The 57,671-nt window shown below is 63.2% G+C and carries 50 protein-coding genes, 1 tRNA gene and 1 pseudogene (1 of these 52 running past the window's edge); 20 read left to right on the forward strand and 32 right to left on the reverse strand.

Features of this window, described 5'->3' with window-relative positions; translation table 11 throughout:
* Positions 1-232 precede the first annotated feature (232 nt).
* Positions 233-712 carry a VOC family protein gene (locus MESS2_RS07565; RefSeq protein ID WP_008873573.1) on the forward strand — a complete coding sequence of 160 codons (480 nt, stop codon included), beginning with the start codon at positions 233-235 and terminating at the stop codon, positions 710-712.
* Between the two features lie 69 nt (positions 713-781).
* Here MESS2_RS07565 and MESS2_RS07570 read toward each other — a convergent pair whose 3' ends face one another.
* Positions 782-1,141: a hypothetical protein gene (locus MESS2_RS07570; protein WP_008873574.1), complete on the reverse strand. Its 360-nt coding sequence runs from the start codon at positions 1,139-1,141 to the stop codon at positions 782-784.
* Positions 1,142-1,224: 83 nt separating this feature from the next.
* Entirely contained in the window at positions 1,225-2,124 is a 900-nt protein-coding gene (locus MESS2_RS07575) for a DMT family transporter (protein WP_008873575.1), read from the reverse strand.
* 772 nt (positions 2,125-2,896) lie between these two features.
* On the opposite strand from MESS2_RS07575, the gene MESS2_RS07580 reads away from it, so the two are divergent.
* Together MESS2_RS07580 and MESS2_RS07585 are read left to right on the forward strand one after the other, a co-directional pair.
* Complete coding sequence (locus MESS2_RS07580) at positions 2,897-4,369, forward strand: HsdM family class I SAM-dependent methyltransferase (RefSeq protein ID WP_244439907.1); 1,473 nt, start codon at positions 2,897-2,899, stop codon at positions 4,367-4,369.
* Positions 4,366-5,508, forward strand: coding sequence for a BsuBI/PstI family type II restriction endonuclease (locus tag MESS2_RS07585; RefSeq protein ID WP_008873578.1), 1,143 nt, complete (start codon positions 4,366-4,368; stop codon positions 5,506-5,508). The genes MESS2_RS07580 and MESS2_RS07585 overlap by 4 nt, the downstream gene beginning before the upstream one ends.
* Here MESS2_RS07585 and MESS2_RS07590 read toward each other — a convergent pair.
* The 8 genes from MESS2_RS07590 to MESS2_RS07625 form a co-directional block, all read right to left on the reverse strand.
* Entirely contained in the window at positions 5,471-6,451 is a 981-nt protein-coding gene (locus MESS2_RS07590) for an ABC transporter permease (protein ID WP_040592463.1), read from the reverse strand. The genes MESS2_RS07585 and MESS2_RS07590 overlap by 38 nt on opposite strands.
* Before the next feature lie 262 nt (positions 6,452-6,713).
* Positions 6,714-7,685, reverse strand: coding sequence for an ABC transporter permease (locus MESS2_RS07595; RefSeq protein ID WP_008873581.1), 972 nt, complete (start codon positions 7,683-7,685; stop codon positions 6,714-6,716).
* Positions 7,682-9,232, reverse strand: a complete 1,551-nt coding sequence (locus tag MESS2_RS07600; protein WP_008873582.1) for a sugar ABC transporter ATP-binding protein — start codon at positions 9,230-9,232, stop codon at positions 7,682-7,684. Before MESS2_RS07600 ends, MESS2_RS07595 begins: the two co-directional genes overlap by 4 nt.
* A gap of 163 nt (positions 9,233-9,395) precedes the next feature.
* On the reverse strand, positions 9,396-10,445 hold the full coding sequence (locus MESS2_RS07605; protein ID WP_008873583.1) for an ABC transporter substrate-binding protein: 1,050 nt from the start codon (positions 10,443-10,445) through the stop codon (positions 9,396-9,398).
* Positions 10,446-10,521: 76 nt separating this feature from the next.
* Positions 10,522-11,436: a sugar phosphate isomerase/epimerase family protein gene (locus tag MESS2_RS07610; RefSeq protein WP_008873584.1), complete on the reverse strand. Its 915-nt coding sequence runs from the start codon at positions 11,434-11,436 to the stop codon at positions 10,522-10,524.
* Positions 11,437-11,473: 37 nt separating this feature from the next.
* On the reverse strand, positions 11,474-13,015 hold the full coding sequence (locus tag MESS2_RS07615) for a mannitol dehydrogenase family protein (RefSeq protein ID WP_008873585.1): 1,542 nt from the start codon (positions 13,013-13,015) through the stop codon (positions 11,474-11,476).
* Entirely contained in the window at positions 13,012-13,794 is a 783-nt protein-coding gene (locus tag MESS2_RS07620; RefSeq protein ID WP_008873586.1) for an SDR family oxidoreductase, read from the reverse strand. The genes MESS2_RS07615 and MESS2_RS07620 overlap by 4 nt, the downstream gene beginning before the upstream one ends.
* A gap of 70 nt (positions 13,795-13,864) precedes the next feature.
* Complete coding sequence (locus MESS2_RS07625) at positions 13,865-14,767, reverse strand: MurR/RpiR family transcriptional regulator (protein WP_008873588.1); 903 nt, start codon at positions 14,765-14,767, stop codon at positions 13,865-13,867.
* A 358-nt stretch (positions 14,768-15,125) separates the two neighbouring features.
* Here MESS2_RS07625 and MESS2_RS07630 point away from each other — a divergent pair, with 358 nt between their 5' ends.
* Both MESS2_RS07630 and MESS2_RS07635 read left to right on the forward strand, forming a co-directional pair.
* A complete protein-coding gene (locus MESS2_RS07630) occupies positions 15,126-16,256 on the forward strand; it encodes a Gfo/Idh/MocA family protein (RefSeq protein WP_008873589.1) in 1,131 nt (376 codons plus the stop codon).
* A gap of 163 nt (positions 16,257-16,419) precedes the next feature.
* Positions 16,420-16,902 (forward strand): hypothetical protein, encoded by a 483-nt coding sequence (locus MESS2_RS07635; RefSeq protein ID WP_008873590.1) that lies wholly within the window; start codon positions 16,420-16,422, stop codon positions 16,900-16,902.
* A 149-nt stretch (positions 16,903-17,051) separates the two neighbouring features.
* Here MESS2_RS07635 and MESS2_RS07640 read toward each other — a convergent pair whose 3' ends face one another.
* Together MESS2_RS07640 and MESS2_RS07645 are read right to left on the reverse strand one after the other, a co-directional pair.
* Positions 17,052-18,302, reverse strand: a complete 1,251-nt coding sequence (locus MESS2_RS07640) for an MgtC/SapB family protein (RefSeq protein WP_008873592.1) — start codon at positions 18,300-18,302, stop codon at positions 17,052-17,054.
* 12 nt (positions 18,303-18,314) lie between these two features.
* Positions 18,315-18,719 carry a thioredoxin family protein gene (locus MESS2_RS07645; protein ID WP_008873593.1) on the reverse strand — a complete coding sequence of 135 codons (405 nt, stop codon included), beginning with the start codon at positions 18,717-18,719 and terminating at the stop codon, positions 18,315-18,317.
* A 147-nt stretch (positions 18,720-18,866) separates the two neighbouring features.
* On the opposite strand from MESS2_RS07645, the pseudogene MESS2_RS33930 reads away from it, so the two are divergent.
* Positions 18,867-18,941, forward strand: a pseudogene (locus MESS2_RS33930) (multicopper oxidase domain-containing protein); the annotation flags it as partial.
* Between the two features lie 92 nt (positions 18,942-19,033).
* Here the strand turns inward: MESS2_RS33930 and MESS2_RS30175 are convergent.
* Complete coding sequence (locus tag MESS2_RS30175; protein WP_008873595.1) at positions 19,034-20,941, reverse strand: acyltransferase family protein; 1,908 nt, start codon at positions 20,939-20,941, stop codon at positions 19,034-19,036.
* Positions 20,942-21,321: 380 nt separating this feature from the next.
* Here MESS2_RS30175 and MESS2_RS07655 point away from each other — a divergent pair, with 380 nt between their 5' ends.
* Positions 21,322-21,720, forward strand: a complete 399-nt coding sequence (locus MESS2_RS07655) for a hypothetical protein (protein ID WP_008873596.1) — start codon at positions 21,322-21,324, stop codon at positions 21,718-21,720.
* A gap of 2 nt (positions 21,721-21,722) precedes the next feature.
* Here MESS2_RS07655 and MESS2_RS07660 read toward each other — a convergent pair whose 3' ends face one another.
* From MESS2_RS07660 to MESS2_RS07670, 3 genes are all read right to left on the reverse strand, one after another.
* On the reverse strand, positions 21,723-22,013 hold the full coding sequence (locus tag MESS2_RS07660; protein ID WP_008873597.1) for a hypothetical protein: 291 nt from the start codon (positions 22,011-22,013) through the stop codon (positions 21,723-21,725).
* A 256-nt stretch (positions 22,014-22,269) separates the two neighbouring features.
* Positions 22,270-22,542, reverse strand: coding sequence for a hypothetical protein (locus MESS2_RS07665; protein ID WP_008873598.1), 273 nt, complete (start codon positions 22,540-22,542; stop codon positions 22,270-22,272).
* Between the two features lie 220 nt (positions 22,543-22,762).
* Positions 22,763-22,838: transfer RNA gene (locus MESS2_RS07670), tRNA-Ala, on the reverse strand.
* Positions 22,839-22,999: 161 nt separating this feature from the next.
* Here MESS2_RS07670 and MESS2_RS07675 point away from each other — a divergent pair.
* Positions 23,000-23,290: a YggT family protein gene (locus MESS2_RS07675; protein ID WP_008873599.1), complete on the forward strand. Its 291-nt coding sequence runs from the start codon at positions 23,000-23,002 to the stop codon at positions 23,288-23,290.
* Between the two features lie 8 nt (positions 23,291-23,298).
* Complete coding sequence (locus tag MESS2_RS07680) at positions 23,299-23,613, forward strand: DUF167 family protein (RefSeq protein WP_008873600.1); 315 nt, start codon at positions 23,299-23,301, stop codon at positions 23,611-23,613.
* 150 nt (positions 23,614-23,763) lie between these two features.
* Here MESS2_RS07680 and MESS2_RS07685 read toward each other — a convergent pair whose 3' ends face one another.
* From MESS2_RS07685 to MESS2_RS07710, 6 genes are all read right to left on the reverse strand, one after another.
* Complete coding sequence (locus MESS2_RS07685) at positions 23,764-25,818, reverse strand: M3 family metallopeptidase (protein WP_008873601.1); 2,055 nt, start codon at positions 25,816-25,818, stop codon at positions 23,764-23,766.
* Positions 25,819-25,903: 85 nt separating this feature from the next.
* On the reverse strand, positions 25,904-26,320 hold the full coding sequence (locus tag MESS2_RS07690) for a hypothetical protein (RefSeq protein ID WP_008873602.1): 417 nt from the start codon (positions 26,318-26,320) through the stop codon (positions 25,904-25,906).
* A 9-nt stretch (positions 26,321-26,329) separates the two neighbouring features.
* On the reverse strand, positions 26,330-26,974 hold the full coding sequence (locus MESS2_RS07695) for a carbonic anhydrase (RefSeq protein ID WP_008873603.1): 645 nt from the start codon (positions 26,972-26,974) through the stop codon (positions 26,330-26,332).
* Between the two features lie 259 nt (positions 26,975-27,233).
* Positions 27,234-28,049, reverse strand: a complete 816-nt coding sequence (locus tag MESS2_RS07700; RefSeq protein ID WP_008873604.1) for a DUF429 domain-containing protein — start codon at positions 28,047-28,049, stop codon at positions 27,234-27,236.
* The gene (gene pdxY, locus MESS2_RS07705) at positions 28,046-28,930 is read right to left on the reverse strand and encodes a pyridoxal kinase PdxY (RefSeq protein WP_008873605.1); all 885 of its coding nucleotides are present in this window, start codon (positions 28,928-28,930) and stop codon (positions 28,046-28,048) included. The genes MESS2_RS07700 and pdxY overlap by 4 nt, the downstream gene beginning before the upstream one ends.
* Before the next feature lie 7 nt (positions 28,931-28,937).
* Complete coding sequence (locus MESS2_RS07710) at positions 28,938-29,186, reverse strand: hypothetical protein (protein WP_008873606.1); 249 nt, start codon at positions 29,184-29,186, stop codon at positions 28,938-28,940.
* Positions 29,187-29,349: 163 nt separating this feature from the next.
* Between MESS2_RS07710 and MESS2_RS07715 the strand changes: the two genes are divergently transcribed.
* The 6 genes from MESS2_RS07715 (at position 29,350) to ppa (ending at position 34,043) form a co-directional block, all read left to right on the forward strand.
* Positions 29,350-29,994 (forward strand): LemA family protein, encoded by a 645-nt coding sequence (locus MESS2_RS07715; RefSeq protein WP_008873607.1) that lies wholly within the window; start codon positions 29,350-29,352, stop codon positions 29,992-29,994.
* A 188-nt stretch (positions 29,995-30,182) separates the two neighbouring features.
* Positions 30,183-31,022, forward strand: a complete 840-nt coding sequence (locus MESS2_RS07720) for a TPM domain-containing protein (protein ID WP_051069060.1) — start codon at positions 30,183-30,185, stop codon at positions 31,020-31,022.
* A gap of 4 nt (positions 31,023-31,026) precedes the next feature.
* Positions 31,027-31,902, forward strand: coding sequence for a TPM domain-containing protein (locus MESS2_RS07725; RefSeq protein ID WP_008873609.1), 876 nt, complete (start codon positions 31,027-31,029; stop codon positions 31,900-31,902).
* An 8-nt stretch (positions 31,903-31,910) separates the two neighbouring features.
* Positions 31,911-32,549 carry a TPM domain-containing protein gene (locus MESS2_RS07730; RefSeq protein WP_008873610.1) on the forward strand — a complete coding sequence of 213 codons (639 nt, stop codon included), beginning with the start codon at positions 31,911-31,913 and terminating at the stop codon, positions 32,547-32,549.
* Positions 32,550-32,891: 342 nt separating this feature from the next.
* Positions 32,892-33,398 carry a GNAT family N-acetyltransferase gene (locus MESS2_RS07735; protein ID WP_008873611.1) on the forward strand — a complete coding sequence of 169 codons (507 nt, stop codon included), beginning with the start codon at positions 32,892-32,894 and terminating at the stop codon, positions 33,396-33,398.
* A 111-nt stretch (positions 33,399-33,509) separates the two neighbouring features.
* Positions 33,510-34,043: an inorganic diphosphatase gene (ppa, locus tag MESS2_RS07740; protein ID WP_008873612.1), complete on the forward strand. Its 534-nt coding sequence runs from the start codon at positions 33,510-33,512 to the stop codon at positions 34,041-34,043.
* A gap of 514 nt (positions 34,044-34,557) precedes the next feature.
* On the opposite strand, the gene MESS2_RS07745 is transcribed toward ppa, so the two are convergent.
* Positions 34,558-35,148: a hypothetical protein gene (locus tag MESS2_RS07745; RefSeq protein WP_008873613.1), complete on the reverse strand. Its 591-nt coding sequence runs from the start codon at positions 35,146-35,148 to the stop codon at positions 34,558-34,560.
* Between the two features lie 113 nt (positions 35,149-35,261).
* A complete protein-coding gene (locus MESS2_RS07750; RefSeq protein ID WP_008873614.1) occupies positions 35,262-35,867 on the reverse strand; it encodes a TetR/AcrR family transcriptional regulator in 606 nt (201 codons plus the stop codon).
* Positions 35,868-35,947: 80 nt separating this feature from the next.
* On the opposite strand from MESS2_RS07750, the gene MESS2_RS07755 reads away from it, so the two are divergent.
* Together MESS2_RS07755 and MESS2_RS07760 are read left to right on the forward strand one after the other, a co-directional pair.
* Complete coding sequence (locus tag MESS2_RS07755; RefSeq protein WP_008873615.1) at positions 35,948-37,231, forward strand: MFS transporter; 1,284 nt, start codon at positions 35,948-35,950, stop codon at positions 37,229-37,231.
* Between the two features lie 362 nt (positions 37,232-37,593).
* Positions 37,594-39,162: an alkaline phosphatase D family protein gene (locus MESS2_RS07760; protein ID WP_008873616.1), complete on the forward strand. Its 1,569-nt coding sequence runs from the start codon at positions 37,594-37,596 to the stop codon at positions 39,160-39,162.
* Positions 39,163-39,410: 248 nt separating this feature from the next.
* On the opposite strand, the gene MESS2_RS07765 is transcribed toward MESS2_RS07760, so the two are convergent.
* A complete protein-coding gene (locus MESS2_RS07765; protein ID WP_008873617.1) occupies positions 39,411-39,692 on the reverse strand; it encodes a hypothetical protein in 282 nt (93 codons plus the stop codon).
* 201 nt (positions 39,693-39,893) lie between these two features.
* Here MESS2_RS07765 and typA point away from each other — a divergent pair, with 201 nt between their 5' ends.
* Positions 39,894-41,723 carry a translational GTPase TypA gene (gene typA / locus MESS2_RS07770; protein ID WP_008873619.1) on the forward strand — a complete coding sequence of 610 codons (1,830 nt, stop codon included), beginning with the start codon at positions 39,894-39,896 and terminating at the stop codon, positions 41,721-41,723.
* Between the two features lie 56 nt (positions 41,724-41,779).
* Here the strand turns inward: typA and MESS2_RS07775 are convergent, their stop codons facing one another.
* The 3 genes from MESS2_RS07775 to MESS2_RS07785 form a co-directional block, all read right to left on the reverse strand.
* Positions 41,780-42,406 carry a DUF1062 domain-containing protein gene (locus MESS2_RS07775; protein WP_008873620.1) on the reverse strand — a complete coding sequence of 209 codons (627 nt, stop codon included), beginning with the start codon at positions 42,404-42,406 and terminating at the stop codon, positions 41,780-41,782.
* Positions 42,407-42,722: 316 nt separating this feature from the next.
* On the reverse strand, positions 42,723-43,046 hold the full coding sequence (locus MESS2_RS07780; RefSeq protein ID WP_008873623.1) for a YciI family protein: 324 nt from the start codon (positions 43,044-43,046) through the stop codon (positions 42,723-42,725).
* 137 nt (positions 43,047-43,183) lie between these two features.
* Positions 43,184-43,747, reverse strand: coding sequence for a peroxidase-related enzyme (locus MESS2_RS07785; RefSeq protein ID WP_008873624.1), 564 nt, complete (start codon positions 43,745-43,747; stop codon positions 43,184-43,186).
* Positions 43,748-43,884: 137 nt separating this feature from the next.
* Between MESS2_RS07785 and MESS2_RS07790 the strand changes: the two genes are divergently transcribed.
* Positions 43,885-48,699 carry an NAD-glutamate dehydrogenase gene (locus MESS2_RS07790; RefSeq protein ID WP_008873625.1) on the forward strand — a complete coding sequence of 1,605 codons (4,815 nt, stop codon included), beginning with the start codon at positions 43,885-43,887 and terminating at the stop codon, positions 48,697-48,699.
* A 174-nt stretch (positions 48,700-48,873) separates the two neighbouring features.
* Here MESS2_RS07790 and MESS2_RS07795 read toward each other — a convergent pair whose 3' ends face one another.
* Entirely contained in the window at positions 48,874-51,018 is a 2,145-nt protein-coding gene (locus MESS2_RS07795; protein ID WP_040592495.1) for a TonB-dependent siderophore receptor, read from the reverse strand.
* 344 nt (positions 51,019-51,362) lie between these two features.
* Between MESS2_RS07795 and MESS2_RS07800 the strand changes: the two genes are divergently transcribed.
* Positions 51,363-52,727, forward strand: a complete 1,365-nt coding sequence (locus tag MESS2_RS07800; RefSeq protein WP_008873627.1) for an MFS transporter — start codon at positions 51,363-51,365, stop codon at positions 52,725-52,727.
* Positions 52,728-52,879: 152 nt separating this feature from the next.
* Here the strand turns inward: MESS2_RS07800 and purH are convergent, their stop codons facing one another.
* The 3 genes from purH to MESS2_RS07815 all read right to left on the reverse strand — a co-directional run.
* Positions 52,880-54,496 (reverse strand): bifunctional phosphoribosylaminoimidazolecarboxamide formyltransferase/IMP cyclohydrolase, encoded by a 1,617-nt coding sequence (gene purH / locus MESS2_RS07805; protein ID WP_040592500.1) that lies wholly within the window; start codon positions 54,494-54,496, stop codon positions 52,880-52,882.
* A 106-nt stretch (positions 54,497-54,602) separates the two neighbouring features.
* The gene (locus MESS2_RS07810) at positions 54,603-56,327 is read right to left on the reverse strand and encodes a heparinase II/III family protein (protein ID WP_008873629.1); all 1,725 of its coding nucleotides are present in this window, start codon (positions 56,325-56,327) and stop codon (positions 54,603-54,605) included.
* 147 nt (positions 56,328-56,474) lie between these two features.
* Positions 56,475-57,671, reverse strand: the 3' portion of a protein-coding gene (locus tag MESS2_RS07815; RefSeq protein WP_008873630.1) for an RsmB/NOP family class I SAM-dependent RNA methyltransferase. 192 nt of this gene lie beyond the right edge of the window; the window shows 1,197 of its 1,389 coding nt (coding positions 193-1,389); its start codon lies off the right edge, out of view; it ends in the stop codon at positions 56,475-56,477.

Genomic DNA, 57,671 nt, shown 5'->3' on the forward strand with positions numbered 1-57,671 from the left:
AGACTTCCGTTGGCGCTGACCTCGGAAAATTGCCTGCCTTTTCGGCGCCAAAGAGGAAGTAAGGCGCGCGGCAGCGTTCCCTCCCCTTGTGGGGAGGGTTAGGGTGGGGGTCCTCTTCGCAAGAATCAATATGTGAATCCCCGCGACCAGGGTGGAGAAAAGCAGTCGGCGACCTATTTCGGAAAAGGGCACGCGAGACGAAAATCTGGCTTTCAACGGAAAGGACCATGCAATGCCAATTCCGAAGAATACGATTTGCCTCTGGTACGACAAGGATGCGGAGGCCGCGGCCCGCTTCTATGCCGAGACCTTTCCCGACAGCGCGGTGAGTGCCATCCATCGTGCCCCCAGCGACTATCCGTCGGGCAAGAAGGGCGACGTGTTGACGGTCGAGTTCACCGTTGCCGGCGTTCCCTGTCTCGGCCTCAACGGCGGTCCGGCGTTCAAGCAGAGCGAGGCCTTCTCGTTCCAGATCGCCACCGACGATCAAGAGGAAACCGACCGCTACTGGAATGCCATCGTCGACAATGGCGGCCAGGAGAGCGCCTGCGGCTGGTGCAAGGACAAATGGGACCTGTCCTGGCAAATCACGCCGCGCACGCTGACCGAGGCGATGGCGGCCGGCGGCGACGAAGCCAAGCGCGCCTTCGATGCGATGATGGAGATGAAGAAGATCGACGTCGCCGCGATCGACGCGGCACGGCGCGGCTGACGCGCCATGTCCGCTTAGCGCCGGAAGCCGGCTTTCCCCTCGTCGGCGAAGGAAGGCGGGTCGTGGTGCCTAGGGATATTTCGTCTGATTTGCACGGGCGTCCTGGGGATCGCCCTCCAACTCCTTTGGCAGTGGCAGGCCTGAGCACTGCAAGTGCATCTCGCGGGCGAACAGCTTTCGCTGCTTCTGCTCATGCTCCTTGATGGCTGCCACCAGCCCTAACGAGTACGGGCCAAGCAAGACGCCGAAGCCCCACCCCGGGTGCTCTTTTTCGCGTGCGTCGTAGTCCGAAGCCGCCATGCGGGCTTGCTGGCATTCCGGCGACAGCCATTTCGGGTCTTGCTGCGAAAGCGACGCTTCGTAGACGACCGGAGAGGTCACGCATCCAGCCAATGTCGCGGCCAAGGCGACGACTACCGCAATTCTCATCCCGAACCCCCAAAGTATTGTGGAGAGTTATACAAAAATCTTCTTTCCACAAGCTCCGGGCCAATTCCTCGCCGTCAGGATTTCTACGCCACGCGTGGTTGAGCCGGCCTGGGTTTGACCACGGTGGCGAGCACGATACCGGCGACGATGAAGGCCGCCCCGACCAGATCGTAGTCGTGCAAGCCCTCTCCGAGCAGCAGATAGGCGAGTATGGCGACGAACACCGTCTGCAGATAGAGCAGCATGCTCGCCCGGCTCGCGCCAAGCGTTTCCACGCTTTTGTTGTAGAGATAGTACATCAAGGCGCCGCCGGGGCCGGCCAGATAGGCGAGCGCGAGCACGCTGTCGACGTCCATGGTGGAGCGTTCGTCGTTGAACAATTCCCATAGATGGAACGGCAGGGCGACCAGCGCGCCGGCGCCGAGCAGCAGCACGACCATCGGCAGGAGTTCGATGCCGAATTTGGCGCGGCGCAACAGAACAGTGTACAGGCCCCAGCAGAACGCGCTGCCGACGATCCACAACTCGCCGGCGTTGAACTTGAGTTGCAGCAGCGCCGTCAGGTCCCCGCGCGCGACGATGAAAACCATCCCGGCGAGCGCAACAACCGCGCCAAGCGACTTCCACAGCCCGAGCGGCTCGCCAAGCACGAAACGGGCAAGCACCATCGTCATCACAGGCGACAGCGCCATGATGATGCCGGCCGTGGTGGCGTCGGTGTCGTTGAGGCCATGGTAGATCATGCCCTGGCACAGCGTCAGGCCGATCGCCCCCACGGCGACGACCTCCAGGGCGCGCGTCCGCAAAAGCCCGATCATCGCCTCGTGATGACGGTGCACGATCGGCAGCAGGATGGCGCAAGCCAGCGCCAGCCGCCAGAAACAGAGCCCCCAGGGCGGCATTTCAGGCGCCACCCATTTGGCCGCGATATAGACACCAGCCGAAAGCAGCCAGCACAGCACGGCGGCCGGATAGCCGGTCATGGAGGATATGGCACGACAGCTGGTTGCGCTGCTGGATGCGCTATCGGCACTGCCTGCATGTCATGCCCCCTTCGATGACGTTAGCCCGAGGGGGTAATATAGCTCGCGTCGGTGGGTCGTGCATCTCGTTTTGAAAGGGGATGAGGCCCGGTGGCCTTGTGCCCCTCGACGGGCGCGGAGATTCTTTCCCTGAGTGGAAAATGCGCCCAGACTTCGAGGGTGGTTACTTGCAAGCCGCGCACGCTGACAGAGACGCGCGCGTTCGACGCGATGATGGACACGACGAAGATCGACGTCGCGGTGATCGAGGCGGTGCGCCTAACGCGCCAGTAGTTGCCACAAGGGCGCGTTCGCTACGACTTCCACATGGAACATAACAAGAACATGTGATAGGCTATCGCGTAGACGGGTTTAGCAGGCTACGGTCGACCGGATGGGAGAAGTTTCACAGATTCGCTTGTCGGAGTTGCGTGCGACGTCGCCGTCCGTGGTGGACGGATGCACACTGAGATTCGCGCGCGGAGAACTGTCGAAAGCGCGACTTCTGGCGCGCGCCTGGTCCGAGACGATCGACGAATGCGATCGCGAGACCTATGCAGTTTCACTGACCCGCCACGCCCTGGAAGCTTTGTCCAGGTCCATCGGCGTTTCCCCAGCATTGTGCCCCTCGCTCGCCTTCGACACGGAGCAGTTGGACGAGCCCGCATCCGCGCTTGCAAACACCATCGGAGAAACTGCCGGACGGCTGCCTATTCTTGAAGCTCTCCATCTCGTGACCAGCCTTTATCCGATCCTGTTGCCAACGAAGGAGCGTGGCGAACGCGGTGCCTTCTACACGCCGCCGGCCTTGGTCAATCGCCTTCTCGATCAGGCTGAAGAAGAAGGCCTCGATTGGCGTACTGCGCGGGTTCTTGATCCCGCTGCCGGCGGTGGGACATTTCTGTTTCATGCCGCACATCGCATGATCGCCGCGCTCGGCGAGTGCGAGCCTGCTTTCGCGCTCAGCCATGTCGGCACAAGGCTTGCTGGTTTCGAGCTCGACCCTCACGCGGCCATGCTCGCCCAGGGTGCGCTGGAGATCGCTCTTGCCGAGGTTGCGACCAAGGCTGGCCGTGCTGCCCCTACCATTGTGACGGCCTGCAGTACGCTTGAAGCCGAGCCGGAGCCGGTCTTCGATCTCGTCGTCGGCAATCCGCCCTACGGGCGTGTCTCGCTGCTACCCGAACTGCGAGAGCGCTATGCGCGCAGCCTTTACGGTCACGCCAATCTCTATGGCGTTTTCACCGATGCTGCGCTGCGCTGGACAAAACGCGGCGGCCTAGTCGCCTTTCTTACGCCGACAAGCTTTCTTGGTGGCCATTACTATTCTGCGCTGCGCAGCCTTCTCGCCAGGGAGGCACCACCCGTCGCGATCGACTTCGTGCATGCGCGGCGCGGCGTTTTCGAGGATGTACTGCAGGAGACGCTGCTTGCCGTCTACAAGCGCGGCGCTCAACCGCAGCGCGCGCAGATACACTATTTGACCGTCGCGTCGGAAACCGAGGCCAAGGTTACCCGCAATGGCACGATAGGCTTGCCATCCGATCGCACCGCACCCTGGCTCGCTCCGCGCACACCCGAGCACAGCCGACTTATCGCTCGGGCCGAAACGATGATGCATCGCCTTGCCGATTGGGGCTACGAGGTCTCGACCGGCCCGCTCGTTTGGAACCGCTTCAAGGATCAATTGCGCGATCGCGCCGGCGGCGAGGGCGTTCATCCATTAATCTGGGCGGAATCTGTTACCTTTGACGGTCAATTCACTTATCGCGCTTACAAGAAGAACCACGCTCCCTATTTCAAACTGGAGGTTGGCGATGACTGGCTGCTTGTCGAGGAGCCCTGCGTTCTCGTTCAGCGCACGACTGCCAAGGAGCAGGCCCGCCGCCTGATCGCCGCTGAGCTTCCGGAAGAGTTCATCGATACATATGGCGGCGTCGTTGTCGAAAACCATCTCAACATGGTCCGCGCGATCGGCAGCACCAAAGTGCCGGCGGCAGTCCTCGCGGCTCTGTTGAACAGCCGTGTCGTCGACGATCTTTTTCGCTGTATCAGCGGCAGCGTCGCCGTCTCAGCCTTCGAGCTCGAAGCGCTCCCCTTGCCTTCGCCCGAGTGCACCAAGGCGCTGACGAAGCTTGTTACAGCGCGAGCAACACGGGAGCGGATCCAGGTGGAATGCGACCGCCTCTACGGTGAGTTTACATGACAGCGCGGCCGCCCTTTGCGACACGCGACCTCATCGCCGAACGACTGCCGCTGATTTTTCCTGAAGGCACACCGAACTGCATCTATTGCATACGGGAACTTGCTGCCAGCACCGTGTTTGCCGCAATCTATATCGGCGCGGTCGAAGGTTCAGGGCGATTTCTTGGCCCGGTCCATGTCTATCGCATGACCCGCGAGCAGGCAGCGCTGGCGGACGATGCCGATCGAGATGCCTACACCGCCGCCGTCTTGCGGAAGAACGGCATCGTTGCGGGATCACGCTGGTATGCAGACAATACGCGCGAGCCCATTCGTGACGAGACGCTGCGAGACGGCTTGGTGGCGATCGGCGCCGTCCTGCGTCGCGAGGATTTGCCGACAACTTCAAGTCAACCTCGCTATGCGCTGAAAGCGGACTTTTCCACACTGTTTGATCCGACGCTGGAAGGCGAAGCGCTGGAAGTCGCTATCGCGAACTTCCAGGAAACGCACCTCAGCAAGGGCGCGCTGGCCCGCGTGACCATCATGCGCGCTGGTGCCGCCGCCAACGCTACCGGCATTCGAGTCACCTTTCCGAATGGCGAAACGAGGCTGCTTGCGCCAGGGCCGAGTTCGATCATTGCACAAGCCGTCATTGAGGTGTTCGCCAAGCGATTCCTGGCCGCTCCCGCCATGCTATGGCTGAGCGAGAGCGGCAACAAGGTGGTCATTCGCGATGACGCCATTGCCAGTGCGATCGGTCTCAAGATCGAGGCTGACAAGAACCTGCCCGACATCATCCTCGCCGATCTCGGCCACAAGGAACCCTTGATCCTGTTCGTTGAAGTCGTGGCGACTGATGGCGCGATCACGGATCGCCGACGCGATGCCATCCATGCTGTCACGGATGCGGCTGGTTTTGACCGAAAACAGATTGCGTTCCTCACAGCCTATCAGGATCGCCAATCTGCCGGCTTCAAGAAGACTGTCGCCCAACTCGCCTGGGGGTCATTCGCCTGGTTCGTATCGGAACCCACCCAACTTCTCGTGCTTCATGATGGCACGGCCGACGAGCGCTCACTCGGAAGTTTGCCCTGGGCCTCGCTAGCTATAGCACCACCCCCTACCTCTCCTCCACAATCCGCAAATACGCCGCCGTGACAAACAGCACGATCAGGCCAAACAGTATCCGCCGCGCGCCCTCCGGCATTTGCAGGATGGTCAGCAGCGTGGTCAGCACGGTGAGGATGAGCGCGCCGATGATGGTGCCGGTGTAGCCGCCGCGCCCGCCGAAGATCGAGGTCCCGCCGATCACGGCCGCCGCCACCGAAGGCAGCACCAGCGGTTCGGCGAGCGACAGTGACGGCGCCTTGATCAGGCCGATATAGAGCAGGCCGGTGACGCCGGCGAGCACGCTGGAGATGACGTAGAGCGCGGTGATCACCTGCCAGTATTGCACGCCGGACAGGCGCGTCGCGCGCTCACTGTCGCCGACGGCGTAGAGCAGGCGGCCGAAGCCGGTGCGGCTGAGCGTGAAGACGATGAGGGCGGCCAGCGGCACGAACAGAAGCAGGGCGTTGGGGAAGCCATAGGTCACGCCGGTGCCGAGCCAGGCGAGGAAGTCGGGGATCTTGGCGCCCGAGGCGATCACCGTGCGCTGGTAGACCTGCAGGCAGCCGGTGCCGATCAGGCTGGTGCCCAGCGTCATGATCAGCGGATGGACGCGGAAGACGCCGACGCCGATGCCGTTGACCAGGCCGATCAGCACCGCCGGCATCATCGCCAGCAGGAAGGCCACCGCCGGGTCCTGGTTGACGACTTGCGTTGCCATGATGAAGGCGCTCATCGTCGCCACCGTGCCGACCGAGAGGTCGATGCCGCCGGTCAGCATGGTCATGGTCTGGCAGCCGGCGAGGATCGCCAGCGGTATGGCAAATTTGATGGTATTGGCGATCCAGCGCTCGTTGACGATGCCGGGGCGCAGGACCTGCAGGATCACCACCAGGATGACGAGCAGGATGATCAGCGGGATTAGCGGCCGGTCGGCCATGAAGCGTTTCAGGCGACGGCCGAAGGGGACGGGTTGGATCGCTGATATACTCATGGGGTGGCTCGCGATTGGGGTGGCGCGATGTTGATGTGATTGTCGGTTGGAGATGGCGCTCTACGGCGCCCCCCTCTGTCCTGCCGGACATCTCCCCCTCTAGGGGGGAGATTGGCGGCTTTGGCGCCGGCGTTCTTCCTGCAACGTTGGAAAGTGGCGAAATCGGTGGTGCCGTCCGATCTCCCCCCTAGAGGGGGAGATGTCCGGCAGGACAGAGGGGGGCGCGAAGGAACGCCGACTTCATGCCGATGCGCGCCACTCATCATTGCCGCCCCCGCATCGTAATAAACGCGCCGAACATCACCACGGCGACCATGATGGCGCCCTCGATGATGGCGGTGACGTTGGGGTCGATGGCGAGCAGCGTCAGGTCGGTGCGCACCAGCCGCAGAACGAAGACGGCGACGATGGGCCCGAGCAAGCCGCCCTTGCCGCCGCCGAGCGCCACGCCGCCCAGCACCACGGCGGCGACGCTGGCGAGCAGATAGGGGCCGGGGATGGGCGCGCCGATGCCGGTGCTCATGGTCAGCGCCAGCCCGCCGAAAGCGGCAAACAGGCCGGACAGCGCATAGGCGATGATGCGGGTGCGCGCGACCGGCACGCCGCTGCGGAACGCCGCCAATTCGCTCGAGCCGATGGCGTAGATGGAGAGGCCGAGCTTTGAGCGTCTGAGCGGGATCCAGATGATGCACAGGCAAATGATCAGCACCAGCAGCGCCTTCGGCAGCCAGGCGTCGATGGCATCGGGCAGGCCGGGTATCGGCACGGTGCCCGATATGAGGCCCTTCAGCCATTCGGCGACGGCGCCGCCGGGCGCATCGAGCACCAGCAGGGCCGCGCCCTGCAGGACGAAGAGCATGGCGAGCGTGACGACGATGTCGGGCACGCGGGTGACGATGATGAGGATGCCGTTGACGGCGCCAAGGACAAAACCCATGGCCAGCACGAAGGGAACGACGAACAGCGCGTATTCCTCCGAGGCGCCGTTCATCATCGAGGCGGCGGTGACGCTGGTCAGCGCCATCATGGCGGCGACCGACAGGTCGATGCCGCCGGCGATGACGACGACGGTCTGCGCGGCGACGGCGAAGGCGTAAGGCAGCACGGCCCGCGCGAGCGAGCCGAAATCGCCGCTGCCATAGCCGGGCTGGATCAGCTTGGTGATGATGAACAGGATCACCAGGAGGGCGAACAGGCCGGCGACCCAGCCCTGGCGGCGCAAGAGACGGCTCATGGCGCCGCCACCGGCGTGGTCGAATCCGAAATATTCGCTGTGGGGTCGGCAAGAATGCCGACATCGGCCTTGGCGCCGCGCGGCAGGCCGTAGGCGGCGCGCATCAGCGCCGGTTCGTCGGTCTCCTCGACCGGAAAGATATCGACGACGCGGCCGCCGAAGATGACGATGACGCGGTCGCAGACTCGCTGCACCTCTTCCAGCTCGGAGGTGTAGAACAGCACCGACTTGCCGTGGCCGGCGAGCTCGCGCAGCAGTTTGTAGATCTCCTGCTTGGTGCCGACATCGATGCCGCGCGTCGGGTCGAAGCACAGGATGGTGCGGGCATCGGCGGCGATCCAGCGGGCAATGGTCACCTTCTGCTGGTTGCCACCGGACAGGCGCTGCACCTCGCCTTGCGCGCGGGTGTCGATCTGCAGCCGCTCGATGGCGCTGACCACCCTGGCGCGCTCCTGGCGCATATTGATCGGCCCCCAGTTGCGCAAGGCGGCGCTGAAGGGCAGCGCGATGTTCTCGCGTACCGACCGCTGCATGGCGAGCGCCTCGGCGCGGTCGCCCGGCACATAGGCGAGACCGGCGCGGATGGCGTCGATCGGGTGAGAGAATTTCACCGGCTGGCCATCGACCTCGATGGTTCCGCCCGATGGCCGGATCGAGCCGGCAAGGGCGGAAAACAGCTCGTCCTGGCCCTGGCCTTCGAGCGCCACGACGCCGGCAACCTCGCCATCGGCGAGATCGAAGGAGACATCGTTGAGCTTGGTGCCGACGCGCAGATTGCGCACGCCAAGGCGCGGACGCCCGGTCGCGGCGTTCCGGCTGGCGCCGCGGGCGGCGACATGGGTCTTGACAATGCGGGCGCCGAGCATCAGCTCGACGATCTTTTCCTCCACACCCGGCACGATGTCGACGACGCCGACCGTCTCGCCGTCGCGCAGCACGGTGGCGCGGTCGCACAGCGCCGAGATCTCGACGAAGCGGTGGGAAATGAAAATCACCGCGCGGCCACTGTCGCCCTGGCGGCGCACGACTTCCAGCACTTTCTCGGCAAGGTTGGCGGGAAGTGCGGCGGTCATCTCGTCGAGCAGCAGCACGTCGGGCTCGACGGCCAGCGCACGCGCCAGATCGAGGACGCGCAGTACGGCCAGCGGGATGTCGCGCGCGGTGTCGCGGATGTCGAGGTCGGGAATGCCGAGCTCGCGCACCCAGGCGCGGAACGGCTCGACCGGCGTGCCGGTCAGGCGCAAATTGGAGAGCACGTCGAGATCGGGGATCAGCGACGGTTCCTGGTATACGGGCAACAGGCCGGCGCGGCGCGCGGCGGCGGGCGAGCGCACGTCGCGGGCCTCGCCGCGGATCAGGATGCGTCCGGCATCGGCGCGAATGGCGCCGGTCAGGATCTTCACCAGCGTCGACTTGCCGGCGCCATTGGCGCCCATCAGCGCGTGAACCTCGCCCGGCAGGACGGACAGCGACGCGTTGCGCAGCGCGGCAACCGCGCCGTAATTCTTGGCGACGCCGGTGGCGTCGAGGAGTGGGTTGGCGGTCAAATTTTGCGGTTCTCGTTTCAGAATCTCTTTTGCTGGCGCTCTACGGCGCCCCCCTCTGATGTCCGGCAGGACAGAGGGGGGCGCCGTAGAGCGCTAACCTATTAAATCTCTGCATAGCGAGGACGGCAAATTCGCCGACCTCGCTATGCAGTTCAAGGCAGCCTTACTCGCCCGGGCCCTTACACGCCACGATCTGCTCCTTGGTGTAGGTGGTCCAGTCCGGGATCGAGATCGAGACCGGCCATTCCGGGCTGAGCGACGGATCGGCCGCGGCCTTGAGCTTGGCCTTGCCTTCCTCGGTGGCGTTCTCCCAGAGCTGCGGCTCGACCAGCACGGTCTGCTGCGCCGGCTTCTTGCCGTCGAGGATCTGCAGCGCCAGCGTCACGCCGGCGCCACCGATCGAACCGGGGTTGGTGACCGCGGCGCCAACGAGATCCTTGACCGAGCTCAGCTGGCCGACGAAGCCGGCATTGTCGGCGCCGACGATAGGCACCAGCGGCGCCTGCGATTCGACCAGCGCATCGACGATGACGTTGTCGATGCCCGAGGTCCAGATGCCGTTGATCGGCGTTCCGGTGGCGAGGAAGGACAGCATCTGCTGCTTGGCCTGGTCTTGCTGCCAGCCGGTGAACACTTCCTGCGCGACCTTTACGTCGGGGAATTCGGCAAGCGCCTTCTTGAAGCCCTTGTCGCGGTCAGAGTCGGCGGAAGCGCCGGCGGCGCCGCGCATGTAGAACACCTCGCCCTTGCCGCCCATCTGCTGGAACAGCCATTTGGCGCCGAGATAGGCATACTGCTCCTGATTGTTGGAGATGATGTAGGCCGACGGTTCGGTGACCGCCTGGTCGACGGCAACGACGACGATGCCGGCCTTGGTGGCTTCCTCCAGGCCTGCCTTGATACCGGCCGGATCGGCCGGGTTGACGACGATGGCGTTGACCTTGGCGCTGATCAAATTGCGGATGTCCTCGAGCTGGCCGGCCGCGTCGGTGTTACGGTGGGCGATGTTCAGCTTCGTCACCTCGCCGGAAGCCAGCGCCTGCGCCTTCATCGCGCAGACCATCTCCTCGCGCCAGCCATTGCCTTGCACGGTGTTGGAGATGCCGATCGTGTATTTGCCCTCGGCAGACGAGACGCCCACCGAAGCCAGGAAGGCCGCGCCGGCAAGCAGCGGAATAGTGGGCAGCGGGACCATTGTCAGGTATTTCTTCATTTCAGACTTCCTCCACTTTGTTTTTCAGTTTCAGGCCAGATCCTGTCGACAGGATCAGGCCAAGCCTTTTGTGCCGTCATTTGACGAAGGGGCGCAGCACGTCGCGGGCGAGCAGGAAACCCCGCCTGACCTTGTCGTCGCTGCCTTCAAACCGCCGATCCTCGTGCTCGATGATGATGGGTCCGTCATAGCCGGCCCGGTAGAGGCCGGAGAAGATGACATTCCAGTCGACATCGCCGAGCCCCGGCATGCGCGGCACCTGCCAGCCTATGCCAGCCGAAAGGATTCCGCGCTGATACAATCCATCATGATCAATCATCAGGTCCTTGGCGTGGGCATGCAGCATGTAGGGGCCGAATTCCCTGATGAAGCGGGCCTGGTCGATCATCTGCCAGACCAGATGCGACGGATCGAAATTCATGCCGACATCGCCGCCCCAGGCTTCGAGAATGCGGCGCCAGACCTGCGGCGAATAGGCGATGTTGTGGCCGCCCGGCCACTCGTCATAGCTGAAGATCATCGGACAGTTCTCGAAGGCGAGCTTGACGCCATGGTCGCGCGCATGGGCAACGATCGCGGGCCAGACCTTGAGCGCTTCCTCCCAATTGACGTCGACGGGCCTGGAAGCATCGCCGCCGCAGAAGGTGTTGACGACAGGCACGCCCATATTGGCGGCCAGGACGATCACCTTCTTCAGATGGCCGATGACCGCCTCGCGATGAGTGGCATCCGGGTGCAGCGGATTGGGGTAATAGCCGAGGCCAGACACGGACAGGTTCTTCTGCGCCAGCGAGGCCACGATCTCCCTGGCCTGGGATGGCGAGGTCGAAGCCGCATCGATATGGCTGGTGCCGGCATAGCGCCGGCTGGCGCCGGAGGATTTCGGCCAGCAGGCGATTTCCAGCGCCTCGAAGCCGACCGAGCTCGACCAATCGGCGACCTCGCCGAGCGGTGTCTCCGCGAATGGTGCGGTGAGCAGTCCAAGCTTCATTTTGCCTCCCCTGGTCGTGAATTCACGACCAAACCTACTATGCCGATTGTGCCGGCCGCTTCAACCTGTGGCTGCCGCTTTGTTCCAGACTGCGCTTGACGGCGGCCATCGGGTCGTCCGAAAGCAGCCGGTCAAGCGCTGATGTAACGGCCCTGCGGAAGTCGCGGTTCGCGGCAAGGCCCGGGTCGAAAATGGTGTCGATGGCAAGGATGCCGGCCACCAGCGCTTCCGGGTCACGACCGGTTGCCTCGGCTATATCAGCGGCCTTGCCGGCATAGGGATCCGACACCGGCCAGCGCTTGCCGAACCGTGCCGAGGCCTGGATCAGATAGGCCATCCAGCCGGCGACGGGCACCGACAGCAGCGCGATGCTCTCGCCTTTCGCCAGGCGGTCGCGGATCGGGTTGAGCAGGCGCTGCACGATCTTTTGCGACCCATCGGTGGCGATCTGGTGATTGCGGTGGCGGATCGCGGTGTTGCGCAGACGCCCGAGGCACTGCTCGACATAGGCCAGCGGCGCCACGCCAGGCACCGGCATCAGGGTCGGCAGCGTCTCATCGACCAGCATGCGGCGAACGAAATCGGCAAGCAGCGGGTCGGCGATCGCATCCGATGTATGTTCGAGGCCGGCCAGCACGCCGAGCGTGGCCAGCGTGGTCTGGGCGCCGTTCAGCACCCGCATCTTGAGGTGCTCGAAGGGGGTGACGTCGCCGACGAAGCTTGCGCCGACCAGATCCCAGCGCGGCACGCGGCCGGCGAATTTCTGCTCGATCACCCATTGCCGGAACGGCTCGCCAACGACGACGGCGGCGTCGTGGTAGCCGAAACGCCGCGCCACCAGCTCGATGTCGGCCGGCGTGGTCGCCGGCGCAATGCGGTCGACCATGGCCGAGGGAAAGGCGACATTGCCGGCGATCCAGTCGGCCAGGCCGTTGTTGCGCCGGCTCGCAAGAGCCTGCACGACAGTCTCCAGGATGACGCCGTTGGTCGGGATGTTATCGCAGGAGAGCAGCGTCGCCGGACGCCCGTGCGAGGCCATGCGCAGCTCCAGCGCCCGCGCCAGTATGCCGGGCACGCTGCATGGCATCGTCGGGTTGGCGAGATCATGGACGATATCGGGATGGTCGAGATCGAGCGCGCCGCTTGACGGAATATGGCAATAGCCTTTTTCGGTCACCGTCATGGTCACCAGTTCGATTTCCGGCGAGGAGAGCACATCGAGCGCCGGTGCGGCACTGTCCTGGCTGTCGACAACCCGGGCGATGCTGCCGATGACGCGCGGCTCGACATGATTGTCTTGCCGGATCAGGCGCGTGTAGAGGCCGCCTTGGCTACCCAGGGTCTCGGCGAGGCGAGGCGGACGGATGTTGATGCCGACCACGCCCCAGGCATCCAAGCGGTGGGACAAGAGATCGTCGGTGTACTCGGCCTGGTGGCAGCGGTGGAAGGCGCCAACGCCGAGATGCGCCATGCCAGGCGCAAGTGCCGCCCGGTCGTAGGAGGGTTTCTGGATGGCGGAAGGAAGCCGGCTAAGCAGTTCCGGGCCGAGCGTTTCAAGCGGCGGGGAAGCGGCCCTCACCGGTTCGCTCCCACGACCCATTGCTCCTGGTCGATCAGCGCGCCGGTCATCGGTCCTGAAGCATCGGAAAGCAGGAAGACGGCGAGGTTCGCCACCTCGCTGGCAGCAAGCAGGCGGCCGAAGGGTTGCGATGCGTTCGCGGCGTCGAGCCAGCCGGGGCCAAGCCCAAGCGTCTGTGCCTGCATGATGCGTTCCGCCGGCGTGTCGGTCCAGCCGACATTGATGCCGTTGACGCGGATGCGGTCGAAGCGGTGCGCGTTGGCGGCGTTCCTGGTCAGCGTGGCGAGCGCGCCCTTGGTGGCGGAATAGACGGCCAATTCCGGCGAGCCGCAATGCGCATTGATCGACAGGATGTTGACGATGGCGCCGCCTTGCCCGCGCTTGATCATATCGGCGATCGCCGCCTGCATCAGGAAGAAAGGGGCGCGGGCATTGACAGCGAAAAGGGCAGCCCAATCGTCGAGATCGGCATCGAGGAAGGAAGCGCGGTCCGTCAGCCCGGCTGCGTTGACCAGCCCGTCGATGCGTCCGAAGCGGGAAACGCAGGCTTCCGCCAGCAGCGCCGGCGCAGCAAGGTCGGCAAGCTCGGCGGCGACAAAGGCGGTCGGCGTGCCGATGGCGGAAAGCTGAGCCGCGGCCTCCGCGCCGCGCTGTTCGTCGCGTCCGGTGATCAGCAAGCCGCCGGCGCCGCAACGCGCAAGCTCCTCGGCGATCGCGCGGCCGATGCCTTGCGTGGCGCCGGTGACCAGCACCACCTTGTCGTCAAGCCGAAGCTCCATTCCTCCTCCCGGAACAAAGTTTCTATTTTTCTAGATATGGAATGATAGTTCCCGTTAGTCAATCGTCCGGTCATTCTGTCCGGCGCGCGACGACCCCGTGGACCAAAGCCATGCCGACGGAGAGCGAGGCGGCCAGCGAGCGGAAGCCGGCGAAATCCTGCTCGACCACCTCCAGCCAGGTATCCGAAAGCTCGACCAGCGGAGAAAACGTGCTGTCGGTGATGGTGACGATGCGCGCCTTGCGTTCATAGGCAACGGCGACGAGATCCGGCGTGATCGAATTGTAGGGGCTGAAGGAGACAGCCAGCACCGCGTCGCGCGTCCCGATGCAGCCGACCTGGTCAAGTGCCGTGGAGCCGACATTGTCGACCAGCACATTGCGCACGCCCTGCTGCGACAGAGTGAGCGAGAGATAGGTGGTGACGGGAAAGGCGCGTTTGCTGCCAATCACATAAATGAGCTCGGCCGTCGCCAGGAGATCGACCATGCGCTCGAAACTGGCGATGTCGAAGTCCTTGTCGATGCGGCCAAGCGAGGCCTGCGAGGCGCCGACCATGCCATTGAGAAAATGCAGATTGGCGTTGGGCGCCGCGGCTTCCTGTTCCTGCCCGTCGCGCACCCGCCCTTCGGGCCAGGATCCCTTGACATGGTCCTTGAACAGACCCTGGAAATCGGAAAATCCGGCATATCCGAAGATCTGGGCGAAGCGCACCAGTGTCGAGGGCTGCACGCCGGCCTGCTCGGCGACCTGGGCGATGGTGCCCAGCGCGACATCACTCGGATGCTGCCACAGGAAGATGGCGACCTGGCGCAGGCGCTTTGGAAAATGCACCGTGCCGGACGACAGCACGGCGCGCAGTTCCTCATAGGTCTGCGGTTTGGTGTAGCCGAGCGCGGCCAGCGAGCGGCCCTGTTTTCTCGTCGCGACCTCGTCGGCGATGGATCGTCCTGATGACTTGCTGGCCCCACTCATAATTTCAGGCTAGCGCGATACGATCGTTTTACAATATGAAAATTGGAAATCGTGTTCGAAAGCGGTAGGGGTTCGGGTAGGGATTGGCGGAAGCCTCTCCAACGTCGTCATCCTAGGGCGAAGCAGGAGCGGAGCTCCGTCGCGGAGACCCTAGGATCCATGCCGCGACGGTTGTCGAGGAATGCAGCGGAAGAGAAGATTCTGCACCGTAGAATCGCTCTGATGTCACGGCATGGATCCTGGGGTCTGCGCCGCGTCGCTGCGCTCCTTGCTACGCCCCAGGATGACGAAGTGATAGGTGGAGGAGCTTGAAAATGGTCTATGCAGTCGCTGACGGCTCGATGCGCCAACGCTGGGCATGGTCGGGGGAGGCCGCAATGCCTTCATCGGCGCCATCCACCGGCTTGCGATGCGGCTCGACGACCAGATCGAGTTGGTCGCCGGCGCGCTGTCTTCCGATCCTGAAAACGCGGCCGCATCCGCCGCGGAGATCGGCATCGCCCAGGATCGAAGCTACGCCGACTATCATGCGATGGCGCGTGCCGAAGCGGAGCGGCCCGACGGCATCGAAGCCGTCGTCATCGTGACACCCAACCATCTGCACGCGCCGATCGCCACCGCTTTCCTCGAAGCCGGCATCGACGTCATCTGCGACAAGCCGCTGTCGACGACGCTCAGCGAGGCCGAAGCGCTGGTGGCGCTGGCGCGGGCGAAAAACCGCAAATTCGTCGTCACGCTCAACAACACCGGCTACGCCATGGTGCGGCAGGCACGCGAAATGGTGGCCGCCGGCGAACTCGGCCGCATCGTCTCCGTCCATGCCGCCTATATCCAGGACTGGCTGACACTGCCGATCGATGCGCAGGGCCAGAAGCAGGCGGAATGGCGCACCGACCCGGCGCGGGCCGGGCAATCGGCGGTGCTGGCCGACATCGGCGTGCACGCCTTCAACCTGGCGAGTTTTATCTCGGGCTGCGAGGCTGAAGCGGTTTCGGCCGACCTGTTCACCGCCGTGCCAGGGCGGCGGCTCGACGACAATGCGCATGTTCTGATGCGCTGGACGGGCGGCGCGCGCGGCACCATCCTGGCCAGCCAGACATCGCCCGGCCACTACAACGATCTCTCCGTGCGCATCTATGGCGACAAGGCCGGGCTCGAATGGTCTGGCGCGCGGCCGGAAGAGCTGCGCTTCTCCAGATATGGCGAGGAAACGCGCACGCTGGTGCGCGGCGGCCATGGCTCGACCGAGGCAAGCCGGCGGGTATCGCGCATGCCGGCAGCGCATCCGGAAGGCTATATCGAGGCCTTCGCCAATTTCTACCGCGATGCCGCAGATATCATCCGCGTCCATCGCTCGGGCGGCGCGGTCGATCCGGCGTTGGTCGCCCAGGTGCCCGACGTCGTCGACGGCGCACGCGGCGTGAAGTTCGTCGCGGCGGCCGTCGTTTCAAGTTCCGCCGGCGGGGCGTGGACGCCTGCCTTGTTTTAGAGTCTGGTTTTCAAATCCATCAGTTCCGCAGACACGCCAAGCAAGCAGCGGACAACGATGTCGTGAACTGACATGGGTTGACTCGATTGTCTGATTGCCTAAGTAGCGAGGAGAAAGATGGGGCGAGGCGCAAAATCCGATAGACGGTATGAGATTTTCCCGCATGCGAAAGCTCGCCCTGCTTTTTCTGTCGGCCATCACTGCCGTCTTGTCTTCCTGCGTGATCCCTGACGACACGTCGAGCGTTGCGAAGGAAGATGCTACGGCAGCGGCAGCCCGCAAAGAGATGATCGGCCTAAGCGAGGCAGACGTTCGAATGTGCGCCGGGTTTCCGACTGCCACGGCGGATGCAGATAAATCAGGCCGGATCTGGACCTATCAGCGCGTTGTTCAACGCGGCAATCTCAACATCGTGATCCCAACTTTGGCCGTGGGCGCGATCCCGGCGGTTGGAGGTTCTCTCAATGTCGCTCCTGGCGGCTATTGCAACACGCAAATTCGAATGATTGACGGCCGTGTTGCCGAGGTTGCCTACGCAGGCGACAACAACCTGCCGAACAATCGCGACGCGCTCTGTGTCAGCACGGTAGACGCCTGCGTGGCATATGCCCGCCAGCGCAGTCAAAAGGCGTCCAGGTTCAGGTGACGGGGAGCGTAGGGGATCCAGTGCAGCATCGCCAATACGGGCTGAGACAGCTTGGGCGGCCAAGGCTGGTGGAGCGCGCGCACCAATCCGCAGTTGGTCATATACAGCAGCCGATCCGCATCAAAGGGGGCTTGGTAGTTCCTGCACTGTCAGAAGTTCGGTAGCAGCATGGCGCAGTAGCCGGCGACTGCAGCGATCAGGGTCGCTACAACCAACGGCAACCAGAACCTGACCGGGCCGGCAAATATTGCCAGCGAGACGCGACCGATCGCGTTTGCCGCAAGCGCCGCGAGCACCGCCTGGCCCACGGTCTCGACAGGGACCGACTGCTTGACCAGGCGCAACGCGCTGAGCACCGAGACATCGACATCGAACGTGCCTGCAAGCGCCGAGCTCGCCAGCAGGCCGCGTCCGCCGAATTGAGCAGCCAACGCAGCGCTCGCGGTCGCCACGACCGCAAAGAGCAAAGCGAAGAGCAGCAACGGGACCAGTTCGAATGGATTGCGTGCCAGTGCGCCGCTCTTTTGATCTTCGCCGGCGCGAGCCAAAAGGAACGCTCCGCAGGCCGCGAAGACGAGCGCCGCGCCGATCGCGGGGATGCCGACCGTGACGAATACGCTTGGCTCGATGAGCAGAACCACGGCGCAAACGCGCAACACCGAAACCATCGCCGCCAGCGAAGCGGCGCCGGCAAGCGGCAGAGGATTGCTTGCCGACATGGCGTTGCGGGCAAGCGCCACGGTCACGGCGGTGGACGAGACGATTGCACCTGTGAGCGAGCTGACGAGCAGACCGCGCGTGGTTCCGAGGACACGAACGGCGACATAGCCAGCGAACGATATCGACGCCATCAGCACCGTGAGGAACCAGACCTCCCATGGATTGAAACCGCCCCACGGGTCCAGCGTCCGGTTTGGCAGCAAGGGCAAAACGATCGCGGTCATCACCGCCAGGATCAGCGCCGAACGAAGTTCGACCCAGGTCAAGCGCTTCAGAAGGCCATGCAGGATCTCGCGACTGGCAAGGACCGCCGCGAGTGCTGCCCCTCCGGCAGCCGCGGCCCGGTAATCGCCGGAGACGGAAAGGGCGCCGAGTGCGAACACGCCAAGGGCCGCTATGACTGCGGTAACGCTGAAATCCTTGTCATGGGCAGCCTCGCGCGCCTTGTACCAGGCGAAAATTGCGGCGAAGGCGATGAACCCGCCGACCAGCACGGAAACAGCGTCGAACGCACCGGCCAGCGCTGCGAGAATACCGCCGAGCAGACCGGATATGCCGAACGTTCGAATACCGGCCGTCCGGCTGTGATCGGGCGCGTCCCGTTCGCGCCAGCCGCGCTCCAATCCGACAAGCAGGCCTATTGCCAGCGCGAGCCCGAGCCGGGCGATGAGCGAATCCATGTCTGGCGGCCTTCAGGTGGCGGCCATCGGCAGATGGTTGCGAACCCACCTGACGATCTGCCCCGTTGTCATCGCGCCGGATGTGCGCGGCACCCCACGTCCGCCGCGGAAGAGGGTCGGGATGCCGCGAATGCCGGGCCTGGCTGCAACGGCCTGTTCATTATCGGAATTGAGTTTGATCATGCGAACACCCGTTTCCAGTTCGTTTGCTGCCGCTTGACAGGCCGGCACCGTCATCGTTCGGGGGTCGCACCAGCGCGCCCGGACTTCGACGGCAGGGACGCTGCTGCGCTTGATCTGATGATCGAAAATCTGGGCGTCGACGTCCGGATGGCCCGAGAACAGCTTGCTGCCGAAGTTTCCGCATTTCGCGTCCCGGCGGTGCGTGCCGGCGGCAGGCGGTTGACCCCGCCGCATTTGCCGCAAACCACCAGATTTTCCTGTGCCATGGCCATTCGCCTATTAATATCATCATTTATGTGCGTTGGAGACGGCCTTCGCCATGTCGGGTGCGTATCGCGGTTGGCGAGTGAAAGCTCCTTCTTCGATCACGAGGTTTCGATCGGCGACTGGCTGCTGCACTGCCATATCATCGAGCACCAGAAATCGGGGATGACGAGCTATGTCCGGGTGGTGTGAAGTGCGCCGAAGGTAAATCGAGGCTGGGTGACCGGCGTCGAGCCACTACATCTGCCGCAGGTTCGCCTGGGATCAGCGGCCTTTGCGGGGTATCATAGAGCGGGCGGCACATGATCGCTTGCGGAAGGCGTTCCATTGATCGAGGTCATCAGACGCTTGGCAACCAATATGGAACCGGATTTGGTAAGATGCGCATGGTCCCAGGACAGCGGCTCTTTGATCCCATCATGTTGCGCGGCTGAGATGCATAGGTCGCCGCTGCAAAGGAGATCGAGCAGAGAGTGGAACGATGTATTCTCGATGCCGTCCACTGCGTCGGCCACGCGGCGGTCTGAATCTCGAAGCCACGATAGCAGACCGGCATCGACGCGAGTGGTCATCCCCAATTGCAAGTCCTGACCCGCGCCAACCATGCGATCGGGCAGCGTCGGTCGCCATTGAGGCACCCCGCCAATGATGTAGATGGGTGCATCCGGCGAGATCCGCCGAATGGCATCTATCGTCGCCTGAAATGCGGATTTGTAGTCGAGACGGTGGGCCGCCCAGTCGGCGTGGATAAAAATCCGCTGATAGTGCCCGGTTTCAAGCGATGCCATGACGGCCTGGTTTATTGCCGCGCAGCGAGGATCACCGTTAGCGTCGAGCGGCGGACAGCGCGACGCCGTAAACTGGGCGAGGCCACCCGGCAATTTCGCGCGCAGACCTGGTGCCAGAGCCGCGGCGTGCGAGTCTCCCCAGATCAAGGACTGTCCGGCGGCACAGTCGGGTGAGAATTCCTCCGCCCCCTGATCGAGATCCAGGAAGCATGACCTCTCCCGATAGAGGCCGGATCTTTCATAGGCCTTGAAGGCCATGATCTCGCGCTGTTGATCGGATAGCCAGTAATCGAAGCCGTCCGCCCGGTCGATGGTGGTGCCGATCCCTGCAAGCAAGATCAGCGACAGCGTCGCCGGGGCGAGTAACCTTCCTTGTGGCATCAGGCGGCCTGCGCCCCCGGCGCGGAAGGGCCGTTCAACGAAACGCCAAGTCAGGGCCGCCAGAACGAATGAAAGCCCGAGCAATCCCGTAATTGCCCAGCCACTCAATTCCGCAGGAGCGAGAATCCCGGCAAAGGCGAATAGCGGCTGGTGCCACAGATAGAGACTGTAGCTGATGAGGCCGATCCCGACCGGGACAGGGTTCGATAGAAGTATGGCCGTCGGCGTCCCCTTCGTCGCGAACAGGATGATCAATACCGCCCCGCCGACCGGGAGCAACGCATAGGCGGAAGGGAACGGGGTTGCCGGATCATAGTAGAAGACGGACACGAGGATCATCACCAACCCCATCGCCGCCAATGCCGACCCGTATCGCCGTTTGGTCATCTCCGGCGCGAAGGCGCACAATGCGCCCGCCATCAATTCCCAGGCGCGCGTGGGCGCCAGATAGAAATTCGCCAAAGGGTCGTTTCTCCAGGCCCATTCGCCGAGCAGAAAACTGGCAATTCCGACCAGGGCGATCGAGACCACTGTCGCCTTCCTTCCGAACCGGAAAATCAGAAGGAGAGCGATCGGGAAGACGAGATAGAACTGTTCTTCAATGGCCAAGCTCCATGTATGGAGCAGCGGCAAGCGGCCAGCGAAGGCATCGAAATAGCCACTGTATCTCCAGAAATGGAAGTTGGAGACGAAAAGCGCCGTGGCCGAGACACTTTTGCCAAAGCTGGCAAAATCCGCCGGCTGCATAAACAGCCAGGCGAACGGAATGCAGCAAAGCACAACGAGCAGCAGTGCCGGCAAAATACGCCTGGCGCGCCTTTCGTAAAATTCGAAGAGGCTGAAACGACCGCTGGTGAGTTCCGCCGCGATGAGCGAGGTGATCAAATATCCGCTGACGACAAAAAAGACGTCGACACCGACATAGCCGCCGGAAAAATACGGCACATCAGCGTGGAACAGCAAAACGGGAATGACAGCGATGGCGCGGAGCCCGTCTATCTCACGACGGTATGCGATGCCCAAGACTATGCCCCCAACTGCCTGCATGGTTGCACGGCATTTCACAAGGCCAAGTGGGCGTTGAGGCCGCACTGCTGGCGTTGCCGGCGGCATTTTGCCGCCAAATGGTTAGGAGGAGGTGTCTGTTTAGGCGCTACACGTGGATTGTCCGCGCGACTGGCACATGGATCGACCAGGTCGGACCTAAGCGAAAACCGGCGGCAACAAATCAGCCGAGGGGACACAAGTAATCCGGCCTACTTAATGGCTCAGGCACTCGCTGCTATGCGGTAAAGCATTGCTCTTCATCCGTTCGGCCGATGCGCCTGGTCATGGCAAGTGAGATTTACAATTCGCAAGTGTTGCCGTGAGCCCGATCTTTTTGGATGAAAGACTGAAAAAAATTGTCGCATGTAGGAACATCTGTCATCACAGCAAGAATTGCTTTTCTGGCCACCCTGGCAGGCGTTCTCCTGCTGACCGTTTCGCCTGGGTGGCTTCTGCAGATGTCTGGCATCGCCATCACCCTTGGTCATGACAAACTCAATCACGCCGCTGCGTTTGCCGCACTGGTGGCCATCGGATATTTTGCCTGGCCGGGACACAGGGCAAAGCTGACTGTTCTCCTGGTTCTGACCGCCGCCGCGATCGAAGGTCTTCAGGGCTTGCAAATCATTGGGCGTAACCGGGATGCCTGGGACTGGGCCGCCGGCTGTGTCGGCATGGCGTGTGGGTTACAAATCGCGAACTGGACAAGCAATTTTGCCGGCTTCCTGAGATACGACAAGCGCACATCCCTGTAGCTTTAAGCGGTACCGTCCGTCTCACTTTCCCTATCCAGCGTCCGGACCGGCGGATGGGGATTGGTTTCCAGCCACTCGCGCAACACGATTAGAACAAGCTCCGTTCGACCGATCTTCATCTCGGTGGCGATCGAGTCGAGTGCATCCGCCGTCGCGGGCTCAAGCGAAATACCGGAGACGTTCCTGAGCACCAATGCTGCCCGGCGAAGGACAATTTGCAAATCGCCACGTGAGACCTCAGTGATGCGATCCGCAGCGCTTTCCAGTTCTTTGGCGATGGACAGGCGGGTCATGTCGATGTCCACTCAAGTTGCATGGGCGATGATGCTGTCAATCAAACGAAGATTCGACGGATTTGCTTCCTGACTCTTTCCATCTTTCGTAACGCGTAATCGGGAATTTCTGGCACAGGATGAGAATGTGCAGGCGTAACGATTTTTTCAGAGAGCGCTGAGCAGCCCGCCGTCATTCTCAAATACGGTGGCAAAAAGCAGAAGTTTCACTGAAAGTTGGCCGGCGCCAGTGGGAGGAAAGCTTGGGGTTGGCGCTTTAGTACCGGTCGTTTGCGGCCCTGACACGGGTATAACCGAACAGGCGGGGCGGATTGCGCACCAACTGCACGACCGCGGGAGGTCTTACGCGGCTCCTCTGGCCCTCTGCGAAGGCGAGGGCGAAGGATTTCAGCACGAATGAGTATGTGCGTTCTTCGTCATCCTCACTCACGCGAACGATCCATTCGCCGTCGGCCTCGAACACTTCAACACGGATTCCCCCGCCAAAGCTGGCCAGATAACCACGGACATCGCGCTGGGGATTAGGCACCGATTTTTCCTCCCGCCTGAACGAACGGGTATTATGCCTAGCCTGTCTCCTTCAATTATCTATGACATAGCTCACATTGTTTTCTCGCGGTCCAAGCTCGGTGGCCCCAGGGATCGCTGCGGTAACGGCTCGCCCTCTCAGCAGAAGTGGGGAAGAAAGTGGAATAGGCTTTGCCTACTTTGCAAAACCATTTGAAATCATGATGTTATGACAAATCCGCTGGTGGAGCTGAGGAGGATCGAACTCCTGACCTCGTCATTGCGAACGACGCGCTCTCCCAGCTGAGCTACAGCCCCGTCCAGCGGATGGCGCATTTATCGGGCGCGGCGGTTTGCTGTCAAGGCTGGGTTTTGCGCAAACGGCCTCGTTTCAGCCATCGGATTCGGCATGCGGCGGAAGCCGGCTCTTGCCGGTTTGGCGCGCAATGGCTACATGTCGGCAACAATTGGAGACCGGCATGATCGCCCTCATTCAAACCATCGTCATGGCGCTTGACCTTTATTGGTGGATCATCATCGCCTCGGCGATTTTTTCCTGGCTCTATGCCTTCAACGTCGTCAACTCGCGCAACCAGTTCGTCGGCAGCGTTGGCAACATGCTGTTCAGGCTGACCGAACCGGCGTTGCGGCCGATCCGCCGCTTCATGCCCGACCTCGGCGGTATCGACATCTCGCCGATCATCCTGCTGCTGATCATCTTCTTCATTCGGCAGTTCCTGCTCACCACCGTGGTGTCGCTGGTCGTCTGAGCTATCCGATGAGCACGCCGTTTCGCAGGCGTGACGACGGCGTCGACCTGTTCGTCCGGCTGACGCCAAAGGCAGCGATGGACAGGCTGGAAGGCATCGAGACGGCTTCAGACGGGCGAAGCCATCTCAAGGCCCGCGTCCGCGCCGTGCCGGAAAACGGCGCCGCCAATCAAGCACTGGAAAGGCTGGTCGCCAAGGCGCTGGGCGTGCCGGCCTCTGCCGTGTCGGTTGTCGCCGGCGGCACCGCTCGGCTGAAGACACTGCGTATTTCCGGCGATCCGGTGGCGCTGGCGAGAAGTATCGAGCTGCTCGGCAGCGCCTGAGACGCCTCATTCCTTGCGCACCCCTCTGTTCTGCCGAACATCTCCCCAGCGTTCCCTCCCCCTTGTGGGGAGGGTTAGGGTGGGGGTCCATCTTCGCAAGAATCCAAATACGAGGACCCTGTCCTCAAGGGAGATTGGCAGCTTCGGCGTTCAGACCAGCCCGCGCTTGACCATCATTGCTTCGGGGGACGGCATCTTGCCGCGGAAGGCCGTGTAGAGTTCCTCCGGATCCTTCGAGCCGCCAGCGGCGTAGATGTTCTTGCGCAACCGCTCGGCCAGCGCCGGGTTGAACGGATCGCCGGTTTCCTCGAAGGCGGCGAAGGCGTCGGCGTCGAGCACCTCCGACCACATGTAGGAATAGTAGCCGGCCGAATAGCCGTCACCGGAAAAGACATGGCCGAAATGCGGGGTGCGGTGGCGCATGGCGATGGTGTCGGGCATGTCGAGCTTTTCGAGCGTTTCGGCTTCGAAACGAAGTGGCTGTTCCGGGGCATCCGGCCGTGCGTGATAGGCCATGTCGACCAGCGCCGACGCGGTGAACTCGACCGTGGCGAAGCCGGCGCCGAAGGTGCGCGCCGCCAGCATCTTGTCGAGCAGCGCCTTCGGCATCGGCTTGCCGGTCTTGACATGCAGGGCGTGCTTTTCCAGCACCGCCGGCACCGTCAGCCAGTGTTCGTAGAGCTGCGAGGGCAGCTCGACGAAATCGCGGCTGACCGAGGTGCCCGAGACCGATGGCCAGGTGACATCGGTCAGCATGCCGTGCAGCGCGTGGCCGAACTCGTGAAACAAGGTCTTTGCCTCGTCGACCGACAACAGTGCGGCCTCGCCGGCCGGCGGCTTGGCGAAGTTCATGATGTTGTAGATGACGGGCTTCGAGCCATCGCCGAGCTTATAGCCGGACTTCAGCGCGCTCATCCAGGCGCCGGAGCGTTTTGAGGGCCGAGCGAAATAGTCGGCAAGGAACAGGCCGCGTTCGCTGCCGTCGGCATTTTTCACGACGAAGACGCGCGCGTCGGGATGCCATGCGGTGATGCCCTTCTTCTCCTCGAAGGTGATGCCGAACAGCCGTGTCGCCACGTCGAAGCAGGCTTCGATGATGCGGTCGAGCTGCAGATATGGCTTCAGCTCGGCTTCGTCGAAGGCGAATTTCTCGGCGCGCAATTTTTCCTGGTAGAAGCGCCAGTCCCAGGCGGCGAATTTCTCATTGCTGCCGGCCTTTGTTGCCAGACGCTGCAATTGCGTCTGGTCGGAAGCTGCCTTTTCCAAGGCCTTTTCCCAGACCGGATCGAGCAGCGCATGCACGGCCTTCGGTGTCTTGGCCATTGTGTCGTCGAGTTTCAGCGCCGCGAAAGAGGCGTAGCCGAGCAGCTTGGCCTTTTCAGCGCGCAGGCGCAGCATGTCGCGCACTACTTTGGCATTGTCGGTGGCGCCGCCGTTCTGGCCACGCATGGTGAAGGCGCGATAGGCGGTCTCGCGCAGGTCGCGGCGTTCGGAGAAGGTCGTAAAGGGCTCGTAGATCGAGCGCGAGAGCGTGACGGCATAGCGGCCCTTCTGGCCGCGCGTCTCGGCTGCCTCGGCCATCGCGCTTTTCAGGAAATCCGGCAGGCCGGCAAGGTCAGCCTCGTCGAGGAATAATGCCCAGTCGCGCTCGTCGGCCAGCACATTCTGGCCGAAAGTGGTGCCGAGCGAGGACAGCTCCTCATTGATCGCCGCCAGCCGCTTCTTGCCGTCGGCGTCGAGTTTCGCACCGGAACGGACAAAGCTCTTCCAGGTCTTTTCCAGCACCCGCAACGTCTCGGCATCGAGCTTCAGGCTTTCGCGGCGCTGGTAGAGGTCGTCGATGCGGGCGAACAGCCGTTCGTTCATCGAGATCGCCGAGAAATGCCTGGACATTTTTGGCGAAATCTCACGCTCGAGCGCCTGGATCGCCTCGTTGGTGTGGGCGCCGGCCCGGCACCAGAAGATCGACGAGACATGGTCGAGCGCCTCGCCGCCAAGCTCAAGGGCTGCCAGCGTGTTTTCCATGGTCGGCGCTTCGGCATTGCCTGCGATCGCCTCGATCTCGGCCTCGTGCGCCTGCAGCGCCGCGTCGAAGACCGGCGAAAAATCGCCGTCGCCGATGCGGGCGAAATCAGGCAGGCCGAGCGGCCCTTGCCATGCGGCCAGCGGATGGGCGGCGAGGTCGACGGCTTTCATGGACGGCATGTGCAATCTTTCGCTGATTGGCGGGGGAAGGCGGGGTCGTCACCGATGTAGGGCGCTGGCTCGTGCCACGCAACAGCGCGGGCGTTCAGTAAGCATCGCAGTTTTCCGCGATCGCCGCCTGCGAACTGGCGGTGATGCGGTTGTTGGTCACCGCGAAGGTCTCCTGCATCAGCATGTCGTTGTTGGGGAAGTCGTAGCAGGCGATCACCGTGATGACGCCGCCCTCGGTCTTTTCGATCCGATGCCGGATCGCCGCGCCGGCGACAGCGCCTTGCCAATCGTCGATCGAGGCGATGAATTCCTGCTTGTTCTGCACGACGCCGAGATCGTCGAGTTTAATGCGGACGTCGTCGGCAAGCAGGTCCGACAATTCGGTGCGATCGGCGACCAGCAGTGCGGAATACCAGCGGCTGATTATGGCGCTGTCATCGGAGCGGGCGGAGATGGCGGAAAGCAGCAGCGTTGCCAAAGCAAAAGCGACCGAACGACATCCTTGCACCATATCTGCCTCCTATGCCAACTCCGGCCGCTCGAAATCGCCGGTCTCCTTGTTCATCACCCAGAGCTCGCCGGTCGAGATGTCGAACCAGGCGCCGTGCAGCGACAGCCGGCCCTTGCCCTCGAGAATCGAGACACACGGAAAGGTGCGCAGATTGGCGATCGAATAGCGGATCGAGATGCGCTCCAGCGCGGTCTGGCGTTCCGTCGCCGTCATGAAGGTGCTGGAGGAGACGGTTTCGGCCGCCGGCGCGATCAAGCTCATCCATTTGCCGATGAAGTCGCCGGGCGAGAGCGGCGCGGAATTGGGGTCGAGCGCGGCGCGGATGCCGCCGCAGCGGCCATGGCCCATCACCACGATGTTCTTGACTTTCAGGCTCTGCACGGCGAATTCGAGCGCTGCGGATGTCGAATGGAATTCTCCATCCGGCGCATAGGGCGGCACCAGGTTGCCGACATTGCGCAGCACGAAGAGTTCGCCCGGGCCGGCGTCGAAGATCGCTTCGGGAGCCGAGCGCGAATCGCAGCAGGCGACGATCATCGTTTCAGGCGCCTGGCCTTCACGGGCAAGCGAGCGGTAGCGCCCGCTTTCGGCGGGATAGCGGCCGCTCATGAAATTGCGGTAGCCGGCGAGAAGGTGTTCGGGAAGGTGAGGCATGGGCGGCGTCTGGACCCTTTCCGGGTTGGATGCGGCACGGTCTGCCGATATTCAGGTGATGCCGGCCTGCGAAAGGCACGGCCTGACCTGAATCTCGAAAGACCTAACTCTGCGAGAAGGCTCTAACGGCAAAAGGCCGTCGCGGGCAATGCCGAATTGCGGATGGCTTAGTCGCAATCGCGATGCAACGCGCATGGCATGGCTTTGGTTGATGCATGTCGTTGTCCCAAAACCGCTGCGCACATTTGGGTGACATGCATTACGCCCAGATCGCCACTGGAATGCCGAAACGGTCGGAAAGCGGCGGGTCGGGAAACGGCCTTGCCTCGCCATTGGCGATGCGAGCGGCCATCAGCATCATCACTGCCGCGTCGAGGAAATCGTCGGCCGCCGCACCGCGTGGCGGCGCCCGATCGAGAAAATCTCTGTCATAGCCATGCCGGCAAAGCAGCGCCTTGCGCTCCGCCATGCCGGCCGGGTTGACGGCGCCCTTGATCTTCTTCGGCAAGGCCATGGCCTTGTCGCCGTTCAGGCGGCAGAAGGCGACTTCCGGGTGCGATTCGAAGATGCGGCCGCGCAATTGCGGCCGTGCGATCAGCAAGGCATCGATCTCGCGGATCTTCGCAAAGATGCCGAAGGCCTGGATCGAGACGCCGCGCGGCGGGTCGGAACTTGCCTTTGCCACCTCGCTTGCCCGGCGATGCGCGGCATACCAGGCTTCGATCGTGGTGAAGTCATCCGTTTGCGCATAGAGCGCGGCGCGCGAGGGAATGGCAAAGACGCTGGATTGCCTGTTGCCAAGCAGCGGCCGCACCAGCGCCTCCGGCCCGCGCCCGCCTTTTTGCGAGAAATCCGGCAGGCCGATCGGCATGTCGACGGCGACAGTTGCGCTAGCGGGCATGGCGTCGAGAAGTGCTGAAAAGCTTGGAAAGATGTCGACCGAAGCCGACGCGCCGGGGTTACGAGGTGTCGAACCGGGGTTACGAGGTGTCGAATCGGGATCGCGATGGACGGCGATCCAGCCGGCCTTGCAGCCGTCGACGCCGACAAGGCCGCGGCTGCCGTCCGAAGTCACGCCCTTTTGTCCCGCCCCGGATGCAGGAGGTGACGAAGCTGCACCATCGCCATCGGGTGCGACAGGCTCTGGGCATCGGTTTCGAGCTGCAACTCGTCGCCGCCGCGCTTGGCGGTGCGCGCCAGGATCTCGTAGACGGCCGCCGTGGTCGATTGCAGCGCCTTGATCGCCGGCTGGCCGGACAGGATGCGCGCCAGATAAACGGCCGCCGTCAGGTCGCCCAGCCCGTTGGGCGGCTTGTCGATGAGACGGTGCTCGGCAAGCAGCGCCTGGCGGCCGTCGAGCAGCAAATTGCCGGTGCCGCCGGCCATCATCGAGGGCGCCGAGGTGACCAGCATGGTCGACGGTCCGGCATGAAGGGCGGCCGCCATCACCGATTTCAGGTCAGGCAGAAGCGCCCCCGCCATCCATTCCAGCTCATAGCGGTTGGGGGTGGCGATGTCGGCGATCGGCATCAGCCGGTCGCGCAAGGCGATGGCCGTTGGTTCAGGCACGTAGAGCCCGCCCGAATCGCCCATCACCGGATCGCAGATATAGACGGCATCCGGCGTCTTCGCCTTGACCGCGCCGACCAGCGAGGCGACGGCGTCGGCCTGGCCGGCCTCGCCGAGGTAACCCGACAGCACCGCGCCGACCTCGCCCAGCCACGGAGCGTGTTCCAGATCGGCCAGCAATGCCTTGAACTGCTCGAGCGGCGGCACGATGCGGGTCGCCCGGCCATGGCCTGGATGCCAGGGAAGGGTGACGGTCGGCACCGCCCATACCGGAAAACCCAGCGTCTCCAGCGCAAAGACGGCGGCGCGGTTACCGACGGAGCCGCGCGCGACATGGCTGGAAATGACGATGACCGCGCGCGGCGCGTCGTGTTCTTCGGTGCTCACGGGGTTCCTAACTTTGGATGATGAAAAGCACGAGCCAGATCAACAGGCCAATAGCGATGAGGAGCCCCAGCGCCCGGCCAATGCGCGTACCCCAATATTCGATCGGGTCCGACTGGTCGGCGTCCACTGCTGCGACGTGATCGCGCGCGCTCTTCGCGGTCCGCGCAATGAACGAGGTGCCGCCCGGGTCGGTCTCGCGCGCTACGCGCTCGATAATGTGGCGCGATTCGCTGTCATTGTCCTGGCGTTCCGCCATTGCGATGTCCCGTTTTCGCGGCGACTTTAGCCTGTTCGCCCGCCCAATCACAGGGCCTTGCAGCGAATGATAAAGAACCAGTAACGCTTCCGGGCGGAGGTCATGTTCTTGCGCGCGGATTGTGGTAATGCTTCGCCTGTCAGTCTTATTGAGGGATCTTACCATGCTTGCCCAGCGTCTTTCCTCCCCTTTCATCTTCCGCAACCTGCCGGCCTTGCTGATGATGGCGATCGTGCTGCCACTGCTTGCCGGCTGCGGCTACAACACCATCCCGACGGCGGAGGAGACCGCCAAGGCCGCCTGGAGCGAGGTGCTCAACCAGTACCAGCGCCGCGCCGATCTCATCCCCAATCTGGTCGAGACCGTCAAGGGCTACGCCTCGCACGAAAAGGATACGCTCGACGCCGTGGTCGAAGCGCGCGCCAAGGCGACGCAAGTGACGGTGACGCCGGAAACGCTGAACAATCCGGAGGCCTTCAAGAAATTCCAGGACAGCCAAGCCGGCCTGACCAGCGCGCTGTCGCGGCTGCTGGCGGTGGTGGAGAACTATCCGGACCTCAAGGCCAACCAGAATTTCCTGGCCTTGCAGGCGCAGCTCGAAGGCACGGAGAACCGCATCGCGGTCGCCCGTCGCGACTATATCCAGGCGGTCAGGGACTACAATCTGACGCTGCGGACCTTCCCGTCGGTGATCTGGGCGACCTTGTGGTTCCGGGGCAACCAGCCGTTCGCGAACTTCACCATCGAGGAAGACAAGATGCAGACGCCGAAGGTCGATTTCGGCACGAACACGACTCAAGGCGGGTGAAGAACAGCTGGTGAGCGTGGTCCCTATTGGCCTTGCACTCCTTCGCGCCCCCCTCTGCCCTACCGGGCATCTCCCCCACGAGGGGGGAGATTAGCAGCTTTGGCCTCACCGCCCATCCTGCAATGTTGGAGATTGGCGAAAACAGTCGTGACAGCCGATCTCCCCACTCGTGGGGGAGATGCCAAGTGGTGGCAAAGAGGGCAGGACAGAGGGGGGCGCGACGGAACGCCTGCCTGGCCTTCCTGCTCGCCTTCCTAACCTTTCTCCTCCCTCTCGCCGCTCTCGCCGCCGAATTGCCAGCCCTCACCGGCCGGGTCGTCGACAATGCCGGCATCATCGATGCAGCGACCGAGGCGGCGCTGACCCAGAAGCTTGCCGCCTTCGAGGCGAAGGGTTCCGACCAGATCGTGGTGGCGACCATTCCGAGCCTCGATGGCGAGGAGATCGAGCCCTATGCCAACCGGCTGTTCCGCTTCTGGAAGCTCGGCCAGGCGAAGGAGAATAACGGCGTCCTGCTTCTGGTGGCGCCGAACGACCGCAAGATGCGCATCGAGGTCGGTTACGGGCTGGAAGGCACGCTGACCGATCTGCACACCAAGCTGATCATCGAGAACGACATGGTGCCGGCCTTCAAGGCTGGCGACTTCTCCGGCGGCATAGCCAAGGCCGTCGACGACATGGTGATGGTGCTGGAAGGCAATCCCGAGGAACTGGAAGCGCGCGGCGAGCGTAACCAGCAGCCGCCATTCAATACCGACGACCTGTTCTTCGCCGTGTTCATCTCGATCTGGGCGATCATCTTCTTCGGCAGCATCGCTGCTTCCATCTTGCCGCCAATCTTCGGCCAGAAGATCGGCCCCGGCCGCTATCGCTGGCTGGGCATGACCTTCGAGCCGAGCCGGCGGTCTTCCAGCGGTTCATCTGGCGGCGGCTGGTCGTCCGGCGGTGGAGGCTGGTCCTCGGGCGGTGGCGGCTTTTCCGGCGGCGGCGGTTCGTCCGGCGGCGGCGGCTCCTCGGGGAGCTGGTGAGATCATGACAGAACGCGTCCTGCCAGCCTCCGGCCGCTTCACCGCCACGATCGGCGCCGCCTTGATGGCCATGGCGGTGCTGCTGCTTGTCGGCTTCGCAGCACTTGCCGCCGAATTGCCGGCACTGACCGGCCGCGTCGTCGATGACGCAGGCATCATCGATGCCGCGACCGAGGCGGCGCTGACCCAGAAGCTTGCCGCCTTCGAGGCGAAGGGTTCCGACCAGATTGTGGTGGCGACCATTCCCAGCCTCGATGGCGAGGAAATCGAACCCTACGCCAACCGGCTGTTCCGCTTCTGGAAGCTTGGCCAGGCGAAGGAGAATAATGGCGTCCTGCTTCTGGTGGCGCCGAACGACCGCAAAATGCGCATCGAGGTCGGCTATGGGCTGGAAGGCACGCTGACCGATCTGCACACCAAGCTGATCATCGAGAACGACATGGTGCCGGCCTTCAAGGCTGGCGACTTCTCCGGCGGCATAGCCAAGGCCGTCGACGACATGGTGATGGTGCTGGAAGGCAATCCCGAGGAGCTGGAAGCGCGCGGCGAGCGCAATCCGGCCGACGACAGTTCCGTCGACCCCATCGTCACCCTGTTCATCATCCTGTGGGCGACAATGTTCCTCGGTGGCCTGATGATGGCGTTCCTGCCGCCGATCTTCGGCACCAAGCTGTCGCCGGGTGTGTATAAATGGCTGGGTATGACGTTCCGCTATGGCCAGAGGTCGGGCTACACGCGCACGGGCGGCGGCGTCTGGACAACGGGCACCGGCGGCGGCTGGTCGTCGGGAAGTTCCGGTGGTGGCTGGTCGTCGGGCGGCGGCGGGTTTTCGGGCGGCGGCGGTTCGTCCGGCGGTGGCGGTTCCTCAGGAAGCTGGTGAGACACGAGATGGCAACACGACCGATCGGCCCCGAGGACCATGACCGTATCGCCGACGCGATCCGCGCCGCCGAGACAAAGACCGACGGCGAAATCTATTGCGTGGTGGCACATGCCAGCGACGGCTATTTCTTCCCGGCCGCCTTCTTGGCGACCGTGGCCATGCTGGTCGTCAGTCTCGCTGTCGCCTACGGGCTGGAGGCCTGGTGGCTGTCGATCCGCCTGCCGCATTTCGTGCTTGCCCAGCTTCTGGCGCTGGCCAGCGTGCTCGTCTTGTTGTGGGCGCTGCCCGGCTTGCGCATCCATCTGGTGCCGCGGCGGCTGCGCTACCAGGCCGCGCATGCCAATGCTGTCAAGCAGTTCCTTGCCCGCAATGTCCACCGCACCACGGCGCGCACGGGGGTGCTGATCTTCGTGTCGATCGCGGAACGCTATGCCGAGGTGGTCGTCGACGCCGGCATCGATGCCAAAGTCGGCCAGCATGTCTGGGACGGCGTCGTGCGCGACTTGACCGCGCATGCCGGCGACGACCGCCTCGCCGATGGATTCGTCAAGGCGATAGAGTCGGTTGGCGTGGTGCTGGCCGAGCATTTTCCGGTCTCGGCCGGCGACAGCAATGAGCTAGACGACCATCTGGTCGAGATCTAAAGAGCCTGCCTGCAAACGCACTCTGCCGGACGCCTGACGCGGTTTTCTGCGCTTCCGATGCTCACGGACCCAGCGCATGACCCCGGAAACCGAAATCGGTTTCCGGAAAGGATCATGCGCAATTCGAAGTGTTAGAGCGTCCTTTGCGCGTCCATTGGACGCGCGGCGCTCTAATGTCCGCTCCGCTTCGGTTCTCGAAAACCACGCCATCCGCCTCGGCAGAGCGCGTTTTCAGACAGGCTCTTCCTTTGCCTTCAACGTCGTCATCACCTGTGCGAAAGCATGACGCCTGTCGACCGGACTCTTTGCAATCGGGCGATGCGGGTTTATGGTTAACAAATCATGAACACACTAAGCATCGACATCAGGAAAGCCGAACCGCGCGACGCAGGCGCCATCGCCGACGTGCACCAGCAGGCCTGGAACGGCGCCTATGCCGGCATCATTCCGCATCGCACGCTGACATCGATGATCAACCGCCGCGGCGCCGACTGGTGGGCGAATGCCATCCGCCGCGCCGCCACCGTGCTGGTCGTCGAGATCGGCGGCAAGATCGCCGGCTATGCCACGATCGGGAAGAACCGGGCGCGCGAACTCCGGCAGCAGGGCGAGATCTACGAACTTTACCTGCGCCCGGAATATCAGGGCATCGGGCTCGGCAGCCGGCTGTTCTCGGCCGCACGGGCGCGACTGGCCGACCACGGCCTGAAAGGTATGGTGGTGTGGGCGCTGGAGGACAACCAGAACGCCCTCGCCTTCTATGCCGGCGCCGGCGGCCGCGACGTCGCCGAAGGCGTCGAGGTCTTCGAGCAGAAGGCGCTGAAGAAGGTCGCTTTCGTCTGGGAATGACAGTCAGGCGGCTTCGCCGTCGATGATTCCATACAATTTCAGCACTATTGCCGCATTGCACCATGCGGCTTCGCCCGCTATCGGTCTCCAATCGAGAGAGGGACCAAAGCCATGCGTATCGAAGCCATAGCCACCGGTAAGAACCCGCCCGAGGACGTCAACGTCATCATCGAGGTGCCGATCGGCGGCGAGCCGATCAAATACGAGATGGACAAGGAGGCCGGCACGCTGTTCGTCGACCGCTTCCTGCACACCTCGATGCGCTATCCCGGCAATTACGGTTTCGTGCCGCACACGCTGTCGGGCGACGGCGACCCGATCGACGTGCTGGTCTGCAACACGCGCGCGCTGGTGCCGGGTTGCGTCATCAATGTGCGGCCGATCGGCGTGCTGATCATGGAAGACAATGCCGGGCAGGACGAGAAGATTATCGCGGTGCCGTCGCCCAAGCTGACGCTGCGTTACGAGAACGTCACCGAATACACCCAACTGCCCGATATCACGCGCCAGCAGGTGCAGCACTTCTTCGAGCACTACAAGGATCTCGAACCCGGCAAATGGGTCAAGATCGAGGGCTGGCACGACGCCGCCTACGCCAAGAAGATGATCGTCGAGGCGATCGAGCGGGCGAAGAAAAACAAGTAGGCGAAGCGCTTTCCAAGCGTTAAGGCGGCGCGAAAAATTTCGAGACGTCGGCGGGACAGCGCCCCCCTTGCCCTACCGGGCATCTCCCCCACTTGGGGGGAGATTGGCAGCTTCGCCGCCCCGTCTCTCCTTCAGCGTTGGAGATTGGCGAAAGCCAAGATGACAGCCGATCTCCCTCCTTGTGGGGGAGATGTCCGGCAGGACAGAGGGGGGCGTGAAGGATCGCCGAAGGGCGGCCCATTGCTACGCTCTTCCTCACCACCACTAATCCGAAGTTTGCGCTCGCGAGACAAGCAACTGCTTGATTTGATTCGCGTATCTGAAAAGTGGGTTTTCCGCTACTGGACACACCCCCCACTGGCATCAACGAACGTTTTCAGCCGAATCGAATCACAAATTGGCCGAGGTGTGAAGGGCGAAATGGACAGAGACATGGACACTTCTCAAAAGCGATTTTCGGCCCAACCGACTCAAAAGATTCAGCTTTCAGCGGTTTAGGGCCGCGAACTTCGGACTAATTGTCGACGCGGCCGAAAGAGGGTACGTCGCCGACCGTCACGCTCATGTCCTTGCCGCAGGCAAAGCCGCGCGCCTTCTCGTCGGCGAGCTTGCGCGCCTCATCGTTGGCCGCGGGATTGCCGGTGGCCAGCACCAGACCGACCGTGCAGCCGTCATACTTCTCCGGCTGGGAGACCTTGGCGACGACCAGTACCTCGGTCGATTTGCTCTCGTCCTCGGGATTGCTGATCGAGCGGCGGTGGATGACCGCGAAAGGAACGGCACGGTCGCCATTCGTCTCGATGCGCCATTCGAGCCTGGGTCCGGCCGAATTGAAGCCGACGAAGCTTTCCCAGACCGTGGTCATGTCGCTGGAGGGAAAACCGTAGAACAGCGATTCGCGGGCATCGTCGTAAGCGATCAGCACGGGGTAGCCGCGATAGCCCGAACAGGTGAGGCTCGCCCAGTCGCCCTCGCCTTCCTCGGCCTGCGCATAAGTCACGCAGTCCTTCTTTGAATCGAGATCGGTATAGGCGCTGGATATGTCGCCGGCCTGAGCGGCGTTACAGAAGCCGGCGAAGGCTAGCGGGATCAAAAGAGCGCGCATGACGGACGTCTCCCTTGCTGACGTCTTCGTTTCGGGCCGCCGCAGCGTATCGTCAAATTCCGGGGTGGCCTAGAACAAGTCAGGCTGCTCTGAGCGATCTGGTAAACGGAACGCTATTTCTTCAGGCTTGCTTCGATCAAGAGATCGGCGTTGCGGGCGACCGATTGCGCCGGTCCGCCGAGCCCGAACAACTGGCCGCTGATATAGGCGCCCTCGATCAGGAGCAGCAGCCCATCGCCCAGCGTGTCGGGGTCGCGCGCGCCCATCGCGCCTGCCATCACGCGCAATCGGCGCCGCAATTCCTGCTTGTTGGCCTCGCTCACGATGCGGGCGGGGTGGCCGTGTTCGGGATACTCGACCGCCGCATTGGTCATGCCGCAGCCACGATAGCCGGGCTTCTGCGTGCGCTTGCCGATACGGGTCAGGAAGGCCGCAATCTGCGCGCGCGGATCGCCGGGATGGGAGTCCACCGCCTCGTCGAAACGCTCCCAGAATTCGAGGTCGTATTGCCTGAGATAGGAGGCGGCCAGCTCGTCCTTGGACGGAAAGCTGCGGTAGAGGCTGGGCTTGGTGACGCCGGCACGCTTGACGATCTCATCGACGCCGATCGCCCTGATGCCTTGCCGGTAGAACAGGTCACGCGCCACGCGCAGAATCTTCTCTCCGGCACGAGGCGGTGTCACTTCATCCGGGTTGATGGTTGGTTCAATGCTTTTCATGGTCGATATGCCGTGGCCTGCTTGACAGTGTTACCGATCGGTACGTATACCTGAGCAAGTGCAACGTACCGGTCAGTAACATGATAGCCCGATCCCGCCCCTTTGGCCAGCGCTACGCCTTCGTCGTGGTCGCCGTCATTTTCCTCTGCCTGCTGATCGCGGCGGGACTTCGGTCGGCGCCAGCCGTCATGATGCTGCCGCTGGAGGAAAGCTTCGGCTGGCGGCGCGATGTCGTCTCGCTCGCCGCTGCCATCGGCATCTTCCTCTACGGCCTGACCGGACCGTTTGCCGCGGCGCTGATGGAACGGATCGGGCTGCGCCGCACGCTGCTTGCAGCCCTGCTGCTGATGTCGGGCTCGACCGCGCTCAGCCTGCTGATGACCAAGCCGTGGCACCTGTTTCTGACCTGGGGCGTCTTTTCCGGCGTCGGTTCGGGTGCTGTCGCCACCGTGCTTGGCGCCACCATCGTCAATCGCTGGTTCAAGACCAATCGCGGCCTGGTGATGGGGTTGATGTCGGCCTCCAGCGCCACCGGCCTGCTGGTGTTCATGCCGCTTCTCGCATCGCTGGCCCAGTCGGGCAGCTGGAAGCCGGTCGCCATCGCCATTGCGGTCGCCACCGCCGCTCTTGTGCCGCTGGTCTATATGCTGGTGCCGGAGCGCCCGGCCGCGATCGGCATGGTGCGCTATGGCGCCGATTTGGATGACGTGCCGCCGACGCCGCCGGCCGCGCAAGGCAATTTCCTGACGCACACGCTCACCACATTGCGGCGCGCCGCCGGCACCCGCGTGTTCTGGTACCTGTTTGCCACTTTCTTCGTCTGCGGCTTCACCACCAACGGTCTGGTCGGCACGCATCTGATCGCCTTTTGCGGCGATATGGGCATCGGCGAGGTGCAGGCCGCCGGCCTGCTGTCGTTGATGGGCATATTCGACTTGATCGGCACGACGCTGTCGGGCTGGCTCACCGATCGCTACGATCCGCGAAAATTGCTCGGCGTCTATTACGCGATCCGCGGCCTGTCGCTGATCTATCTGCCCTATTCCGGCTTCTCGGCGACCAGCCTGATCGTCTTCGCCGTGCTCTACGGACTGGACTGGATCGCGACCGTGCCGCCGACGCTGAGGCTCTCCAACGAGGCGTTCGGCGACCGCAGCGGGCCGATCGTCTTCGGCTGGATCGTAGCCGGCCATCAGGTCGGGGCGGCAACCGCCGCTCTCTTCGGCGGCACGATGCGCGAACTGCAAGGCAATTACGAACTGGCTTTCCTGATTGCCGGGATGACCGCGATTGCAGCGGCCTGCATCTCGCTGCTGATCAACACCGGTAAGCCGGCCTTCGACCCGGAACCGCAAGCGGCTTGAGGTGTGCTGATATTCAGGTGAGGCCGGCCTGCAAACGGCGGGTTCCTGCGCTTCCGGTGCTCACGTACCCAAAAGTACGCTCCGCTCCGGCCTTCGCCGGCCGAAGCACTCATGGGCGCCCTATGAAGGCTACGGCCGGCGTAGGCCGGTTCTCGGAAACCACCATTTTCGGCTCGGCCTGACCTGAATCTCAACACACCTTCGCGGCCGAAACTTCAAAAGGGTGACCTGATGACGGGCTGCCCCGTTCGCATGACGTTTTCTGCCTGTCGATTGTAACGAAACCTTCATGATTTCGAGATGCGGCTGAAACATTGAGGCCGGACCTTGGTGGCGACGTTCAAGCCATCCAGGAGACAGCCATGAACAAGATTTCACGCCGCGCTTTCGTCACCTCGGCCAGCGCCGTTGGCCTCGTCGGCGCCTCGGGGCTTGCGCTTCCCTATTATTCCCGCGCCAGCCAGCGACCGGCTTTCACCCATGGCGTCCAGTCCGGCGATATCGATGAAACCAGCGGCATGGTCTGGACGCGCACCGACCGCCCGTCGCGCGTCATGTTCGAAGTGTCGTCGACTGAGAATTTCGCCAATGCCACCCGCCTTGCGCCGCTCGATACGTCGCCGGCGAGCGATTATACGGTGAAACGGCTGCTCACCGACCTCGCCGCCGATCAGGATATCTTCTACCGCATGATTGCGGCCGATCTCGCCGACATCAACGCCGTCTCCGAGCCGATCGTCGGCCGCTTCCGCACGGCGCCGGCCTCCAAGCGCGATATCAAGTTTGCCTGGTCGGGCGACACCGCCGGCCAGGGCTGGGGCATCGACGAGACCGGCATGAAGACCTACGCCACGATCGGCAAGCATGCGCCCGATTTCTTCCTGCATTCCGGCGACACCATCTATGCCGACGGCGCGATGAAGGACGAGGTCGATCTGCCCGGCGGCGGCAAGTGGAAGAACGTCGTTCTGATCGACGGCAAGCGCAAGGTCGCCGAGACGCTGGAGGAGTACAGAGACCAGTGGAAATACAACATGATGGACAGACACGTGCTGGGCTTGAGCGCCATCTGTCCGACCTTCTACCAGTGGGACGACCATGAGGTTCTGAACAACTGGTCGGATTCAAAGGATCTCAGCACCGACGACCGCTACAGCGAAAAATCCATCCATGTGCTGGCCGCCCGCGCGGCGCGCGCCTTCCACGAGATGACGACGATCCGCTACGAGCCATCAGAACCTGGCCGCGTCTATCGCAAGATCGCCTACGGGCCGCTGCTCGACGTGTTCTTCCTCGACATGCGCTCCTATCGCGGCGCCAACGGCCCGGGCATGCAGGATACGATGACGCCGCAATCGCGCATACTCGGCGAGCGGCAGACGAAATGGCTGAAGCGCGAGCTGGCAAACTCCAAGGCGACCTGGAAGATCATCGCCGCCGACATGCCGCTCGGCCTCATCGTCTGGAACGACGCCACCAAGAAGGCCGGCGCCGAAGCGGTCAGCAATGGCGACAATGGTGCGCCAAAGGGTCGCGAGCTCGAGATCGCCGACCTGCTGCGCTACATCAAGAACGCCAGCATCGACAACACCGTGTGGCTGACCGCCGACGTGCATTACACGGCGGCGCATTACTACAATCCCGACAAGGCGCGGTTCCAGGAGTTCAATCCGTTCTGGGAATTCGTCTCCGGCCCGATCCATGCCGGCACCTTCGGTCCCAATGATTTCGACATGACCTTCGGGCCGGAGCTGAAATTCATCAAGGCGCCGACCGCCGAGCAGGGCCAGAACCTGCCGCCGTCGGCCGGCCTTCAGTTCTTCGGCCTTGTCGACATCGATGGCGCCACCGAGCAGATGACGGTGCGGCTGATGGATCGCGACGACAACGAACTCTACAAGGTCACGCTCGACCCGGTGCGGTCGGCGTGAGGGCACGGGTCATCCTGTAGGACCAGCAGCGTCGCGCTGCCCCTCATTGCCCTGCCGGGCATTTCTCCCCGTAAACGGGGGAGAAATCAGCTTGCATCGAAGATTTCGCCAATCGCGAACGTTGCAGAAGGAGGGTCGACATTGCGCGCAGCGGGCTTCTCCCCGTTTACGGGGAGAAGGTGCCGGCAGGCGGATGAGGGGCCGCGCCGGCGTCGACAAGATTCAGGAACAATGTGCCGAAAGCAGTCTTAATCCGGGTAGCAGACGGTCGGAATCTTGGGCCACACCGCGCTGTCGCAGCCGGCGGCCTGCTGCTTCTGTTTGAAAGAGGCGCTGACCGGCCCGGTCACCACCGGGTCGACGCCATAGGGGGCGTCGGCGAAAAGCCGCTCGGCCGTCCGCGTGCCGGACTTCAGGGCAGCGCTCGCATCCTCGACCGTCGCAGCCGACTGCGCCGCACCCGCCGCGAGAATCACGGCGAGGGCTGCCCATGCCAGGATCGGACGCAATCTGCTGAGTGGATCTATCATGAAAATTGAACTGCTCGGAGCACGTACGGTTCCGCCTTGGTTAACAAAAAACATTTGACACGAAGAGGCTTAAGAATTGGTGACCAAATATTTGGTGACGAGCCTCCTCTTTCGCAAATGCGAAAAACCCTGTATGAGCCGCGCAACCGAAAGAGGCGGCGCCTTTTGGCCTGCTGCCTGCAACGCTCCCGAGACCAGAACATGAAAATTCGTAATATCGCGATCATCGCGCACGTCGACCATGGAAAAACCACCCTCGTCGACCAGCTTTTGAAGCAGTCCGGCTCCTTCCGAGACAACCAGCGCGTCGCCGAGCGCGCCATGGATTCCAACGACCTCGAAAAGGAACGCGGCATCACCATCCTGGCCAAGGCGACCTCGGTCGACTGGAAGGACACCCGCATCAACATCGTCGACACGCCTGGCCACGCCGATTTCGGCGGTGAGGTCGAGCGCATCCTGTCGATGGTGGATTCGGCCATCGTGCTGGTCGACGCCGCCGAGGGGCCGATGCCGCAGACCAAGTTCGTCGTCGGCAAGGCGCTCAAGGTCGGCCTGAAGCCGATCGTCGTCATCAACAAGATCGACCGGCCGGATGCCCGCCATGTCGAGGTGGTCAACGAAGTGTTCGACCTGTTTGCCGCACTCGACGCCACCGACGAGCAGCTCGACTTCCCGATCCTCTACGGTTCGGGCCGCGACGGCTGGGTCTCGGAGAACCCCGAAGGTCCGAAGGACGAGGGCCTGGCGCCGCTGTTCGACCTCGTCATCAAGCATGTGCCGGCGCCGACCGTGCATCCCGGCCCGTTCCGCATGATCGGCACCATCCTGGAAGCCAATCCCTTCCTCGGCCGCATCATCACCGGCCGCATCGAGAGCGGCACGCTGAAATCCAACCAGGCGGTCAAGGTGTTGCACCATGACGGCACCCAGATCGAAACCGGCCGTGTCTCGAAGATCCTCGCCTTCCGCGGGCTCGAGCGCCAGCCGATCGACGAAGCGCAGGCGGGCGATATCGTCGCCATCGCCGGCCTGTCGAAAGGCACGGTCGCAGACACGTTCTGCGACCCGGCCGTGAGCGAGCCGCTGCATGCGCAGCCGATCGATCCGCCGACGGTGACCATGTCTTTCCTGGTCAACGACAGCCCGCTGGCCGGCACCGAAGGCGACAAGGTGACCAGCCGCGTCATCCGCGACCGCCTGCTGCGCGAAGCCGAGGGCAATGTCGCGCTGAAGATCGAGGAATCGCCCGACAAGGATTCCTTCTTCGTCTCCGGCCGCGGCGAATTGCAGCTGGCCGTGCTGATCGAGACGATGCGCCGCGAGGGCTTCGAGATCGCCGTGTCGCGGCCGCGCGTCGTCATGCAGAAGGGCGACAATGGCGAATTGCTGGAGCCGGTCGAGGAAGTCGTCATCGACGTCGACGAGGAGCATGCCGGCGTCGTCGTCCAGAAAATGTCGGAGCGCAAGGCCGAGATGGTCGAGCTGCGCCCGTCCGGCGGCAACCGCCAGCGCATCGTCTTCCACGCGCCGACGCGCGGCCTGATCGGCTACCAGTCGGAACTGTTGACCGATACGCGCGGCACCGCCGTGATGAACCGGCTGTTCCATGCCTATGAGCCCTACAAGGGCGAATTGCCGGGCCGCACCAACGGCGTGCTGATCTCCAACGAGCAGGGCGAGTCGGTGGCTTACGCCATGTGGAACCTGGAAGACCGCGGCCCGATGGTCATCGATCCGGGCGTCAAGGTCTATCAGGGCATGATCATCGGCATCCATAGCCGCGACAACGATCTCGAAGTGAATGTGCTGAAGGGCAAGAAGCTGACCAACATCCGTGCCGCCGGCAAGGACGAAGCGGTCAAGCTGACGCCGCCGATCCGCATGACGCTGGAGCGGGCGCTGGCCTGGATCCAGGACGACGAACTGGTCGAAGTGACGCCGAAGACCATCCGGCTGCGCAAGCTCTATCTCGACCCGAACGAGCGCAAGCGTTTCGAGAAGTCGGCCAAGGTGGTCGGCGCGGCTTAGGCTTTTTTCTCCGGAACAATTATCGAGGGAGGGAACACTGCTCCCTCCCTTTTGCTTTACCCGCCGGCGGCCGAGATGATGGCGTCGCGGTCGGTTTCGCCGGCCAGATCGATGCGGATCATCGTGCCCTCGCGCGCCGGCCTGCGCAATGCCGTGGCCCCATCGGGTGCCACGACCAGCAATCGTTTGTCTTCCCAGACCTGAAGTCTCGACCTGGAGATGCCGAGTTCCCCGGCCAGCAGACGCTCGAGGCGCAGGGATGTCGGCATTTCCAATTCGAGCTGAAGTTCCAGGGCGGTTGTCTTTTCCGGCCTGTCGCCGAGCATTTGCTTGCGAATGGTGACGTCGGGAAACTCCTCCGCGCGCCCGATCCTGCTTCGCAGCGCGACGACATCGAAGGCATGGCGACGCGCCAGGGCCGGTTCGTTGCTTTCGAGGGCCTGCAGCAAGGCCGGCTCGATGTCGCGGCGGTTGCACCGCTCCAGGATGCCGAAATTCCAGGAATTGCCGCAATCGATGCAACGATAGATCAGCCAGGCGTCGATGCGCTTGCCGTTGGCGTTAACGCGGAATTTTTTGCTGCATTGATACGGCTTGCTGCCGCCGCAGCGATTGCAGTTGATGAGCGGTCGAGGCGCGGTTTTGGGCGCGATCGCCCAGCGGATACGCAGCAGGGCAGACATGCCGATAAGCCCTTCCCGTCGGGAAGTTCGTCAGATCGGCGATGTCGAGATGCCCATGCAGGCACGGCGTGGCGAGAGGCTGCGGCAGTTGGAAATCAGGCGTCGCGGCAGTGCGACAGTGGTTCAGCAATGCCAAACCGGTCTCGAACCGCCACCCTGAGGAACACATTGAATGAGACAGGCATCGCGAGTGCGAAGCCTTGCATTGTGTCGGGGGAGTTGACGAGACCGGCGGTTACTGAGGCAAAGTGAAGCTCGAAATGGGTGTCGGGACGGAACTTCTAGCCGTGAGATGTTTGGCCGGCAAGCCTTTCCCTCACATCATGTCGATGATCGGCGCGATCTCGACGCTGAAGCCGGGGTCCGTCAGGATCGGGCAATCCTTGGCTTTGGCGACGGCATCGTCGATATCTTTCGCTTCGACGATCGTATAGCCGGCGGTCGGATTGCTGCCGCCATTGTTTTCAACCTTGCCGCTCGGCAGCACGGTCTTCGACATGCCGACCGGATTGCCGCCGTCGATCACGGCCGAGCCAAGCTTGGCATACCAGCCATTCCAGGCATCCATCGCTGCCTTCCGCTCGGCCTCGTCGGTCGGCATCTTGCCCGAGCCATGATAGACGTAGAGAAATTTCGCCATGTTCTCCTCCCTTGATCAGCAGCATCGAACCGGCACGCGGTCATGCCGCATGCGCATCATCGGACCAAACCGGCCAACAAGCAACGAGAATGCGCAATAGCTAATATACGGTGCAATTGGCTTGCGGACGTTCCGCCTCACCGCGCCATGGCGTGGTATTCGTCGTTCGGCCGCATGTCGATCGCCGCCGCCACCCGGTTCGACATGTTGAAGAAGGCGGCGGTCGAGGCGATGTCCCAGATGTCGCGGTCGGAAAAGCCAGCCTGGCGAAGTGCGGCCCGATCGGCCTCGACGATCCTGGCCGGCTCTTCGGTCAGTTTGACCGCGAATTCGAGCATTGCCCTTTGCCTGTCGGAAAGATCGGCGGCGCGGAAATTCATCACCATCATCTCGCCGAAGGCCGGGTCGCCGGAAAGCTGGCGCACCGCCGCGCCATGGGCGACCAGGCAATAGTAACAGTGGTTGACGCAGGAGACGGCCACCGCGATCATCTCGCGCTCCAGCTTCGACAACCCCGACTCGCCCAGCATCAGATCGTTGTACATGTCGGTGAAGGCGCGCAGCTTCTTCTCGTCGAAGGCGTAGGCTTTGAGCACGTTGGGAACGAGGCCAAGTTTCTCCTCGCATTTGGCGAAATAGGCCTTCGTTGCTTCGCTCAGTTCCGCCTGCGCGAGGTCAAGCGCGGTAATCCTGCCTGTCATGGACACGCCTCCTTATCATTCATCCGTGATCTGCGCCGATTTCCGACATTTCGTCGCAAGCCGTCAAACCTTTGTCGCCAAACACCGGTCATCTGCTACCATAGTTGCAAAAGCATGTGACGGGAGGGATTGGCATCATGGCTAGCGTGAAATTCGCAGCTAAGTCGAAGAAAAAAGCCACCGCAGCGGCGAAAATGGAGGAAAGGCCGGCCAGGCTTGCCGACTATCTGCTCGCCCGCGCGCCGGCGGAAGACATTGCCGCCTACGATGCCGCCGACCTCGAACGCGCCGCGGATCTGGCGGGCCATGCGGTCGCTAGCCATGGAAAAGGCGAGTGCGTCGTCGCCGTCGATGCCGATTCCGGCGTCGCTCGCGACGGTCGTCCGATCACGGTCATCACTGTCGTCAACGACAATATGCCGTTCCTGTTCGATTCCATCCTCGGCGAGATCACCGAGACTGCCGGAGAACCGACCCTGGTCACCCATCCCGTCATCGTGGTGCGCCACGGCAAGGACGGCGTCGAGGAAATTCTCGGCGATGGCAGCGCCGCCAAGGAGGACAGCGCTCACGACCGGCTGAGCGTGGTCCATGTCCATATCCCCCGCCTCGCCGCGGAGCAGGCGGATGCATTGGCGCAGCGGCTGCGCAAGTTGCTCAACCAGGTCCGGGCCGCCGTCAGCGACTGGAAGCCGATGCTTGCCAGGCTCGACCAGGCGATCTCCGAGTTCCGCTATTCGGCGGTGCCGCTCGACAAGAAGAGCGTCGCCGAAGCCATCGCCTTCCTGGAGTGGCTGCGCGACGACAATTTCACCTTCCTCGGCATGCGCGAGTTCAAATACACCGGCGGCGAGGAGAGCGGCACGCTGGAGCGCGCCGAAAAGCCCGGTCTCGGCATCCTGTCCGACCCGGACGTACTGGTGCTGAGGCGCGGCACCGAAGCGGTGACGACGACGCCGGAAATCCGCGCCTTCCTGCATGGGCCGGAACCGCTGATCGTCACCAAGGCCAATGCCAAGTCTTCCGTCCACCGCCGCATCTATCTCGATTACATCGGCATCAAGACCTACACCGCCAAGGGCGCGCTTGCCGGCGAATTGCGTATCGTCGGCCTGTTCACCTCGACCGCCTACACGCGCTCGGTAATGAAGATCCCCTATCTCAGGTCGAAGGCCGAAACCGTCATCGCCAAATCCGGTTTCGACCGGCACGACCATTCCGGCAAGGCACTGATCAATGTGCTGGAGAGCTATCCGCGCGACGAACTGTTCCAGGTTCCGATTCCGATCCTGAAAAAGCACGCCGCAGCCATTCTCGGCCTGATCGAGCGGCCGCGCGTCAGGGCGCTGGTACGCGCCGACCAGTTCGACCGCTTCGTCTCGATCCTCGTCTTCGTGCCCCGCGACCGCTATGACAGCGTCGTGCGCGAGAAGATCGGCACCTATCTCAAGACGGTGTTCGAAGGCCGGCTGTCGGCCTATTACCCGGCCTTTCCGGAGGGCGGGCTGGCGCGCGTCCATTTCATCATCGGCCGTTCCGGCGGCAAGACACCGAAGGTCGAGCAGGCAGCCATCGAGGCGGCGGTTCGCGACATCGTGCGCACCTGGGAAGACGCGCTGTCCGAGGCAGCGGAAGCCGGCGGCAGCGACCAGTCGCTGAAGAGCATTGCGGCGCGATTCCCCGAGAGCTACCGCGATTCCTTCAGCGCGACTGTCGCGCTGGCCGATGCCAGGCGGATTGCCGGGATCGATGCCGGCAATCCGATCGCCATCGACTATTACCGCCATGCCGGCGAGAAGCCGCATCAGGCGGCGCTCAAGATCTATCACCATGGCAGCCCGGTGGCGCTCTCCAGGCGGGTGCCGGTGCTGGAGAACATCGGCTTCCGCGTCATCAGCGAGCGCACCTTCGAGGTCGGCGACGAGGCCTCAGGCATGATCAATAGTGATCAGCCGGGCATGGTCTTCATCCACGACATGGAGCTCGAAAACAGCTACGGTAAGCCGATCGACCTTAGCGACGGCGGCGCGCTGTTCGAGGACGCGTTCCTGTCGGTGTGGCGCGGCGACATCGACAATGACGGCTATAACGGGCTTGCCCAGACGGCCGGCCTGTGGTCGGGTGAGGTCACCATCCTGCGCGCCTATGGCCGCTATCTGCAGCAGGCAGGCATTCCCCAGAGCCAGGATTTCATCGCCGCCGCACTCAACCGCTATCCCGACATCGCGCGCGGCCTGCACGCGCTGTTCGTCGCCCGTCTCGGACCGACGGCCGAGGGCGAAGGCGCGGTGGCGGCCAAGCATCTCAAGGCCAAGATCAGGGATGCGCTGGAAGAGGTGCCCAACATCGATGACGACACCATCATCCGCCGCTATCTCAATTTGATCGAAGCCTCGCTGCGCACCAATCATTTCGTTGCCGATACGAAAGCAAAAGGCCAATCGCTGGCGATCAAGCTCGACTCGCAAGCGGTCGATGGCTTGCCGGCGCCGCGGCCGTGGCGCGAGATCTTCGTCTACGGGTCCGAGGTCGAGGGCGTGCATCTGCGCTTCGGCCCGGTCGCGCGCGGCGGCTTGCGCTGGTCGGACCGCGCCCAGGACTACCGCACCGAGGTGCTCGGCCTGGTCAAGGCACAGCAGGTCAAGAACGCCGTGATCGTGCCGGTCGGCGCCAAGGGCGGCTTTTATCCGAAGAAGCTGCCGATGAGCGCCGGCCGCGACGCCATCCTTGAAGCGGGCACCTCGGCCTACAAGAACTTTGTCTCGAGCCTGTTGTCGATCACCGACAATATCGGCCTGGACGGTGTCATCCCGCCCTCTGACGTGGTCAGGCGCGACCACGACGATCCCTATTTCGTCGTCGCCGCCGACAAGGGCACGGCGACCTTCTCCGACATCGCTAATGCGATCAGCGAAAAGCGCGGCTTCTGGCTCGACGACGCCTTCGCCAGCGGCGGCTCGGCCGGCTACGACCACAAGAAAATGGGCATCACCGCCAAGGGCGCATGGGAAGCGGTGAAGCGGCATTTCCGCGAGATGAACCGCGATATCCAGACCTCACCCTTCACCGTCGTCGGCGTCGGCGACATGTCGGGCGATGTGTTCGGCAACGGCATGCTCCTATCACCACAGACAAGGCTGATCGCCGCCTTCGACCATCGCGACATCTTCATCGATCCCGATCCTGACATGGCGGCCTCGATGGCGGAGCGCAAACGCATGTTTGATCTGCCGCGTTCGAGCTGGCAGGACTACGACAAGACCAAGCTGTCGGAAGGCGGCGTCATCGTCTCGCGCAGCCAGAAGTCGATCACGCTGCCGCCGGCCGCGGCCGCGGCGATAGGTCTGGCCAAGACGACCGCCTCGCCGGTCGAGATCATGAGCGCCATCCTCAAGGCGCCGGTCGACCTTTTGTGGTTCGGCGGCATCGGCACGTATCTGCGGGCATCGACAGAAACGAACGCGGATGCCGGCGACCGCGCCAACGACGCCATTCGGGTGGCCGCGCTCGACGTGCGCGCCAAGGTCATCGGCGAGGGCGCCAATCTCGGCGTGACGCAGCGCGCCCGCATCGAATTCGGACTGAATGGCGGCCGCTGCAATTCCGACGCCATCGACAATTCAGGCGGCGTCAACTGCTCCGACGTCGAGGTCAACATCAAGATCGCGCTGGCCTCGGCCATGCGCAAGGGAGCGCTGACGCGGCCAGTGCGCAACAAATTGCTGGCCGAGATGACCGATGAGGTCGGCTCGCTCGTGCTGTCCAACAATTACCAGCAGACGCTAGCGCTGTCGGTTGCCCGCAAGCGCGGCCTGGCCGACATTGCGCATCAGAGTCGTTTCATGACGGCGCTGGAAGCGCGGGGCCTGCTCGACCGAGCCGTCGAGACGCTGCCGTCTCCCGCGGCGCTTGCCGAGCGTGAAGCGCGCGGCGAGCCGCTGACCAGGGCCGAGCTCGGCGTGCTGCTCGCCTATGCCAAGATCGTTCTCTTCTCCGACATCGTCGCCAGCGACGTGCCGGACGATCCGCATTTCGACAATGACCTGATGGGCTATTTCCCGGACCGCATGGCGAAGAAATATGCGGCCGAGATCCACGGCCATCGCCTGCGCCGCGAGATCATCGCCCGTGTCGTCGCCAACGATCTGGTCAATCGTGGCGGCCCCTCCTTCGTCAACCGGCTGCAGGAAGCGACCGGACGCACGGCAGCCGACGTGGTGCGGACCTTCGCGGTTGTCCGCGACGGCTTTGCGCTGCCGGCGCTCTATCTGGAGATCGACGCGCTCGACAATCAGATCGACGGCCAGGCGCAGCTCGACCTCTACCAGTCTGTTAGCCGGCTTATCTATGTGACCAGCGGCTGGTATCTGAAGAACGACACCGGCACTGCACCGCTCGGTCAGCGGATCGCCGAATTGCAGGAGGCGCGCAAGGCGCTCGAACCGAAACTCGTTTCGCTGCTGCCGGCCTATTCGCGCGAACGGATCGAGGAGCGGCGGCACAGCCTGTTCAAGGGCGGCGCGCCGGAACGGCTGGCCGGACAATTGGCGCTGAGCGAGGTGGGGGAACTCATCCCCGACATCGCTCTGGCGGCACGGACGGCGAATGCCGACATCGTTGCCACCGCGAAGGTGTTTTTCGCGGTCAGCGATGCCTTCCGCATCCCGCGTGTCGAGGAAGCGGCGCGATCGATCTCGCCATCGGACTATTACGATCAATTGGCGCTTTCCCGCGCCACCGACACGATCGGCGCTGCCCGGCGCGGCATCGCGGTGGCCGCACTCACCGGCCACGCCAAGGCGGCGGACCTGGTGGCGGCATGGCTGGAGGCCGGCGGCGAGCGGGTAGCACGCATCCGCGAGCGGCTGCAGGCGCTGACCGAAGGCGGCGAGATCACGGTGTCGCGGCTGTCCGTGGCGTCAGGGCTGATGAGCGATTTGGCGGGGATGTGAACCAACTCGCCTCTCAGTGCTGGCGCTGCCCGTCATCCGGCCGCTGCCGACCTTGCGATCGCTTCGGCCAATGGCTTCGCATGCTGACGCAACACGCGATGGAATGAAGCGATGATCGCCACACGCATTATCGATGCGTGTGGCTCTTTAACCAATGCTCTAGCGTCTACAAGCTCACCAGGAATGTTTGAGCGTGCCGACGACCTTGAGCCGGTCGCCGTAAAATTCGGTCCCGTAATAGCTGGTTGTCAGATATTTTCGGTCGAACAGGTTCGTTGCGTTCAAGGCCAACGTCACGTCCTTCGTCACTTTGTAGCTTATTGCCGCATCCACGAGTGCGTAGCCGCCAACCGAAATCGTGTTCGCGTCGTCCCCGTAGGTTTGTCCGATATAGCGCAGCCCACCGCCAATGGTCAGGTCGCCACGCCGTCCTTCCTCCGGAAGCGTATAGTCAAGCCAGGCCGACGCCAGGTGGCGAGGAACACGCTGCGGCCGATTACCGACATTCCCGCCAATGCCGTCTTCCAGGATTTCGGCATCCCAGTAGGAATAGGCAAGCGTCAGGTTCAGGTTTTCCGCGATAGCGGCCTTGCCCTCGAGTTCGATGCCGCGGACGCCAACCTTGCCGATCTGCTGCTGGACCAGAGGGGTGACATAGGTCGGAACATTGGTTTGGGTAAGATCGAAGACCGCAGCCGTGAACAGACCATCGAAGCCATCGGGCTTGTACTTGATGCCTGCCTCATACTGCTTGCCCTCTTGAGGCTTCAGCGAACCCGAGACCGCATATTCGTTGGCGCTTGGCGCCACGAGCGGCTGGAAACTTTCCGAATAGTTGGCGTAGACCGCGAGGTTCGGGGTAAATTTGTAGGTCAGGCCGGCACGTTTGGTGAAGGCAGATGCCGTGTCGTCATCCTGCGTTCCCGAGTCGAGATAGTCAGCTATCGTATGGACACGGTCCCAGCGCCCGCCGAGGGTGACGATCCAGCGGTCATCAAACGTCAATTGCTCCTGGGCATAGACACCAACCGCCTGCTGCTTGACCCGCCAGTTTACGTAAGGGCCGAGATTGATGCAGGAGAGACCGCAATAGGTCGGATTGTTGATGTCGATGGGACCGGCGGTGCCGAAGAGGATCTTTTCGCGGGTGTCGTCGTTGGCGTAGTCGACGCCGACCAGCGTCTTGCTGTCGATCCCGTCCCAGCCCGTATCGTATTGCAACTGATTGTCGAAGGCATAGCGGTTGGACATGCCGTCGACGGAAAATGCCGTGCGGTTCGCGGTGGGATCAAGCGACGCGCCGTAGATCTCGGCGTAATCGAGGCTCAAATGCGTGTAGCGAGCATTGGAGCGAAACGTGAGGTTCTCGTTGAACTCATGCTCGAACTGGTAGCCGATATCGACCTGCTCGGTGTTGAAGCGGTTGAAATCCGGCTCGCCCAGGAATGTGCCGATGTCGATATTGGCACCGGTCGGGAAGCCGCGTGCGCCTGTGCCGTTTCGCTTGTAATAGTCAGTCAGGATGGTGAGCGACGTTCCTTCCTCAGGCTTGATGGTCAACGCGGGCGCAATGTAAAGCCGATCATCATTGGAATAATCCCATCCTTGATCGCCATCCTTGGCCAGCCCGGTGAGCCGATAGGTCCACACGCCATCGGGATCGATCGGCCCGCCAAAATCAACGCCGACCTCTTTGGTGCCGTCGCCATAAGACGTGTAGATCTCCCCCTGCTTCTCGTCCAGAGGCCGCTTGGTGATTGCATTGACCAGGCCGCCAGGGCCGTTGAGTCCAAAAAGTGTCGATGTCGATCCCTTCAGGATCTCCACGCGCTGAAGCCCGTAAGGTTCGAGACGGCTGGCCGTGAACCAGGCGGGAATGCGCGCCGCCAAACCGTCGCGATAGGTGCCGAGCGCTGTCTGGTCGAAACCACGGATACGAATATAGTCATATCGGTCATCGGTGCCGAACTCGTCGGTGAAGACGCTGGATGTGTAGGCTATGGCCTGCTGGAGGCTTTCTACATGGCGCGCCTCCAGCTCTTTCTGGGTCACAACCGAAACCGAAGCGGGCACATCGACAATTGGCATCTCGGTCTTGGTGCCGGTCGCCGTATCCTCGGCAACGATGGTCGGATCGGGCCCGACAACACGATCCGACTTGCCGTCGACGACGATCGCTTGCAACTGAGTTGCGTCGTCTGTCGAGCTGTCCTGGGCCCAGCCGATACCCGCCATTCCAAAGGATACCATCATCAATGCACTGCTCGCAATTAATCGCCTTGCCTGCGTGCGCGATAATGCTTGTCGACCAATCGTCATCTCTTGTTCCCTGTCAGACCAATATCAAGCAGTTTGACCGGTCACCCTTCCGGCTCTGCGCGAGCGCAATTAGTCAAACCGGACAAAAATAGTCAACTTAATAATCAAGAATTCGTGACTGGGAGGGTCGCCGCGAATCAGGGGTTGGGGTGCGGCGCCGGACCTTCCACAAGAGGAAGGTAGAGGCTTGGTCCGCGTAGCGGGCGAGAGCCAATTGCCTGGCTTTTCGAACGACGAACGCCTGGCAGGGCAATGAGGGCGGCACCAGGCTTCGTTCATTGCATGAGCGCATGAAACATGCAGACATGGCGCCCGATTCGGGAACCGGTGCCGGGGGAATCATCATGGCGGTAGAGACAGTGCAGCGGGCGTCGGGACGCGGCATCTGGGGCTGGATGTTGTTCGACTGGGCGGCGCAGCCGTTCTTCACCGTCATCACCACCTTCATCTTCGGGCCCTATTTCGTCTCGCGCATGGCGAGCGACCCGGAGACGGGCCAGGCGGCCTGGGGCTATGGCATCGCCGCGGCTGGATTGGTCATTGCCGTGCTGTCACCGATCCTCGGCTCGATCGCCGACCAGACCGGGCCACGCAAGCCCTGGATCGCGTTCTTCGCCTCGATCAAGATCATCAGTCTTTGCCTGTTATGGTTCGCCGCGCCCGGCTCGAACCTTTTCCTGGTCGTGCTGTTCTTCTCTCTCGCTTCGGTGGCAGCGGAATTTTCCACCGTTTTCAACGACTCGATGATGCCGCGCCTGGTGCCGAAGAGCGAGATCGGCCGCATCTCCAACATGGCCTGGGGTCTTGGTTATCTCGGCGGCATGATCGCGCTGATCTTCGTCGTCACCTGTTTGGCGGGCTCGTCGGAAACCGGCAAGACGATCATCGGCATTGACCCGCTCTTCGGCCTCGACCCCAAGCTCGGCGAGGACGCACGCGCCACCGGACCGTTGTCGGCCGGCTGGTATTTCCTGTTCATCCTGCCAATGTTCTTTTTCACCCCCGACGCAACAAAGGGCATTCCAATCGGGCCGGCGGTACGCGAAGGATTGTCGGAATTGAAGTCGACGCTGGCCGAGGTGCGGCAGCGCAGCGGTATCTTCCGCTTTCTCATTGCCCGCATGATTTATCAGGACGGCGTCAATGCCCTGCTGGCGCTGGGTGGCACATTTGCGGCAGCGATGTTCCACTGGTCGATCACCGAGATCGGTATGTTCGGCATCATCCTCAATGTCATTGCCATATTCGGGTGCCTGGCTGCCGCTCGTCTCGATACCGCGCTTGGCTCCAAAGCCATCGTGATGATCTCGCTTGTCCTGCTCAGCATCGCTACGATCGGCATTGTCTCAACCGGCCCTGGTTATACGCTGTTCGGTGCCTGGGCGATGCCCGAAACGGACAGCGGCGGCTTGTTCGGCACAGCGGCGGAAAAAGCCTATATCTTCTACGGCCTGCTAATCGGACTGGCCTTCGGCCCGGTACAGGCATCGTCGCGCTCCTATATGGCGCGCAGCGTTACCGCCGCGGAGTCGGGCCGCTATTTCGGCATCTATGCGCTGGCCGGGCGGGCAACCAGTTTCGCCGCACCCTTCATGGTGGCCACCATCACCTTGGCCAGCGGCTCGGCAAGGCTCGGCATGGCGGCGATCGTGCTGTTTCTCGGCGTCGGCATGGCGATCCTGGTCCGCACGCCATATCCGGCGGACTGAGAGACGTTCGATAATTCTACTCCGTTGACCGGCTGGCGCGGTTTTCTGCGCTTCCGGCGCTCACGGACTTGAATGTCCGCTCCGCTCCGGTTCTCGAAAACCACGCCATCCGACTCAGCGGAGCGAATTCTTGAAAAGCCTCTATGCCGGAGTTAATGCCGGAAGTGCCGCACGCCCGTAAACACCATGGCGATGCCATGCTCGTCGGCGGCGGCGATGACGTCGTCGTCGCGCATCGAGCCGCCCGGCTGGATGACGGCGGTGGCGCCGGCTTCGATCGCCGACAAGAGCCCGTCGGCGAAGGGGAAGAAGGCGTCGGAGGCGACGACAGAACCCCTGGTCAGCGGCTCGTCCAGACCAGCGGCCTCGGCGGCATCGAGCGCCTTGCGCGCGGCGATGCGCGAGGAATCGACGCGGCTCATCTGGCCGGCGCCGATGCCGACGGTGGCGCCGTCCCTTGCATAGACGATGGCGTTCGACTTGACGTGCTTGGCGATGCGAAAGGCGAATTTGAGATCGGCCATCTCGGCCGGCGTCGGGGCACGCTTCGTCACGATCTTGAGTTCCAAATCGTCGACCACCGCGTTGTCGCGGCCCTGGACGAGCAGGCCGCCGGACACGGATTTGACGGTGGTGCCGGCGCCGCGCGGGTCGGGCAGGCCGCCGGTGACCAGCAGGCGCAGGTTCTTCTTGGCTGCGACGATCTGAACCGCCTCCTCCGAGGCGCCCGGCGCGATGATGACCTCGGTGAAAGTCTTGACGATCTCCCCCGCGGCCTCGGCATCAAGGGTGCGGTTCATCGCGACGATGCCGCCGAAGGCCGAGACGGGATCGCAGGCCAGCGCCTTGGCATAGGCCGCCTTCAGCGAAGCGCCTTCGGCGACGCCGCACGGGTTGGCGTGTTTGATGATGGCGACCGTGGCGGAGCGGGCCGGGTCGAACTCGCCGACCAGTTCGAAGGCGGCGTCGGTGTCGTTGATGTTGTTGTAGGAAAGCTGCTTGCCCTGAAGCTGGCGTGCCGTCGCGACGCCAGGCCGCTTGTCGCCGTTGACATAGAAGCCGGCGCCCTGATGCGGGTTCTCGCCATAGCGCATGATTTGGTCCAGCCTGCCGCCAAAGGCGCGCCAGGTCGGATGCCCGATCTCAAGCGCCTCGGCGAACCAGCCGGAGATCGCCGCATCATAGGTGGCGGTGCGAGCGAATGCCTTGGCCGCCAGCTTCTTGCGGAAATCCAGCGACAGTGAGCCGAAATTCATCTCCAGAGCATTGAGCACCGAGAGATAGTCGCCGGGGTCGGTGACGATGGCGACATAGGCATGGTTCTTGGCCGAGGCGCGGATCATCGCCGGCCCGCCTATGTCGATGTTCTCGACGATCGAGGCGTAGCCGGCGCCGGAGCGGCGAACCTCCTCGAAGGGGTAGAGATTGGAGACGACAAGATCGATCGGCTCGATGTTGTGATCATGCATGGCTTTGGCGTGGTCGGGGTCGTCGCGCACACCAAGCAGCGCGCCGTGCACCGAGGGATGCAACGTCTTGACGCGTCCGTCCATGATCTCGGGAAAGCCTGTCAGCTCGGTCACGTCGCGGACAGCCATGCCGGCCTCGGCGATCGCCTTTGCCGTACCGCCGGTGGAGACCAGCTCGACGCCGGCCGCGGCCAATGCTCTGGCGAAGTCGATGAGGCCGGTCTTGTCGAAAACGGAGAGCAGCGCGCGACGCACCGGAACGAGGTCGGGCGCGGGAATGTTCTTGGCGGCGACGGCCATGGGCTGGCGGCCTTTCGGTTTGGAAAGCGTCCGCGCGCCGTAGCACATGACATCAGGAAATCAAGGTGGAAGCTCAATCAAGCCGGGCGCGTCACGGCAGACACAGTCAGCTTTTCTCGGGATAACCCGCGATCACGGTCCGCGTCAGTTGCCAGTGGACTTCTGATATCTCCGAGGCCTTGAAGGCCAGCACGATCTGCCGGCTGCGGCGCGGCCCGCCAAGGCCGGCGAAATAAATCGATTCCTCGACGTCGGGCGCCACTTCGGTGCAGGTGAATACCCAGGTATCGGCCTGGTCGGCGGTCAGCACCAGGCGGTCATGCTCGTCCTGGAGCAGGTGTATGTCGGGATGGATGTGGAAACGCACGGTGACGAAATCGCGGCCATTGTTGCGGATGGCAGCGTTGCCCGGCCGCTGGAACCGGTCCCTGCCGGCGAGCACGTTGCCGTCGCTCGTCAATGTCAGCTCGCGTTCGTGCAGGAAGCCGAAGCGCGAGACATAACCGTCATGGCGGGCCAGAAAACCCTGGCTGCCCGGCTGGTCGGTGCGCTTGCAGGGCACCTGCTGCGGGCCACCGATCAACGGCGTGCCGAGCAGGTCGTTGACGCGCAGCGAATGGCTGAAGCGCGCCGACGAAGTGTCGTTGACGGTGGCGGTCGAGTGGGCGGCCGTGGCGCGGGCAAGTGGCCGGAATTCGGCGGCGCCATAGGTGTCGACGCCGGCATTGACGATATAGTGCTGGCGGCCGGAGGACAGTTCGAAGGCCAGGCATCCGGCGTGCGCGGCGTTGGAAACATCGACGGGCGGCGGCGGGCCGGTGTCGGCGATGACCGTCACGCCGCCCATGGAGAGGCGCTCATAGCCAGAATGCGGCGCGTGCAGCAGTGGTGCTCCGGCGGTGTCGTCGTGGCGCAGGATGGTGGCGATACGGTCGTGGATGGTCGCGCCCATGCCGTTGAAGCGGGCGAGGCTGCCGTCCTGGTGGCGAAAGAAACGCAGCGCCGGCAGCATGCGGTCGATCGCGCCCATCAGAGCCACCGGCGGCGTCTCCGCTTGATTGGCATAGGTCTGGCGCAGCGGCAGGAGGTCGGCAAGGAGCTCGAGAACGGTCATCGGATTGCGGGAGATATGACCACCGTCGGGCAAGATCTGGCGGTCGAGCTCCTCGGCGAGGTTGCGTGTCGCGTTGCGCAGCGCCGATGCCGGCGCGGGCAGCGACAGAGCGGCAAAGGCGAGCGCTATACGGGCGCGCAGCCTGTCCTTGCCGTCCGGCATCTCGCGCGCCATCGCCCTGAGATAGCGGATCTGGACGGCAAGCGATTTCAGGAAGGCCCGGTAGAAGGGAAATTCAGCACCCTGCAGCACGACCGAGGAATGTTGCAGCCAGGCGATGACGCGCTTGGCCGTCGTGCCAGGCTCCCAGCCGACGCCGGAAATCTGGCCGCCATGCATGGTGATCCAGTCGGAAACCAGCGCGCGGGCATTGGCCGCGGCAAGTTCGGTGCCGGCGGCGCGCATATGGCGCAGCCAGCGAAAGCCGTGCAGCGTCTTTTGCCAGCCGGGATTGGGCACCTCGATCTGGAACGGTGACTTGCCGCCGGTCTCGACCAGATGTCCTGACAGCGGATAACGGCCATAGTAGATCTCAAGCGCGATCTGCGGGTCGGCGAGGCGCAGGTCCGGCGGAGCGATCAGAACGCGTTCCGGCGTGCGGCCGGAATAGCGCCAGCGATAGACGGGCCCGGCACGCAGGCGCCGGCGCGCCTTGCGCCAAAACTCCCTTGCGACAAGCGTCCATAGACGCGCCGTGTTGCCGGCAGCGAGTGCCAAAACCCCTCCTCATCGCCCTCAACCCGAAGACAAGCTTATGTGATTCAAGAACTTATGCGAAGGCGAATTCCAAGGAAGCCTTGGAGTTCAACCCGGTTTCCGCATGGTTCTCCCCAAAAAAGTCGACAAATTTCAGGGTCCGAGTCTTTAAAGAGCCCTGCGCATGCGGGCGGCGAAGAAGCCATCCAGACCGGAAACCTCGGGCGATTCGAGCTCCATGTCGGCGGGCGTGGTGCGCAGCGTGCCTTGCGGCGTCAGGAATGGATCGATGCCGGCGACTTCGCCCGGGCGAAGCGGATCGTCGACGATACCAGCCGTTCCGGCGCGGAAGGCACGGTGAAGCGCCTCGCCTTCGAGCGGGTCGAGCGAACAGTTGGAAAAGACGATGCGACCGCCAGGCCTGACCAGGGTCACAGTGCGGGCAAGCAGCCTTGCCTGCAGAGCTGCAAGCTTTTCGACGTCGGCCGGCGTCTTGGTCCAGGGCACGTCGGGATGTCGCCGCACCGTGCCGGTCGAGGAGCAGGGCGCGTCGAGCAGAACGGCGTCGAACAATTGGTTCGGCTCATAAGCGAGCAGATCGGCCTGGACGATCTCGGCGGAAAGGCCGAGGCGCTCAAGGTTCTGCGTCAGCCGGGCCAAGCGGTTCCTGGACGTGTCGACGGCGGTGACATGGGCGCCGGCAAGAATGAGCTGGGCCGTCTTGCCGCCGGGCGCGGCGCAGAAATCGGCGACGCGAAGTCCCTTCACATTGCCGAACAGCCTTGCCGGAAGGCTGGCCGCGGCATCCTGGACCCACCAGGCGCCGTCCGTGAAGCCGGGCAATTCGGTGACGGAGGCGCTGAGCTTTCCGACGCGCACCGTGCCGGTCGGCAGCACGATGCCGCCGAGCTTTTCTGCCCACAGCGCGGGGTCGGACTTGACCGAGAAATCGACCGGCGCCTCAAGGCGATGGGCAGCGAGGATCTGCCTGGCCTTATCGACGCCGTAGGTCGCCTTCAACCGGTCGGAAAACCATCTTGGCGCTTCGTCGGTAGCGGCAAGGGCGGCAGGCAATTCCGTTTCCTTGGCACGCGCCAGCGTGCGCAGCACGCCGTTGACGAGGCCGGCAAAGCGCAGCGTGCGCGGATCGGACTTGGCGTGGGTGACCGCAAGGTCGACAGCGGCGCTGTCGGGAATGTCGAGGAACAGAATCTGCGCCGCCGCCACATGCAATATGTGCGACAGCGCAGTGGCGTTGGGCGGCAGCGGCTTTTCCAGACGGCGGGCGAGCAGCCCCGCAATCGTCATGCGGTAGCGAAGTGCGGTGACCAATATGGCACGCACCAGCGCGCGGTCACGCAGGTC

Source organism: Mesorhizobium metallidurans STM 2683, from assembly GCF_000350085.1.
Classification (GTDB): domain Bacteria; phylum Pseudomonadota; class Alphaproteobacteria; order Rhizobiales; family Rhizobiaceae; genus Mesorhizobium; species Mesorhizobium metallidurans.

Bases quoted from the DNA above. Each gene is read 5' to 3' on its own strand.
- MESS2_RS07565 (WP_008873573.1), top strand. From the start codon at position 233: ATGCCAATTCCGAAGAATACGATTTGCCTCTGGTACGACAAGGATGCG.
- MESS2_RS07570 (WP_008873574.1), bottom strand. From the start codon at position 1,141: ATGAGAATTGCGGTAGTCGTCGCCTTGGCCGCGACATTGGCTGGATGC.
- MESS2_RS07575 (WP_008873575.1), bottom strand. From the start codon at position 2,124: ATGACCGGCTATCCGGCCGCCGTGCTGTGCTGGCTGCTTTCGGCTGGT.
- MESS2_RS07585 (WP_008873578.1), top strand. From the start codon at position 4,366: ATGACAGCGCGGCCGCCCTTTGCGACACGCGACCTCATCGCCGAACGA.
- MESS2_RS07590 (WP_040592463.1), bottom strand. From the start codon at position 6,451: ATGAGTATATCAGCGATCCAACCCGTCCCCTTCGGCCGTCGCCTGAAA.
- MESS2_RS07595 (WP_008873581.1), bottom strand. From the start codon at position 7,685: ATGAGCCGTCTCTTGCGCCGCCAGGGCTGGGTCGCCGGCCTGTTCGCC.
- MESS2_RS07605 (WP_008873583.1), bottom strand. From the start codon at position 10,445: ATGAAGAAATACCTGACAATGGTCCCGCTGCCCACTATTCCGCTGCTT.
- MESS2_RS07610 (WP_008873584.1), bottom strand. From the start codon at position 11,436: ATGAAGCTTGGACTGCTCACCGCACCATTCGCGGAGACACCGCTCGGC.
- MESS2_RS07620 (WP_008873586.1), bottom strand. From the start codon at position 13,794: ATGGAGCTTCGGCTTGACGACAAGGTGGTGCTGGTCACCGGCGCCACG.
- MESS2_RS07625 (WP_008873588.1), bottom strand. From the start codon at position 14,767: ATGAGTGGGGCCAGCAAGTCATCAGGACGATCCATCGCCGACGAGGTC.
- MESS2_RS07630 (WP_008873589.1), top strand. From the start codon at position 15,126: ATGGTCGGGGGAGGCCGCAATGCCTTCATCGGCGCCATCCACCGGCTT.
- MESS2_RS07635 (WP_008873590.1), top strand. From the start codon at position 16,420: ATGCGAAAGCTCGCCCTGCTTTTTCTGTCGGCCATCACTGCCGTCTTG.
- MESS2_RS07640 (WP_008873592.1), bottom strand. From the start codon at position 18,302: ATGGATTCGCTCATCGCCCGGCTCGGGCTCGCGCTGGCAATAGGCCTG.
- MESS2_RS07645 (WP_008873593.1), bottom strand. From the start codon at position 18,719: ATGCGGCGGGGTCAACCGCCTGCCGCCGGCACGCACCGCCGGGACGCG.
- MESS2_RS07660 (WP_008873597.1), bottom strand. From the start codon at position 22,013: ATGACCCGCCTGTCCATCGCCAAAGAACTGGAAAGCGCTGCGGATCGC.
- MESS2_RS07675 (WP_008873599.1), top strand. From the start codon at position 23,000: ATGATCGCCCTCATTCAAACCATCGTCATGGCGCTTGACCTTTATTGG.
- MESS2_RS07680 (WP_008873600.1), top strand. From the start codon at position 23,299: ATGAGCACGCCGTTTCGCAGGCGTGACGACGGCGTCGACCTGTTCGTC.
- MESS2_RS07685 (WP_008873601.1), bottom strand. From the start codon at position 25,818: ATGCCGTCCATGAAAGCCGTCGACCTCGCCGCCCATCCGCTGGCCGCA.
- MESS2_RS07690 (WP_008873602.1), bottom strand. From the start codon at position 26,320: ATGGTGCAAGGATGTCGTTCGGTCGCTTTTGCTTTGGCAACGCTGCTG.
- MESS2_RS07695 (WP_008873603.1), bottom strand. From the start codon at position 26,974: ATGCCTCACCTTCCCGAACACCTTCTCGCCGGCTACCGCAATTTCATG.
- MESS2_RS07710 (WP_008873606.1), bottom strand. From the start codon at position 29,186: ATGGCGGAACGCCAGGACAATGACAGCGAATCGCGCCACATTATCGAG.
- MESS2_RS07715 (WP_008873607.1), top strand. From the start codon at position 29,350: ATGCTTGCCCAGCGTCTTTCCTCCCCTTTCATCTTCCGCAACCTGCCG.
- MESS2_RS07725 (WP_008873609.1), top strand. From the start codon at position 31,027: ATGACAGAACGCGTCCTGCCAGCCTCCGGCCGCTTCACCGCCACGATC.
- MESS2_RS07730 (WP_008873610.1), top strand. From the start codon at position 31,911: ATGGCAACACGACCGATCGGCCCCGAGGACCATGACCGTATCGCCGAC.
- MESS2_RS07735 (WP_008873611.1), top strand. From the start codon at position 32,892: ATGAACACACTAAGCATCGACATCAGGAAAGCCGAACCGCGCGACGCA.
- ppa (WP_008873612.1), top strand. From the start codon at position 33,510: ATGCGTATCGAAGCCATAGCCACCGGTAAGAACCCGCCCGAGGACGTC.
- MESS2_RS07745 (WP_008873613.1), bottom strand. From the start codon at position 35,148: ATGCGCGCTCTTTTGATCCCGCTAGCCTTCGCCGGCTTCTGTAACGCC.
- MESS2_RS07750 (WP_008873614.1), bottom strand. From the start codon at position 35,867: ATGAAAAGCATTGAACCAACCATCAACCCGGATGAAGTGACACCGCCT.
- MESS2_RS07755 (WP_008873615.1), top strand. From the start codon at position 35,948: ATGATAGCCCGATCCCGCCCCTTTGGCCAGCGCTACGCCTTCGTCGTG.
- MESS2_RS07760 (WP_008873616.1), top strand. From the start codon at position 37,594: ATGAACAAGATTTCACGCCGCGCTTTCGTCACCTCGGCCAGCGCCGTT.
- MESS2_RS07765 (WP_008873617.1), bottom strand. From the start codon at position 39,692: ATGATAGATCCACTCAGCAGATTGCGTCCGATCCTGGCATGGGCAGCC.
- typA (WP_008873619.1), top strand. From the start codon at position 39,894: ATGAAAATTCGTAATATCGCGATCATCGCGCACGTCGACCATGGAAAA.
- MESS2_RS07775 (WP_008873620.1), bottom strand. From the start codon at position 42,406: ATGTCTGCCCTGCTGCGTATCCGCTGGGCGATCGCGCCCAAAACCGCG.
- MESS2_RS07780 (WP_008873623.1), bottom strand. From the start codon at position 43,046: ATGGCGAAATTTCTCTACGTCTATCATGGCTCGGGCAAGATGCCGACC.
- MESS2_RS07785 (WP_008873624.1), bottom strand. From the start codon at position 43,747: ATGACAGGCAGGATTACCGCGCTTGACCTCGCGCAGGCGGAACTGAGC.
- MESS2_RS07790 (WP_008873625.1), top strand. From the start codon at position 43,885: ATGGCTAGCGTGAAATTCGCAGCTAAGTCGAAGAAAAAAGCCACCGCA.
- MESS2_RS07795 (WP_040592495.1), bottom strand. From the start codon at position 51,018: ATGACGATTGGTCGACAAGCATTATCGCGCACGCAGGCAAGGCGATTA.
- MESS2_RS07800 (WP_008873627.1), top strand. From the start codon at position 51,363: ATGGCGGTAGAGACAGTGCAGCGGGCGTCGGGACGCGGCATCTGGGGC.
- purH (WP_040592500.1), bottom strand. From the start codon at position 54,496: ATGGCCGTCGCCGCCAAGAACATTCCCGCGCCCGACCTCGTTCCGGTG.